This window comes from Chryseobacterium sp. C2(2020), from assembly GCF_014218915.1.
GTDB classification, from domain to species: Bacteria; Bacteroidota; Bacteroidia; order Flavobacteriales; family Weeksellaceae; genus Chryseobacterium; species Chryseobacterium mucoviscidosis.
Window position 1 is genome coordinate 1 of the sequence record NZ_JACLCT010000006.1, and the last position, 57,671, is coordinate 57,671.

The window sequence follows — 57,671 nt, forward strand, 5'->3', positions numbered from 1 at the left end:
TTTAGTATTTGTTCAATTCTAAAATATTAATTTTAGACATTAAGCACCTCATGTTTTTCTCCGAATTCACGTTATTTACTTATGAGACGGAAACTGCTGTAAGCAGTTTAATAAAGTTCATCTTCAATTTCCCGGAAAAGAAATCTCTTATCCTTGATTTTTCAAAGATATATGAACATGATGCCTACACGATGGGTAAATCAGAAACTTTTGAAAAGTATCCTGTTTTTTATTATTATTCGTTTTATACGAATGCGAAAAAATGATTTACGTCCCATAAAGTTACTGTTCCGGAAATCAGGAAATCTTCCATAGAAAGAGAAGAATTTGTATAGGATTTTATGAAGAAATGGGATATAACCAAAGCATTTTTGAGCTTGGAAGTACAGCACGGATTGTAAATCCGCGCTATCAGGTGTTTTTGTTGATATTACAGGCACGGATTACAAATCCGCGCTATCGAGAATTAGGAAGTTGACAATATCGTATAATCTTCTATTTCCCAATAATTATCATGCAATTTTAGTTTAAATACAGCATTTCTACCGTAATAATCTTTTTTTATATGATGGTCAACAAAAACTAATGCTCTTTTTTTAGAAGGATCAAATACAATCTCTGAAAAATATACTACTCCTATCTCACAATCATTTGTATGTTTATCATACTCTGCCAGATCCAGTACTTTTGCGGTACACAAATTAAATTGATTTGCTTTTATAGAACTTCGTGTACTTAATTTTTTAATAATATCTGTATTATTGGAAAAGTCTTTAAAAGAATCCTGCGTTCTGATTATGCGTCTTAAATAAACCTCGGTATTATCTGTCCCGAAATATGTATTTTTACTTTTAGTAGAATCTATATACAAATTGCAATATTTTTCAGGATGATTAAAAATTTCGTTGTGCGCTTTTGTCTTCTCTTCGATATATAAATCCTCATTATGAACTCTTAAACTATCAAAATATTTTTTTTTACCTAAATAATCTTCTCTAAAAAAATAAGGTATCAACTGATCTGTTAAATCATTATATAGTTTTACATTAGTATCGGTTGATTGACTTACACATTTTTTCATTTCCTCCTTACAATTCGTAAGTAATAAAGAGGATAATAAAATGATAACTATTTTAGTTTTAAAATTCATATTGTTTAGGGATTTTGGGTTAATAACATCCATTGATGAAGTAGCCATACAACATCATTCTTTTTTCTCTTATACAATAATCTAAAGAAGCAACTACGATATCTTTATAAACTTTTCTTGTAAAATATCTATCAAATCTACTACTGTACAAGTAATAAAATGCGGTTCTTCCTTATCTTTTATAATATAGCCTTCTTTCATTTAGTATTGTTTTAATTTTTGCTCAAAGTAGGGAGACTATCAGAAACGGGATAAATTTAAAAAAATTGTTTGGGTTTGATATTGCTCAAAGTCGGGAAACTTTGCGCAGCGCGGTTTGGAAGTACAGCACGGATTTCAAATCCGCGCTATCGAAATTTCAAATCCGCGCTATCGAAAGGTTTTCAATAAGCTGTAACAGAGAAGACTTTATTTGGCAGTCAGACTTTTATATAATACAGGGGTTTTCCCAGCTTATCTTCAAGATGCCTTATATAATCATCCTCTGTTAATCCAATGTTGTATTTTTCCCAAGGGGCAGTTAAAGTCTCAGTTTTTTTAAGATATGTGTTTATCAATTCCAATATTGACTTCCTGTTCAATGGTTCTCCCTGATAGTTTGTAAGTCTTTCAGACTCTTCATGATTATTGATCGTATTGTATAACATCAATAACTGATGTTTAAAGTTATTTTCTCCAAACAGAATAATCGAATTTTCCAGTGTGGTATTTAATAAATCGGGAAAACAGAAAACAGGGGTATAGACTGTATAGGGTTCTCCCCATTCGAATTTCTTTTCTTCAATCTTGCATTGCGGGATAGTGCTTTCGTCTATATAATTCATATTATTTCTGCTCTCAAAAAGTATTTGTATTTAAGAAAAGATTTCAAGCGGCTTCAGGGTGATTTTATCGATTTCAACGGATTCTATCTTTTCCAGGTGGATTAAAAATTCGATCCAGCTCAGGATATGTTCTTCTTTAAGGGAATAAATATTTAATTTCCAGATTCCCGTTGGTATTTCTATTAATGGCAATTCATATTTAAAATATTCTTCTTTTGTTACATCTCTGCTTCCGTTTAAAATGTTTTTAAGGGTTAATGAACTGTCGATATGGGCTTCTAAATCACCTTTATGATTATGGCACATTTGGGTAAAATCTGCATGAGAAACAGTGCGGATTTCATCTCCGGGCTCTGCTTTTAAGTAATTGTAAGAATCGTGAAATTCCCATCTACTGCTGTCTATTTCTTCTTTATTAAAAACAAAATCGACCTGTTCTACTGCTTCATCGGTAGTAATGATATGGATGATTCCCTGTTTTAATAATTCTGATAATCCATCGGGATAATCGTAATTGAATTCTTTATCCGAGTAATAGTTTTTACATTTGGTGGTATTGGCAAAAATAAGTACGCCTTCAGTATTTAATCCTTCGAGAACCATGGTCTGTTTGTTTAAAAATTATAGAGAGAACTTCAAATGGGCAGAGTTTCTGAATTTTATTATGCAGAATTTCTACGGGGAAAGTTTTATCTCCTGAGCAAATTAAGTATAATTATGATATTTCGCAAACCTGTTTTTTACAGAGAAGGGGGGTTCGCAATAAGCCCGGCGTTCCGTAGGAACGCTATCTCTAGAACATTGCGCATTAAAGATACCAATCCTACGGATTGATTGCCGGATTTATTTTTATTTCTACACAGATTCTGCTCCTAAAGGAGCAGCCTTTTTATTATTTTAAACCATTTAATCATTAAAAAGGTTTATCTGTCTCTAAATTCCTGTGGAACACCGGATAATTCTGCCAAGTCTATTTCTAAGCGGGTATTTCCCTCATCTGCTTCAGCTCCTGCGGTGAATGCTCCATATACCTTATTTAAAACCAACCTTGCAATTCCATCAGTAACCGCAATGATTGGGTTGTCATTGTTAAAAGTAGGGTGTAAATGGAATTTAACAAACCCGGTAAGAGGATTTGCCGGATTTGTACTGCATACTTCAAGGGTTACTTTATATAATGCAGGATTTTCTGAAGGTTCTATTTTTGCCGTAATTTTTCTTTCATTACATTCAGATTTTCCACCCCATTTTGATTTTTGAGGGTCATCCGGATCATTCGTAGCAATATTGTTTACTTCTGCTTTTACTTCATCAAACTTTTCAGAGATTGTTTTTCCGCCGCCTAAATCGGTCATTTTTTGCTGTGTATCATTAATGACTTCAGCCATTGCATTGACTTTTTTATCTAAATCATCTTCTACTTTTTTTACCATACCAATAAAATGAAGTCTTGTCCATAGATAAACGGATAAAAAGCCAATAATAAGAAAATACAATATTACAGCGATGGCTATTTTTTCACCAGACTCTTTGTTCTGAAATATTATCGAAAAATATTTTCCCACCCGCGCTAAAAATTCAGGAATATTATTCAATTGAGTTAAGCCCACTCCGACAATAATCTTTGTAAGCCAGTCACTGATCTGAACAAGATTATCATTTTGCGTAACTGAAGGTTTTCTGTCATGATTATTTGTATCTGAGTTTAAAATTTTTGGTACTCCAAATAAAAATCCTGAAAGCCCCCCAATTCCAAAACTGGCTCCTCCAATAAAGATGCATGCTCCTGTAAGTTCCAGATAAGCCATTATTCCTCCTTTCATATTCAAGGTGTTTAAGCCGATAAGAAAGCAGATTACTATTCCGACAATAATGGAAAAGAGTAAGAAATCCCAAATGCTTTTAAGATCTCTGTTTTTTTGTTTTAATGTTAATTCTGGCATGATTATAAATTTTCTTATACGAAATTCTTACATATTCCAGAATTAATCCATTACTATTTTGTGTTATTTTTTGTTGGAATCTTCGGATTACTTTTTCATCAGGCTTCATTTAAAATTCAATCTCTAAAATAAATTGAAATTCAATGAATTGAAATTCCAAAGATTTGTTTGGTGTGCTTATTTTTCGTATATTTGTTAACTTATTAAAAGAAATCTCTGTCTTTACTTTCTGTGATCGTTTAGAATATTTTATTTACTTCCGTTTCAATTTATGCCTTTTTAAGGGCATTCACATTAATAAAAGCACTCAGAAACCCTTTAATAACAGGTTCGGAATTTGGTGGACAGAATCACTGAGATGGGGAAGATCCATTATTTTTCCGAAGCTTCAAATAACTGTAAAATAAAAATTCAATAAAATATATGGCAGATTCTTTCTCTAAAAAAGAAAATTTCAAGAAAAAACAGCAAAAACTAAAAGAAAAAGCAATGCGCCGTGAAGAGCGTAAGGAAAATAATGATAAAGGGAAAAGCCTGAACGAAATGTTCATGTATGTAGATGCGAACGGACAACTTACTTCTACACCACCGGATCAGGCTGAAAGAGAGGAAATTGATATCAACAATATTCAGTTGGGAGCAGCTCCTATTGAGGCTGAAGAAACTGTAAAAACAGGAATTGTAACTTTTTTAAGCGAAAAAGGATACGGTTTCATCACGGAAGATAAGACTAAAGAAAATATTTTCTTCCACAACAACAACTGCATCGACCAGATTAAGAAAGGAAATAAAGTTTCTTTCGAAAAGGAAAAATCTCCGAAAGGTTTTTCTGCAATGGAGATCAGATTGGTAAAATAAATATCAGATAATAGATAAAATAAAGCTTCAGAAATGAAGCTTTATTTGTTTTTATAGAGTTCCTCGCGGATCTGAACTAATATTTTTGTGGTTTTTTCCAGATCCGGAACATCGGGTAGAGTAGAAGCAGCATGATAATGTTCAATAGAAGCAATAAGGTCTTCCGCTTTTTTTAATACTTCTTCATACGACCGGTTTCCGGCTTTGATGTCAAGTAATTCTTCGCGGTTTTCCACGCGGATATTCAGAGAATTGTTTTTAAAAATCTGTTCGCACGACTGTAATAAACGAATCGTGTGCATCATGTTTTTGCTGTCGTAATTCTGTCCGTGATTCTGATTGACGTTGTAGCGGTCTTCATTGCGTTCGGAAACCCACTTCCAGTATTCGCGGTAATCTTTGCAGTAGGTAGAATAGGCATCTAGGTTGTAGAAAAGATAGGCAAGTGGATGCTGTCCTTTGGGAACGGAGGAAACAGAGACCTGATTTGCTTCTAGGTTCTGGATGATTCCTTTGTATCTGAAATCGCCGGACTGATCGTAAAACAGGGCAAACATTCCTTTGGTATTGTCGATGCTTACCAAGCCGCATTTTTCCTGCTGTAAACCATTCTTATTTTCGGGGGAAGAGGATTCCCGCAGCCATTTTTTCAACGGAACGGAGCCCTGATCCTGCAAAATATAACAGAAATCGAGGATGGATTTTTTCTCTTTATCCATCGGATTGAGAATCTTTTTGTTGAGTCCTTTTGCTTTTTTAATCTGGGAAACGGCATATCCTGCAAAGGTGTCTTTGCAGAGTCTGGAAAGGAAATCTTCGGGTTTCAGGAGATCCATTAAGGGATGTTTCTGTAAGATGCAGTCTTCCGGACTGGCGATAATTTCGAGGATGTTGGGATTGTTTTTCTGTAACAGTTCGATAAGTCTTCCGATTTCATAGTAGGTGATGTCGTTGGTTTCGTTGGAAATCTGGGGAATATAGTTTAACCCGAAAAAGTCTTCTTTCGGTAAATAATATACGCCACGAATATCTGTATCGGAATTTTCTGTTGCCAATCCGAAAGAACGGCTTCCGGAGATGGCTTCGAAAAGGATGAGGTTTTTGTTTTTAAGGTCTTGTATGGTCATTTTTGTTTTTAGAAATAACATTATTTAAGAAATCTAAATTTCCTTTTGCAATTTTAGTATGAGGATGTTCTTCTCCAAGATTTTTAACAAAAACAGCCAATGCTTTTTCAAGATATATTTTAGCTTGTTGGGTGTCTCCTAAATCTTGTAGAACCGTAGCTAAATTAGAATAACGGATTGCTGTGGTAGGATGTTCTTCTCCAAAGTTTTTAATGTCAGAAAGCAATGCTTTTTCGAGATATATTTTGGCTTGTTGATAGTCTCCTAAATCTTTTAAAACTGTGGCTAAATTAGAATAACGGATTGCGGTATTAGGATGTTCTTCTCCAAAATTTTTAATGTCGGAATTTAGTGCTTTTTCAAGATATATTTTGGCTTGTTGGTAGTCTCCTAAATCCTTTAAAACTAGAGCTAAACTAGAATAACGGTTTGCTGTGGTAGGATGCTCTTCTCCAAAGTTTTTGATAGCTGAATTTAGTGCTTTTTCAAGATATATTTTAGCTTGTTTGTAGTCTCCTAAATCTTGTAAGACTACAGCTAAATTAGAATAACGGATTGCTGTGGTAGGATGCTCTTCTCCAAAGTTTTTGATAGCTGAATTTAGTGCTTTTTCAAGATATATTTTCGCTTGTTTGTAGTCTCCTAAATCTTGTAAGACTAAAGCTAAATTAGAATAACTAACTGCTGTGGTAGAATGTTCTTCTCCAAAATTTTTAATGTCGGAATTTAGTGCTTTTTCAAGATATATTTTCGCTTGTGGGTAGTCTCCTAAGTTTTGTAAAACTAAGGCTAAATCATTACATATACTATTAATTAACTCTTCGCTGCTTTCTATAGACTCTGCATATTTTTTTAAATCTTCTAATTGTTTTTTTGCTTTTGCATATTGCCCTGTAAATTTATAGGCTTTGGCTAAATTGAGATTTAATTGTATACGCAGATTGCTGTTTTCTGGTTCTTCTTTTAAGGTGCTTAATCGTTTTTCTATCCGTCTTATCTCGGTTTCAGCATCAGGAATATTATCGTAATCGTTATTTTGTATAACGGGAGAGAGGTTATTTTGTAGATGCGTACTTTTTGGCTGTTCTTCTTCCAGTTGTATAATAAGATTGGTAATAGAAGACAAATCCGGCATTTTTTTCTGAAAATTTCTTAGCAACACATTCCCACTCGGAAGAAATGCAATAATTTGTCCTTTTTTTTGGCTTAACTTGTCTCTGCGTTGGTTAATTCCAATAGCAACGGATTGGTTTTCATCCTGAAATAAAACCTGAAAGTTTTCGATAAAAAAAATGTCGCTATTGTCTTCTAATAATAGGGCTGTAAGATTTTCTGCAGGTTCTTCCAAAAGATTTATCTTTTGGGTTTTCTTATTGGGATAGGTTTCCTGTATCAAAGATTGCGTTTCTCTTACCAAACTGTAATGGTTGTATTGTACCACAATAAAATGGAATACTTCATTTTTTACCGCTTTTAGTAAAATACTGTATTCTTCTTCTTGGTTATTCTTTAGCAACATATTGCTTGTATAGATTGGTAAGTTCTAGTATAGGATTTGGTCTTTTATAGGTCCCGCTATTATACTCCAATACATAAAGGTTTTCTAACATTTTTTGCAGAATTTCATCATACGGAGTATCTATGCCTTTGGCATTATTTTCATTAATCTGTTTCAGTTTATCTATCATTGGCATTTCTACAAACTGGGAGGTTTGGTTTGCCAAACGTTGTAAGCCTTTTTGCAATGCAGTACGGTTGATTTGCGTAGCATCGTCTTCTACAAAAAAAGCAGAGATTTCTAAAATTTGCAAAAGCTGACGAGGCGAACCTCCGGAATAATAAATAGCATCGTTTACAAGGTCTTCTTCTGCGAAAATACTTTTATCTATTCTTTTGTAAACAAATTCTCTAAATCTTTGGTAAGCATCTTCGTTTTTGGTACCATCTCTTTCGGATATTTTTACAAAAGGAAAACATTCTACGGTACTAAACTGAGTGAGATTGGGTCTTTGGCTGATAAGTTCTATAGGCAAGGTAAATATTGTGTATGCTTTTATTTTTTCGATCCTGTTTTGCTCCTCAATAATAATTTTTCTTCGGGTTTCGCTGCTCATTGTTTTTTCTAACCCGTCTACAATAAATAGTACCTCTTTACCTCTATTTTCTTCTCTTATAGCAACATTAACTTCTTCTATGTATTCATTAAAAATATTGGCAAAATTGATAAAATTGTTTTTTAAATTTTTTCTTGTAACATCTGCCCTTTCCATGCTTCCTGTAACACTCGCTTTGAATTTTGCCACGATACTCAACAAATTAAAAAACGGATTTTTGGTAGACACTCCTACTTCTGTTTCTATTCCAGCTTCAGATTTTAGTTCTTTTTTAATTTCTATTTCTCTTTGGCTAAACCATTTTTGCATTTTGTCTTTAATCCCAGAATCTACATTTACATCATCTTCTGCTAATTTTTGAGTTAGTTTCTCCAATTGCAAAATTAATATATCCATATATTCCAGCTCATTAATGTCCAGTTCTACATCTATATTACATGTAATACAATAGAAACATTCCGGATTATGTAAATTTTTAGCATATTTTGCCAGTTCTGATGTTTTTCCGGAACCTCTCATCCCACCTAGAAATAATAAAGATTTATTAGAAGAATTATTGGCTGTATTAAATTGATAGAGTCCATTTCTTTTAGTAACATTCATATTTCTGTAAACAATTCTGTCTTCAAATTCCCCTCTTAATCCAGAAAAATCGGTAAAGAATTCGTGGTCAGGAGCAATAACTTCATTAAATTTTACAGCTTGGTCTACCTCTTCTATATTAAAAGCCTTTTTAGACATTTTTTTATTGTTTAAGTTTTTTAAATATCCCAAATTTACTATTAATTTTCTAGATTTCTGTTTTTGTAATTTAATCTAAAAAATAGGGTGAAAAATCAATTCCCTGAAAACAGCCTGTCATTGGTAAAACGTTATCGCCGTTCATGGTGACTTCGTATTCTTCGCAGGTGAGCTGTGAAACTTTCTGATACCAGCTTTTCTGGTATTCTTTCTGAATGTTATCTAATTTAATTAAACAATGCAGTCCGCCATTAGTTTTGATAAAGGTAAGACAGTCTGGGTTTAAGCAGTCTGCAATGTCTTCTCTGAATTTATCAATGGCTTGTTGATGGTTTTCTATACGGAAATCAATATCCAGATCAAAGAATATTTTTCGTGAAGTGGTGGTCTGAATAAGATTTAAAGCCAACGTATGGGGATTGATGGCATTATCTTTCCGGATGAGTTTTTCCGAAATTTCTTTCATTAAAAACAATGAAGCATTGTGAAGATCGCGCGGGTTGGGAGTGATGTAAATCGCGAGGTTATCCTGCGAAACTTCGGTATTTCCGGATTCGTACAAGCCTGCCGGAATTTCGAGCTGCCTGATTTTATGAAGCAGTCTTTCTTTGGTTGAGGTAAATCTTTTTAACTGTGCTTTATCTGCTTTCAGTCCTGTTTCGGGGTTGTATTTTTTTCTTGCGAGAAGGGCAACGTAATATTGTTCATTGGGCAATAGTTCAGGAAGCCAGTCTATGAATTGCTGTAATTTTTCTTCGTTGTGTATGATTTTGTAGTTCATTTGCTTTAAAATTCTTTAAAAATCTCCCTCAAAAATACTCTATAATCCTCTCTTATTGGTAGTTTTTTTTCAATAAATAGCTCATTTCTTACACAATCCACCGTTTGCTGTGTTACAGGATTATAGCCTTGTTTGTTAACTTCCCTGTTAAATATTCCGACGCCACGTTTTTGCCAAGACGGAAGATCGTTGTAATTGATTCCGTATTGGAAAAGCAGTTCATTTTTATCGGATTGTGACATTCTTTCAATTCTTTCGGTGGTTTGTCCGGCATTGAATCCGTTGTTTCTCAACGTCCAGTAACAGTAAGCGGAAAGGGAATTTCTGTGGGAATCTTCCTGTCTCCAGCAAAAATAATCCGCGATCATTTCACGATTCGGAATGGAAATCGTTCTGCAGTCGAAAACACAGATTTCCTGAAACTGCAGGCTGAAAAAAGCACTGGCTTCTCCCGCGAGAACAGAATTGATCTTCCTTACTTTTCTGCTGAAAGTGTGGTCGTCTTTATGGATCAGCAGTGAAATTTCATCACTCTGCGTGTAACCGTACAACACTCTAAACCCGATGGTAAAAAGGTGTTTCGTCGTATCGATCATTGCCTGACTGAATTTCAGGTCGAAAGGTTTTTCCAGCGACAGTTTTTCTTTGGTAAGTCTGGTAAATCCTCTTCCGTCGAGCCTCACGATAATAAAGTTTTCCGGCAGAATATACTGCTCCGAAAGGCTTTCGTTTTTTCGCATGACCGCTTCAATTTCTTCAAATTTCATAACTGCTGATTTCAAATTTGTAGTCTCTTATTTTCACATGGAATATTTTGTCAAAACCTTCTTCAATCGAAGGCTTTTCGAGATCTTTGTATTTTGCTTTTATTCCGATCTCGCTGATGGAGTCTTTTCTGTATTTATTCCGTTCCATACAATCCTGAATGTTGCTTTCAAAATAATATGCAATAATTTCATATTTGTTCTGTCGGGCAGGTTCAATGTATTTTCTTCTGCTTTCTTTAGTAACATTCGTGTTATCAATCACCATTTTGGACTGTGTTTCAAAACAGTACTGAAGCAGTTTTCCTTCTTTGTTTCGGGTATTCAGCAAATCCATGCTGATCCTGATGTGCGAATTGAAAAAAAGCTCCTTGTAGAAGGAACTTTTTCCGCTTGCGGGAATCCCGATGAATATGATGATCTGCATTTTTAATTCTTTATACAGCTTTTTACAACAACCTCCAAAGCTTTTTCCGCATCACAATTATACAAACCGGAACACCAAGCCGGATTGGCTTCAATTAAAGCCCAGCCTTTTCCATTGATGATCCCAAAATCCAGAACAATCGCTTTGGGAAGTGTTTCGCCATATTGCTGAATGAAATTTTTGAAAAAATCAAAAAGCTCTTTCTTTTCGTTTTCGGAAAGCGTATTGGTGTCAAAAACGTCATTTCTCCAATAAGAAGAATGCGTTATTATTTGATTATTTAAGACAAAACATCTTACTTCCAGTTCCCATTCTACGACTTCGGAAGTGAAAACCCTGCTTTCCAGATCCAATGTATCAAAACCTTTGATGTTGGCGACTTTATCAAAAATTCCGGCTTTAAAACTTTTAAAATCGGAACATTTGATGAAAATATTTTCTTCATGCACGAAATCTTTCAGCTTTCCATAAGAGATTTTTCTTTTGGTAAATTCCTCCGAAACTTTTGAAAGCCAGTCGTCATCTGGTTTTGTCAATGTAAGACTGCATTGTTCCGCCACAATTTCAGCATAAATATCTTCACCATACACCGCAATCACGTCTGCACGAAATTCTTCGGGAACATTCCATTTTGCATTAAACCGGCTCAACTCGTAGGGTGAATTGAGGGATGCTTTTTTAAGATTGTTGCTGTCTTCCGTGTACATAGGAGAGAGCGCGATGAGGTTTTTCATTGTAACAGTATTTATTTTTAGATAAAGGTAAATTTCATAAAACTTAAGATTCTGTTTATATTTCCCTTTCTACTTTCTTAAGGACATAAGTATATTGTCTTTTTAAAAATACGCAAGAATATGTTGCATAAGGATCCATTACAAAATTAGTTTTTGAATGAATTGCAAATAACAGATTTATTTCGTAATTAAAATTTTCATCATATTTTTTAATTTCTACGCAAATAAGTTCAAAATATCCATCCTTTTCTTGGTATTCATTATTAAAGATCGTTTTATGAAAAGGAACTAATAATGATTCTGATCTTTCAGCCAAATTCTTTTTATTTTCTATAAGATCTTCTACAATTTGTTTTATCAGATCCCAATTGATTTTATTACTGATAATAAATGAAATTTCATAATTATCAGGAGGAATTTCAGAAACCCATTCATTTTGAAGCTCATATTTTTTAAATAATATTTCCCCAAATTTTGTCAATAATTTGTGGTTGTTTTTTTGTGTTTTCATTAAGACAAGTTTAATATTTCCCTGAAAACCCGCTCCATTTCGTTTTTATCCGAATTTCCTCCTTTCAGACTTTTAGCTCTTTCTTCATTATCCAGTATGGTCTTCTCTAAAAATCCGAAGAGTTCCCAGTCATTCGGATGATGGTAAGATTCTCCTTTTGTGGATTTTAAAGCGATTAAATTTTCTATTTTCGTTCTTGTAAAATCATCTACTAAGACCAGCAATTCACTGAACAAAACAGGCGGAACCGTCCCTTTTTCCAATATCCATTTTCCGGTTAAAGTGGTTCGTAAACAGTAAAAGTAAGATTTCAGTTTTACCTCATCAAGTCTGCATGCTTCGAGATATTTTTTGCTCATGCTTGAATAGTGATAAAATACGGCTATCGGAGAAAAGCATTTGTCCGCCAAAGGTTTAAACAGATCGTAAAATTTTTCATTTTTCACATAAACGATAGGAGAGTAGAACCAGCTCAGCAAAGCCGCGTTTGACTTCAACAATAAATGGAACGTTTTTCTTAGATCCCATCCGGAACCGTCCAGATCGTCTTCCGTCATAAATTCTATGGTTTCATCTTTATCCCACGGCGAAAGATACCAGTCTTTTTCGTGTCGGTATGTGAAGCGTATATCGTAATCGCTGTCCGGAGACGCAAATCCCCAAGCGCGGCTTCCCGATTCTACGGCAAGCAGTATTTCTACACCGCGTTTTTCTTCAACTTCTTTTAATTTATCTATTATTTTTGGTGTCATGATTTTTAAATTTGATACAAAATAAAAAACATCCTGCGCAATCTTTTTACGCAGGATTATTTTATGTAAAACTTGTCTAAACTTTTTACCGCAAAAGATGCAAAAGGTGTAAACATTTTAGTTTTTTAAGTTTACTACTTAAATGGAAAGAAAGAGTACATAAGTTAAAAAAAATCAAAGATTTTTTCTCTTTGCAGACTTTTGAAATACTTTAAATTAACCGCTAAAGTCTTTTGCCTCTTTTGCGGTTAAATTTAAAATGAGTTTATACAAACTGATAGTAATGTTTTTAAGAGCTTTTAAAAAGTTGAAAAAATTATTTATATCTGTTTGAAATTTTAACTTTAGATTTTATACGCAAAGTTTCTATTTTCCAATGATATACTTTAAAAGAAAGCAAAGTAAGGGCAGATTTCATCTGCTATTAAGCAAAGTCTTTAACAGCCGTTTATGACGTAAAGCTACGTACAACATTTTTCATAAATAATATGCTTTCCTACTTAAATTACGTTTTTATCATTAGCTGAACGAATTGCCCTTGCGAACAAATAAATAAGATCATTTTAATAAATATAACTTTGCGGGCATTGCGTTAAAATTATCTAGCCTCAAAAATTTTATCATTTAAAAATCTTCGTAAAACTGTCTTTCTCCAGATTTTCCAAAGAAAAATCAAAGTCGGCATTTTCTTTATCATAAACGATTTCAGCTCCTAATTCCTGAATCAAAAGATTGAAGGATATCGGTTCGTACCATTGCTGATACAAAGCGTTCGTTGCCATTACGGAAATTTCTGTATTTCCTGAAACATGAGCATGTCCTGCTCCGAAATTCAGCAGTACGAAACACTGTCTTCCGTCTTTTGGCAGCAACATTCCCAAAACGGTCTGTTTTTGTACGGATTGACATTTTGCTTCAGCAAAAAGATGGTTCGGATTCATCATATAATCGTAAGAAACGGCATCGCCTTTTCCGATAACAATTTTATATCCGCAGTCGCTGTTTCCGTTGAAAACGTTGTTCATTACCAAAGTAGGAGCCATTAAACCTCTGTTTGCGTAAAGATATTCTACAGCACCGTTTGGCGCGGAAGTGATGTCTCCGGAATACATCAACTGACCAGAATTTTGGCTGTAAGCGGCATTCCATCCGATTTTTCCGGCAATATTTAATCCTGAAAGATCCAAATCATAAGCTCCCCATGCATTTTCCCAGTAAATTCCTACTGCTAATCTTTCACCGAAAAATCTTGTTCCCGTCGGAATATTCCCTACAAACATCTTTTCAGAAGTCGGTAAGGCAAATTCTACATCTTCAGGGAAATAGAATTTCTTACCTTCAAAACGATATTTTGATTTTAAATAGCTTAAGATAAAATCGTAGTTCAGTTCATTTACGGAAGTTCCGATTGATTTTTTCGTCCACGATTTTCCGTTTCGGATTCTGTATACAAAAGTATCCTGACCGTACATTCTTGAATAACAAGCCGATAAAGCTTTAAACAAAGCAAACGGAGTGGCATTTTCCAGCCAGTGCAGATCGCTGTTTTCCAGTAACATATTGGTTGCGTTATTCAATGGATTCGAAATTAATGGTTTGTGATAAATTTTCGACAGCTTCGAAATTTTATTAATCACCTTTGGCGCCCTGTTTTTATAGGCTAAAAATAAAGGCTTGAAACGGTTAAAAATTTCCGCCATTTTTTCCAGTCCGAAACTTTCAAAAAGATAAGTCGGATTGAATTTGCTTTGCTTAATATCATTAATCAAATCATTGTTTTTAATTAATAATGTTTCTTTTGTGGTTTTGTAGATCACGTAACGCAAAAATTCAACATTATTTTCAGGATAAACGTCGTAACGGTCGGCAATTTTTATGATGGCTTCTTTGTTTCTGATATTTTCTTTTCCTGTAAAATCATATTCCAGTTCGTCGTGCAGAATAGATAGTAAATCATCAATTGTTTCTTCTTTCAGAGCAATTCCTGATCTTAGAATAGCAAGACATTTTTCCTGCATTTCTTCTTCGGAACAGGCTTTAATAACTTTAAAATTAAGCTTCAGATCCGGGATATTCAACACTTCATCCGGAATGTATACTTCACCCTGAAATCTGCTTCCATAGGTGGAAAAATAATGAAAGAGCTGTTCCATCAACAGTTCGAATCTTGTACTTTCTTTAATCTTCTGCCAAGATTTATGGAACGTTTTGTTGAGATCGTTTCCGTTCAGCTTTTCTTTAGCGTAATAGGAAATAATTTCTTTTTTTGCCCAGATTGCATGAGGTTCGATGATGAAACCATCCTGAGAAATAAAGACTTCAGCATCCGATTCTTTTGCCAGTACAGCGTTGAATAATTTTAATGTTTTCATTGTTTTGAGTTTAAAAAAATAAGTGAGGAGTAAGATTCATTAAAAGTGAAGTGTTATAGGAACTCCTTTTACCTATAATTTTTAATAGGCGGGGAGTAATTTTCCAAATAATTTATAGGAACTCCCTTTGCCTTAAAGTTTTTTAAAAAGGCGGACACTTCGGCAAACTCAGTGCGACATTTTTAGCTAAAATATTCAGCATTAAATTTTATCGGAGATAAAATCCTTGCGCCTTAACAAGTATAGCTTTTAAATAAATTGCGCCTTTGTGTATATCTAACAATTTTTTTTCATTTTTTTTGAGGAACAGGCAGGACTCGAACCTGCGACCCACAACTGGAATACATAGGAACTTTATTTGCCAAAAGCGAAAAGTAATCTGTTGCTCTACCATCTGAGCTACTGTTCCTACCTTATGATTAAAGGTTTTCATTAAACCCTACAGGCTTTTACACCTGCAAGGTTCGGTTATTAGTTTTCTTTTTGTTAACGAATTGTTCTTAATCTGTTTTTACGGATAATTTTGAATTCTTAACTTCCAATAATCTGACTTCGGAAAGTGAAGCGTTAAGAAAATTTAAAATTAATCCGTTAAAAAATTCCCATTGTCTGAAGCGCGCTTGCACTTTTGAACCGAAGAACTTATCTTGAATTCGCGCAAGTTTTGGGAATTTTAGGATTAAGTTTTAATTTTTAGCGGAAGTTTCCAGGTCTTGAACTTTTTGTTTCTTTTGTTTCAAGACAAAAGAAATTCTATGCTTTTCTAAACTTCTTCTTTTTCTTCCAAGGCGCATTCTTCTGAACATCACCTGCCATGATACATCCGTAAGGCATCACTTCATCCAGAACTTCACACAATCCGTATTCTTCAATCTGCGCTCTTACATTTTTTGCACTTTTATAAGCAGTTGGAAGTTCAGAAATATCAATTTCATTCGTGAAGAAACGGATATCTAATCCTTTGGTTTCTTCTTCAAAAACTTCTTCGATGGTTTTATGCGCCAACGATTTTTTATGTTGACTTCTGCTGAAATTTCTTCCTGCTCCGTGAGGCGCAAAACCCAGATTTCTTTCGTTGGTAATTCCTTTTACAATCAAAACCGGTTCTGCCATATTCAAAGGAATTAATCTCGGACCTGTAATATCCGGCATAAATTTATCATCCAAAGGCGTTGCACCTTTTGCGTGGTAGAATAAATCTCCATCTTTGAAAACAAAATTATGCTCGTTCCAGTATCGGTCTTCTTTCTCGATTCCCAATTTATTCAAAGCGGCATCATGAATGGAAATATGATTTTCTTTCGTCCATTTTCTGATTAACTGTAAGGCTTCCCAATATTGTTTTCCTTCTTCCGTTTCATAAGGGATCCATGCGTTTTCTCTTAAGGTTTCAGGAGAAATTTCCATTCTGAACTGGTTCGCAACCTTCATTCCTTTATCATATAAAGCTGCGCCCGGAGCTCTTGAACCGTGGTGTGTTACCAACATCGTGTTTCCTGTATTTTTGGAAATTCCGACAAACAGGAAATGGTTTCCGTCGCCCTGAGTTCCCATATGAGAACGTGCAATGCTTATTAATTTTTCGTCATTCAGAAAATCATTCTTTCTGAAAGCATCCATCAATTCCTGAGACATTGGCATCTGTTCTCCTCTTGGTCTTCCACCGTATCCGAAATGCGTGATGGAATGGGCTGCATCCAAAACTTCTTTAGGATCTGCTTTTCCAAAATCCGTCAGCATCACAGAACAGCAGATATCTGCGCTATGGAATCCCGGATGAATCGCATTTTTTGCCACAACCACACCACCAACAGGAATATGACCTGCAGGACCTGTAGGACAAGCATCCGGCATAATGGCTCCGTTTTCCAGAGTCGGCGTTTTCATCAGGACTTTCATCGTGTTGATTACTTTTTCCACGTTATCATTTTCACTTTCGTGTTCTGCTCTGATGTTGATCACAAAATCTTTTGCCGTTTCATGAAGCGGAATCAGTTCGGGCTGTTTAAACTGTTCCAGATATTCTTTTATCTGAGTTTCGTCTAAATTATTTTCGTTGATGAATTCAATCGCTTCTTTAAACCATTTCGCTGGTCTGTATCCTAATTCGATTAAATGATTTCCGTTAAATTCCATGTGTTCTCTCATTTTGATGATGCAAAGTAAGGACTAAAGTGTGCAATCTTTTTGCGCAGATAAAATTATTTTAATTATTTTTGACGAATTGACCACAAAAGGCACAAAAGTTAGTTGACACATGAGTCACATTAGTTTTAAGTTAAATGATTGAGAATACTTTAGAGCACATCAGATTTAAAAATCAAAGATTTTTGTGAGGAACAAATAAAGCTCTAAAGTGGATACTGAATCATTTCAAAAAAATAGTGTCCTTAAAGAACGAGAAATGGTTTTTTAAAACTTTTCTACACAGATATTGCTCCGATCGAGCGGATTTCTGTTTTAAAATTGAATTATTTATAAATAAAAAATTAAGATATGTTATTTGAACAACTAGAAAAATCGGCAGAGGAAATTCAGTTTAAGGATGTAATTGCTTTTATTGATGAACATTACGATTTTACCCCGACAAAATTTACGAACGGAAATACAGTAAATGAAGCCAATCAGAATAATGGTTCCTGTAAGATTTTTAGTTTTGCGAAATTAAATGATTTATCTAAAGAAGAAACGCTGAATCTTTTCGGAGAATTTTACAGGGAAGATGTTCTTAAAAATCCTGAAGGGACGGATCATCAGAATATCAGAAACTTTATAGAATCCGGCTGGGAAGGAATTTCTTTTGAAGGAAAAGCCTTAAGTAGAAAGTAAACTGTCATTGCGAAAATAACGGAAGTCTGCGAACGCAGTTCAGAAATGACGAAGTAATCTCAAACAATTTAGAAGAGATTAAGTGCTTGCTTGGTAAGAAAGAGATCATGAAAAATGGTAACTTTTAACCACCCCGTCAAAAAATCCAAGATTTTTCGCCACCCCTCCAGAGGAGGGGAATTTCACTACCTTATATTAAATTCAACCTCAATCTCAGTCTTAACCTAAAATTTAACCTCATCGTATGTCATCCAATAAAAACGCGCTCATCCGGTACAAAACACTGGATAAATGCCTGAAAAATAAATACCGGAAATATACACTCGAAGATCTTATTGACGAATGTTCGGAAGCTTTGTTCGAATTTGAAGGGAAAGAATCTTTTGTAAGCAAAAGAACGGTACAGCTTGATCTGCAGAATATGCGGAGCGAAAAATTCGGGTATGAAGCACCGATTGAGGTATACGAAAGAAAATATTACCGCTACAGCGATCCGGATTACAGCATTCACAATATTTCGGTTAATGAAAGTGATCTGAAAGCCATGAATAATGCGGTGCAGATTCTAAAGCAGTTCAAAGATTTTTCGATGTTCAAGGAAATGAACGGGGTGATCCAGAAGCTGGAAGATTCCATCCATTCCACGAACCAGAAATCAATTATTCATTTAGATAAAAATGAGCAATTGAAAGGACTGGAATATATTGATATTCTGTATGATGCGATTTTGCACAAGAAAGTACTAAACATCACGTATAAAAGTTTTAAAGCAAGAGAATCAGATTCTTATATTGTTCATCCGCAGTTGCTGAAGGAATTTAACAACCGCTGGTTTTTGATCTGTTCCAATAAGCAGTATGTCTACAATCTTGCTCTGGACAGAATGGAAGATATTCAGATTGAGGAAAAAATCGATTATATTGATATGAATCTCGACGGCGACGAATATTTTAAGGATATTGTAGGAGTGAGCGTTTCGCCAACGATGGCTCCGCGAAATGTGGTTTTCTTCGTAGATTCTTCCAATGCGCCTTATGTGAAGACCAAACCTTTTCATGCCAGTCAGGAAATTGTAAGCGAAAGTAATGAGGGTACTATTTTTAAAATCTGTGTACAGCTGAATTTTGAACTGGAAAGACTTCTTTTGGGGTTCGGAGAATGTCTGGTTGTGCATAAACCGAGAAAGCTCAGGCTGAGACTGGAAGAAAAATTCAAAGCGGCAGCTAAAAATTATGAAAACCTTGCTGTTCCGGATGAAGACTGATAAAAATCTTGGCTTAGAAATTGTATTGCATGAATCATAAAAAAATAAACAGTATGAAATCAAGAATATTAAAAGCAGTTGTAGCAGTAGTTGCGCCTTTGGTTATCGAATTTATCGTGAAGAAGATTTCTGAGAAAATTGATCAGAAAAGTCAGAAAAAAGAAGATCCTAAGCAACTTCCTGCATCCACGAATTAACATGACAAGTAGTTAGATTTAAATTATAGAAAAGAGGCTGTTCATTTTTGCAACAGCCTCTTTTTGTTTTTAAAATTAGCTTCTTCCTGTTCCTTATACAAAATCATATACTCCGTTTTTCCAGCCGAGAATTTTAGAAGAGTCTGCTTTCAGCCAGTTTTTAAGGATAGTAGCATAAATTTTCCGGAAATCTTCGGTGTAGATTAAATCTCCTTCATTCAGATTCTGTAAATCGGGAAGTGCATTCATAATTCCTTTTTTCTTTAAACCTCCACTGATGAAAAACATCTGATTTGCCGTTCCATGGTCGGTTCCGTTACTTGCATTCTGGGCAACACGCCGACCAAATTCTGAAAAAGTCATCAGTAAAATATCATTGAAAAGTCCGTTGCTTTTCATATCCGCAACAAACGCTTTTACCCCATCATTAATGTCTGTAAAGAGTTTTTGCTGTCTTTCATTCTGGTTCACGTGTGTATCAAAGCTTCCGATGGAAAGATAATACACTCTTGTATTGATGTCAGATTTTATTAAAGAAGAAACGGTTTTAAAGTCTTTTCCGAGCTGAGAATTCGGGTAAGTCTGTTCTGTTTTTTTCGCTTTGCTTTTTTCGAAAATGTAGTCTGCGTTGTTGATGGTAGAGCCTAAAGTCTGATACAGGTAGGAAACTGTTTCATCGTCATGATGATGATCGTAAAGTGATTTGAAATATTTTTCCTGACTGGTCTGATATAATCTTTTCGGATCTTTAAAGGCAAATGCTTTGTTGTTTTCGCCTTTTAAAGCTAAACTCAGCATATCGTCCACTTCCAGAGCCTGAGTCGGGTGGTCGCATTTATAACATTCTTCATCGAGAAATCTTCCCAGCCAGCCTGTGTCAAGATATTCATCGCTTCTGCTTGCGGAATGCCAAATGTCCATGCTTCGGAAATGTGATTTATCGGGATTCGGATAGCCGACATTGTTCATTACAGAAAGTTCTCCCTGATCGTACAGTTCTTTGAAATAGGAGAGTGCAGGATTAATTCCGGCTTCGTCCGTAAGCTGCATGGAATTCTGAATGGCAATTTTATTTCTTTCCTTGAAATAAATATCATTTTTTGTCGGAATAATCGTATTCAGACCATCATTTCCTCCTGTAAACTGCAGTACCACCAGTATTTTCTGATTGGGTTCCAGTGCATCATCGAATGTCATGGCTTTTAGAAAATTCGGCATCAGAAAAGATGCGGTTGCCAATGAACTTATTTTTAGGAATTCTCTTCTTTTGATTAACATAAGCTTAGGTTTTAGGGTAAAGATGACAGGTTGCTGGTTTTAAAGCTGTATTTTAACGGTAAGCTAAAATCTGCTACTGCGACCTGAAAACTACATTAACTGATATTCCGGTGTCGACATGAGATTAATGACATTCATTTTCACACTGTTGTCGGAGAAATTTTTCACCGAATTCATATCCAGAGATTTTGAACTCTGAATTAAATAATCTTCCACATTCTTTCCGTTAAAAATCTTTTCTACACGAGTCCAATCGATCGTAATATTCGGGTTTTTAAAACTTTTCGTTAAAGAATTCGTGTTGTTTTTTAAACCCATATCCAAATCATCATCTTCTTTCGGACGGTAATCTAACGGTCGCAAGCCGGACCATATCTGCGGAATCTGAAGTCTTAACATTAAAGTCGAACTGTCGATCCACGATTTTCCGTTCGGCCAGCCCGAAACGTTCGGCGGGTACAAAAGCATCTGTCCCAGTAATTTCTGATAAACGATGAGGTTTTCAGGATTCTGAATATTCATGGGAAGCGACCGCATGATTCCTGCCATAAGTTCAATCGGAGATTTTATACGGCTACCGATATTTTTTTTATCGTAAAACCAAGAACCGGAAAAAATATCCATCATGAGTTTTTTAATGTCGTAACCGGACTGGTAAAAACTTTCGCTCAGGGATTTTACAATGTTTTCATCAACATTTTCATTCACGAAGAATTTATAGATTTTTGTGGTGATGAATTTTGCCGTTGCTTTCTCTTCAAGAATGATATTTAAAACATCTGTACCTGTAAAATTGCCTGTTTTTCCGAGGAAAGTTTTTGAGCCTTCATCGTGAAGATTTTTTCTTTCTTTAAAATTTCCTTCTTTATCAGATCCCCATCCTGTAAAAGCTCTCGCACCTTCCCGTATGTCTTTCTCCGTATAATTTCCTCGTCCCATAGTGAAAAGTTCCATCACTTCACGGGCAAAATTTTCGTTGGGATGATCTTTTTTGTTCTGCTGATTGTTAAGAAAATTCAGCATCGCCGGAGCCTGACTGACTTCAAATAATAGATCTTTAAAGTTTCCGAGTGCATTTTTTCGGATAACATTTAAAATCTGTCGGTTAAATTTCGGATTAACAACTCTGGAAGCAAAATGTCCATGCCAGAAAAAAGCCATTTTCTCCCTCATCTGCTCTTTGCTGTTTACCATTTTATCAAGAAAATTCAGATTGAGCTCTTCGTTTTGCTGTCGGCTGATTCTCTGCATTTCTTTTTTCTTTTCTGCCGGAGTCTGATCATTCATCATGTAATCTCCGGTTTCTGCAATATCGGGCGTATCATAATTTACATAAAGAAATGTTTCTTCTTTAAACAAATCATTCATCAGGCTTTTAATATCTTTTTTATGAAGATCTTCAAGCTGATTGATTTCCGGTCCGAATCCTGCGCGCCAGAGAAGGTGTTTATTGTTGAGTAATGATGGAGAAATCATATCAATTATTTACTTTTTGATGGGTGTAATGAAGTAAGGTTAAAATTAATAACGGTTAAGAATTGTTAATATTGAATAAGTTTTTTAAATATATTCTGATTAAATGTTTAACCCTGTCTTAATTTTCAGAATAATTTTTTAAACGTTTATTTAATTTTTTAGTCAAAATAATGAATTGAATTTCAATTTTTTACGTTTTTAAGCATTGTTAAAGTTGCTGTAAAGGCTTTGCTTGGCACGATTTTTACATATTTCAGCGTAGTAAAATTTAAAAAATCAGAGTTATGAAAATGTTTAAACAAGCAATTTTATTTGCCGGAATTTTGACTGCAGGAGCATTGAGCGCACAAAGTGCACAGATGAATAATATGATAAAGGTAGGAGCAAATGTTGGTTTAGCAGTTCCTTCTGACAATACTTCTATGGCAGTAGGAGTGGATGTAGCCTATCAGAACCTTGTAACTCCGGGATTCGGATTGGGGATCGCAACAGGATATACACACTATTTCGGAAAGGATAACAACGGATATAACAATAATGATGTAGGAGTAGTTCCTGTAGCTGCATTATTGAGAGTTTATCCGAAACAGACAGGATTTTATTTTGGTACAGACTTAGGATACGGATTTTTGGTAGGTGATGATAAAGTGGCTTCTAATGTTACTTTAGACAGACCAAATGGTGGTTTTTACTTAAAACCGGAAATTGGATACCATAACCAGGACTGGAATTTCTTTGTACAGTATCAGAAAGTTTTTGTAGGAAGCAAGGGCGATTTGCCTAATCAGGACTACAATGTGGGCAACATTGGGGTAGGATTTTCTTACAACATTCCTTTAGGAAAGTAGTTAGATTTAAATATAAGCAATTATTAACCAAACCTTTTCGATTTTTTGAGAAGGTTTTTTATTTCTAACGAAAATTTACAAAAGATATTATTATATTTGATAAAATTTGAGGTTATGATTTTGAATCCAAAATTTCCACTTTATTTACCGGGAGTAAAAAATGACAGCAATGATAATGTTTCTATCATTGGCGCAAACCTTCGTGAAGATATTACAACTTTAGGATATTTCGTCTCCGGTAACGGAGGTCTTGAGATTAAAATCCAGAATAAATACCCTACCAAAGAATATGCTTCTTTTTCAGAAATTTTGAAAAAGTTTATTCAGGACAATCAGCTTGAAAACGTAAAAAGGCTTGGAATAGCGGTTCCGGGACCGGTTCTGAACGGAAAAAGCAGTCCGGCAAGATTAGGCTGGAATCTTGATGTAGAAGAATACAAAAGAGATTTAGGTTTTGAAAAAGTAGATATGCTGAATGACCTTGAAGCTTCGGCTTACGGAATGGGGCTTTTAGAAGATGCAGACCTTGATCCGATCTACACAAGCGGACATCTGGAAAACGGAAATGTAGCAATTTTAGCTCCGGGAAATGGTCTGGGTGAAGCCGGATATTTCTTCGACGGAAAATATTTAAGACCATTTGCAACAGAAGGAGGACATTCAGAATTCTCTCCAAGAACAAACGTTGAGGTAGAATTTTATCAATTCCTGAATAATATCTACGGAATCGTAAGCTGGGAAAATGTATTGTCTAAAGGTGGTTTATTCAATATTTACAGATTCCTGAGAGACGTGAAAAGACATCCGGAACCGGAATGGCTTGCCGATCGTTTCGCAAATGGCAACTTTGTGGAAGAACTTTACAAAGCTGCAGTGGAAGAAGATGTGCTTATCTGTAAGATTGCCTTAGACACGTTCCTTGAATTTTTAGCAAGAGAGGCAAACAATTTAACATTGAAATTAAAAGCAACCGGTGGTTTATTCATTTCCGGAGATATTCCGCAAACAATTGCAGACTATATTAACAAAGATAAATTTTACGAGAAGTTCAAGATCAGCGATAAGATGGAGGAAATGCTGAGAAATATTCCGATTTATCTGAACAGAAATCCGAATACGGCACTCAATGGTGCAGCGCTTTACACCGCTTACTATCAAGAATAAAACAAAGCTCCGAAGAAATTCGGAGTTTTTTTTATGGATGATATTACTCATGAAATAAAAATGTATTTATTGATGTACATCAATGAAATCTCTCAAAGCAGTTAGTTACATTTGCACCAGTAAATAACAAACAAGAAAATAACTTTTATTCAAATGAAAAAAATATTTTTATTAGCAGTTTTAGCAAGCGGATTAGCATTCGGACAGGCAAAAAAAGTAGTAAGCTCTGATGTACAGTGGTGGGGTTATAAAATCGCAAAATCTGAGGCAAGCTCTCACAACGGAACGGTAAAAGTAAAATCCGGAGAAATGGTATTGAAAGGAAACCAGTTGGTTGGCGGTTCTTTCGTATTGGATATGACTTCTATCAACGCAACAGATCTTTCCGGAGAATATCAGCAGAAACTGAACGGTCACCTTAAAAACGGAGATTTCTTCGAAGTTGAAAAATATCCTACGGCAACTTTCAAAATCACCGGAGTAAAGAAAAACAACGATAAAGTGTATACTTCTTTAGTTACAGGAAACTTAACGGTAAAAGGAAAAACCAACGCTATTTCTTTCCCTGCAAAAATTACATACGCAAACGGAACAGTAAGCTTAATGTCTAACAAATTCTCTATCGACAGACAGAAATTTGATGTGGCTTACAAATCTACAATGCAGGATGTTCTTGTGAAAGATGATATGGATTTGCTTGTAAAGGTAACAGCTAAATAATTTAATCAAAAAAAGATTGTTAAAAGTGTAGAAGTTCTACACTTTTTTTTATTTTTGTTGAATTGTAAATAAAAAAGAATGAAAAGATTACTATTGTTTGCTATGATGTGCGTAAGTATGTCATTTGTTTTCGCTCAGAAGAAAGGAGATAAAGTGGTAAAAGTAACATCGTCGGACATCAGATGGTGGGGATATAAAGTTGTAAAAACAGTTCCTACTACCCATTCCGGAACCATAAAGCTGAAAAGTGGAAAATTTACTTTTGATAAAACAGTTTTGGTGGACGGAGAATTCGTTATCGATATGAAATCCTTAATGGCGGGTGATGTTTCAAGCCAGGATGAAGATATGGTAAAATTAACGAACGATCTTAAAAGTTCAAATTTCTTCGACGTTAAGAAATTTCCGTTGGCGAAATTCCATTTAACGAAAATTATTCCTCTGGCAAACAGCGAGTACAATTCTACCGTTTACGGAGATGTAACGATTAAAGGAGTGAGAAAAACTATCACGTTCCCTGCAAACGTTTATATTACTCAGTTTACCGTAGTAATCGAGTCTGCTAAATTCTCACTGAACAGAAGGGACTTCAAAGTATTCTACCAGTCTTCTCTGAAAGATTATTTCATTAAAAACGAAATGGATATCCAGTTCAGAATTTCAACAGCAGTTTTGGATAACGAAAACAGAACGCCTGTTAAAAAGAAATAAGGAATTATCCTTTTAATACATCAAAATGAGCGATTTCTTTGGAAAGCGCTCATTTTTTTTGACTGATTTTTTTATTTTAGTGGTATGAAAATTTATGTAGTAAGCGGACTTGGTGCAGATTTTAAGGTTTTGGAGAAAATTGAATTTCCAAAGCATCACGAAGTGGTTTTTATCGAATGGCTGATTCCTCATCAAAATGAAGAGTTCTCAGATTATGTAAAGAGAATGGCAGAAAAGATTGATGATTCGGAGCCTTTTTATCTGGTGGGATATTCTTTCGGGGGAATTATGGTGCAGGAGATCAACAGGCTGAAACCTGCCAAAAAAGTGGTGATCCTCGGAAGCATTAAATCTGATAAAGAAAAATCCCGTCTCATCAAAGCCGGACAGATCACGAAAATTCCAAAAGTTCTGCCTGTTACTTTCTTCAACGAAAGAACCACCAATATGTATTCCGTTGTAAGAAAATTCTTTGATCCCCGAAATCCTAAAGTTTTGCAATATTTCAGGGTAAGAGATCCGTATTATTTAAAATGGTCGATTGAAAAGATTTCAGACTGGAAGTTCGAAGAAAATCCCGATGTGGTACAGATCTTGGCAGACCGCGATATTGTTTTCCCGATCAAAAATTCCAAACCCGATTATGTAATCAAAGGAGGGAGCCATTTATTCCCAATTACAAAATTTAAAGAAGTTGCATCTATTTTAAAGGGGGTGTTAGAGTAGAATTTGGTTTTAAAATTAAATTTCAATTAATTTTACAGGGGTTTGTTTTGAATTTTTATTGTTTTTAAAAATTTATCCTTACATTTGAAGGGGTAAAACACAAATTTTTATGACAGTAGGTTTAAAATGGATCGTTTCTTTTGCGATAATTGCTTTGATTGCCGTTGGCGGACTATTCTGGAGTCCCATTACAGATTTTCCGAATACCGGAGCATTTTTAAGCGAGGATAAAATTGTAGGGGCAGATGTTGCTTGGATTCTTGCTGCGGCAGGTCTTGTTTTATTAATGACTCCCGGCTTATCTTTCTTCTACGGAGGAATGGTGGGAAAGAAAAACGTAATTTCTACGATGCTTCAAAGTTTTATTGCTTTGGGAGTAATTTCTATTTTGTGGGTAGTGGTTGGTTTTTCCCTCTCATTCGGAGATTCTATTGGTTTTACCATCAATGGAGAACATTACGGAATCATCGGCAACCCTTTGAGCTATCCTTTTTTCAGCGGAGTAGGAGTATTGCCGCATAAAGCGATGGCTTCTACGATTCCTTTTATTCTTTTTGCCTTATTTCAGATGAAATTTGCAGTCATTACTCCTGCGTTAATTACGGGTTCTTTTGCAGAAAGAGTACGTTTTATCTCTTACCTTTTATTCATGGTACTTTTCAGCCTGTTTATTTATACCCCGCTTTGTCACATGGTTTGGCATCCGGACGGATTACTGAATAAATATTTTGGTGTAAAAGATTTTGCAGGAGGCACTGTTGTACACATGAGTGCCGGTTTTGCAGCTTTAGCAGGCGCAATGGTGGTTGGAAACAGGAAAAAACCTCATCACGATCCTTCCAATATTTCTTACGTGATGTTGGGAACAGGAATGCTCTGGTTCGGTTGGTTTGGTTTTAATGCAGGTTCGGCTTTGGCAGCCAATGCAACGGCAGCAACGGCTTTCGGAACAACAACAATAGCTTCAGCTTCCGCGATGATGACGTGGATCTTTTTCGACAGGATTAATAAAAGAAAAGTTTCAGCTTTAGGAGCGTGCATTGGAGCCGTTGTTGGTTTAGTCGCAATTACTCCCGCCTGTGGTTTTGTTTCCGTTGCAGAAAGTCTTTTTATAGGATTTATTTCTGCTATTGTTTCTAATATAATGGTGAATTGGAAAGCGTTAAAGAAAATTGATGATACTTTAGACGTTTTTGCCTGTCATGGAGTAGGAGGAATCATGGGTATGATCTTAACGGCAATTTTTGCACACGGCGAAAAAGCAAGTCTTCTTCACGGTGGTTTTGAAGTTTTTGCCCATCATATGGCTGCATTACTGTTGGTTTCTGTTTTTACGTTTTTCGGATCATTGCTTTTGTATAAAATTACCGACAGCATTATTACTTTAAGAGTTTCAGAAGAATCCGAAGATATGGGACTGGATATTTCGCAGCATGAAGAAAGTCTCTGCTGAGAAAGAGAATATTGAATAATAAATGGTCAATTGTTAATTTATTTAAGCTTAAAAACAATTAATAATTGAATGTGAAGCAGATTCACCATTCGCCATTCACACAAAAAAGGTTATCTACAAGTGTTCATATAGTTTTAATTTGAAAGCCGGAGCTGAATTTTCAACTCCGGCTTTTGCATCTCGATTTATCGTGTATCTTTGCGTTTAGGAAAAATGAGCAATTTTCTATATGGAATCAATATCGGTTTTTGAGATTATAAAAGTAGGAATAGGTCCGTCCAGTTCGCATACAATGGGACCTTGGAATGCGGCATCTGCATTCATCAGGATTATTAAAAGAGAAAGATCAATTGAAGAGGTAAAAGAAGTTTTCCTTGAATTTTTCGGTTCACTGGCAAAAACGGGGATCGGTCACGGAACCGATATTGCCGGAATGCTGGGTCTGAATGGAGAAGATTTTAAAACAATCGATACCACAAAAATTGATGAAAAAATAGAAAAAATAAAATCTACCCAAATTCTCAATCTGGGTGGCGAAAAAGAAATTCCGTTCATTTACGGGCATCATTTGGTGCTGAATATGCATAAATCTTTGGAGTATCATCCCAACGGAATGATTTTCAAAGCTGTTTTTGAAGACGGAACCGAACTTGTGCAGGATTTTTATTCTGTAGGCGGCGGTTTTATCATGAGTCAGGAAAAAAAATCGATTCAGAAACATTGTGTCCGAACCTTATATCCTTGTCATAAATCTTCAGACATTGTAAAATATTGTGAAAAATTAGGATTGAATCGCATTTCAGATTTAATTTTAATCAACGAAGAAAGCTGGAGAACACCTGACGAAACAAGAGCGGAAGCACTTTACATTTGGCAGCAAATCAAAGAATGCATTTACAAAGGTGTCAATAAAGAAGGAACTCTTCCGGGCGGATTGAATGTTACGCGTCGTGCAGCCGGAATCAACAGAAAATTACTGGGAGATAAAATCTACAAAAATAAAGATGAATGGTTTCAGCAGGTTGTAGAAGCCGAAGAAAATTTCACCAATATCAATAAATGGATTTCCTGTTTTGCATTGGCTGTGAATGAAGAAAACGCCAGTTTCGGAAGAATCATTACCGCGCCTACGAACGGTGCAAGTGGTGTAATTCCGGCAGTTTTGATGTATGCACAGGCTTTTACGGAATTTACCAGCGAAGATGACATTGTGAGATTCCTTTTAGTAGCAGGAGAAATCGGTACATTATTCAAAAAAAATGCAACCATTTCTGCGGCAATGGGCGGTTGTCAGGCGGAAGTAGGCGTTTCTTCGGCGATGGCTGCAGCCGGTCTTACCGAAATTTTGGGAGGAAGTGTCGGTCAGGTTTTAATGGCAGCCGAAATTGCCATGGAGCATCATTTAGGCTTAACCTGTGATCCGATAAAAGGACTTGTACAGATTCCTTGTATCGAAAGAAATACAATGGGAGCGATAAAAGCCATCACGGCAGCCAACATTGCGCTGGAAAGTGATCCAGCGAAAGCAAAAGTAACGTTAGATGAAGTAATCCAGACGATGTGGGAAACCGCTTTATCCATGAATGACCGTTTTAAGGAAACTTCCGAAGGCGGTTTGGCAATTGCGGTGAATGTTCCGGAATGTTAACATTTTAAGTTCAATTGATTTATAAGATATTAAAGTTTTCATAATTTATTCTATAGAAAATCTATTAAGTTCTGTAGAATAAATTATGAGACTTATATCACTTTAATCTTCTGTCACCACTGCATCACGCTCTCCATCTTCTTCTTTTCCTTCCTCAATCATTTCCTCCGCTTCGGCTTTTTCTTCTGCTGTGGCATAATCGATTCGTTCCTCCTGTTCTTCCTCCTGTTCATAATCAATGAAAAATTCACAGAAAACAGGTAGATGATCCGAACCGAAATTTTCAAGCGTTTTCAGGTCTTCAATAAAAATTTCTTCACTGTGAAACATCAGATCAATCGGAAATCTCAGCAAACGGTATTTTGCATGAAAGGTGGAAACAAAAGAACGCCCGATTCTCGGATCGATAAGATGACTTGTTTTCCTGAAAAGAATGGATGATTTCGACCACGCTACATTGTTGAAATCTCCTACAACAATCACCGGTTTTTTTATTTCGGTAATTCTTTTGGCGGCACTCAGAAGATCTCCGTCTCGCTCTTTTGAGGTTTCTTCTTCCGTTGGGCTTGGCGGAGGTGGATGAACTCCGAAGAAGACGAAAGAAAATCCATCCTCGGTTTTCAGATGCGCTTCAATACTTGGAATATCATCTGCCACGAAATAATGCGTTTGGGAACTTTCGATTTTTAATTTGGAATAAAAATGCATTCCATATGTATTTTCAAAAGTCACTTTATGCTGAAAAGGATACTCTTTTTCAAGTTTTCGCAATGCTTTTTCCCAGTCTCCATTACTTTCCATAGTCAGAAACATATCAGGTTTACATTTTTCGATCAGCTCAATAAACCTGTCATATTCTGTATTAAACTGATAAACATTGGCAGAAATAAAATGTACTTTATCTGAAGATTTGTACTTCTGAGAATACTTCTTAACCGGATAAAGCGGAGTATATTTTATGAGAATGATACTGTGATGAATGAACATTAAGATTAAAAGTCCCTGAAAATACCAAAAGTATGCTGAATCTTTTACAAAAAAACCTAAAATAAAGGTGAAAACAGTAAAAAATGTGATCTGTATTTTACCAAATTCAGGCACACGGAAAATCCAGTGCGAATGCTGAATTTTAGGCAGTATGGTTAAGATTAATAATAAAAAGGTAAGACTCAGGTAAAATGTCCACATATATTTTTCAAATAAACAGATAAATTTAGTGTAATTTTATAAGTTTTCAAACGGATTGCTGTTTAAACTTTGTTAATTCATTTGAAATTAAATTTAAAATTTCGTTATTTTAAACCTTCAGATAAAAAAATCTAACCTATGAACAAAATGTGGGCTGTTTCCCTGTTATTGGGAACTCTTTGCTTTGGACAGCAAAATCAGAATGCAGAAATTGAAAAACCCATCCGCAATTTATTTGCCGGAATGAAAAATTCCGATCCTGAAATGATGAAATCCGCCTTTGCAGATACCGCGATTCTTCAGACCATTACAAAAGACGGCGTAAAAACCGAAGATATTGAAGCTTTTGTAAACTCTGTTTCTCAAATGGCAAAAGGCGATCTAGAAGAAAAAATTACTATTGAAGCCATCCATACAGACGGAAATCTTGCCAGTGTTTTTACTCCGTATTCATTTTATTACAAAAGAAAATTTTCTCATTGCGGAGCCAACAGTTTCCAGCTTATTAAAATAGGAACAGAGTGGAAGATTCAATATGTTATTGATACCAGAAGAAATAATTGTAAAGACATTAAGTAATGAAAATTCATCATATTGCCATTATCTGTTCAGACTACAAAATTTCTAAAAAATTCTATACAGAGATTTTAGATTTAAATATCATTCGTGAAGTTTACCGTGAAGAAAGACAGTCTTACAAGCTCGATCTTGCCATCGGAGATCATTATGTTATAGAATTGTTTTCTTTTCCGAATCCTCCGCAACGACCTTCCCGACCGGAATCCTGCGGTTTAAGACATTTGGCTTTTTCGGTTGAAAATGTAAAGGATAAGCGAGAAGAATTAATTCATAAAGGTTTGGAGTGCGAAGAAATAAGGATAGACGAATATACCGGAAAAGAATTTTTCTTCACACAGGATCCGGATCAGCTTCCTTTAGAATTTTATGAAATGTAATCTTTAAAAATTTAAATTAATGATGAAAAAACTTGTTGTGATTTTTGCAGCATTTGTTTTAACCAATATCAATGCTCAGAAAGTTAATGAACCGAAAGATCATCCTAAAGAATGGTCACAATCTTACGAACCGTTCAGGATTGCCGGAAATCTGTATTATGTAGGAACGTACGATCTTGCGTCATATCTTATCGTTACGAATAAAGGAAATATTTTAATCAATACAGGACTTGCCGATTCGCTTCCGATCATTAAAAATAATATTAAAAAGCTTGGTTTTAAATATCAGGATACCAAAATATTGTTGCTTACACAGGCGCATTACGATCATTTGGGCGCAATGGCAGACATCAAAAAAGAAACCGGGGCAAAGTTATATGTGGATGAAGCCGATGCCGATGTCCTGAAAAGCGGTGGAAAATCGGATTATGAACTGGGAAAATACGGTGTTACTTTTAAACCTGTAAAACCTGATTATATTTTAAAAGATAAAAATGTAGTAACGCTTGGAGATGCGAAATTAGCAATGCTTCATCATCCCGGTCATACGAAAGGATCATGCAGTTTTCTGTTTGAAACCAAAGACAGTAAAAGAAGCTATAAAGTTTTAATTGCGAATATGCCGACTATTATCATTGACAAAAAGTTTTCTGAAGTTACCGCATATCCTTCTATCGAAAAAGATTATGAATATACTTTAAATGCCATGAAAAATCTGAATTTCGATATTTGGGTTGCTTCCCATGCAAGTCAGTTTGATTTACACAAAAAGCATAAGCCAAAAGATAAGTACAATCCGGCTGTTTTTATGAACAAAAAAGAATATCAGGACGAACTCGATTCTTTAGAAAAAGATTTTCTGAAGAAGAAATCTGAATAAGTTTAATGCGCATACCCCGTAAAGAAACTGATTGCCATAATTGCAAGAACAATGGAAGAAATGACTACGTAGATGTAGTCTTTTTCTTTTAGATAACCAATCAATGCGAAAATAATTCTCATTAAAGGAGTAAAAACCAAAAGAAGAATTCCCAACTGGATAATCGCCATTCCTTCTCCTTTGCAAAGCGAATTCCAGAAGTGTCCCCACACTTTTTCCGAAGATTCTCCCATATCCAGAGAAGTATATTTTTTAGGCATTTTAAATCCTTCCGTGAAAAGTTTGATAAAGCCGATCAAAGATGTTGCAACAGAAAGGATAACTCCCAGTCTCAGCAAATTTCCTACCGAACGGTTCAGATCTACATCCGTGAAATTCTTTCTCATTATCTGAAGCTTTTATTGATACCGTTGTACATCATGTAAACCGAAAGAATTGTGATGACAATGGCAAAGAATGTCTTTAATTTTTTGGTTTTGGAAACCATCAGCGTTTTAGATCCGATAAAACTTCCTACCACAACCCCAATAAGAACCGGAGCTGCAATAACCGGAATAATTTCACCTCTCTGAAAATAGATCAGCGCACTCGCAACCGCTGTTACCCCGATCATAAAATTACTCGTCGTCGTAGAAACTTTAAAAGGCAGTTTCATCATATTATCCATTGCCAGAACTTTCAGCGCACCGGAACCGATTCCCAGTAATCCGGACATGGCTCCTGCAAACATCATCATCAGAAATCCGGGAACTGTATTTCTTGCAGAGTAGCTTTTCACCACCCCTTTATCAGGAAAAGTTCCGAACAATTTTAATTTTTCTTCCAGACTTCCCTTAATAATAGGTTCCTGATGATCCGGTTTTCCTTTTAAATTTAAAATAACCGTCAAAAGGAGAATACTCGCGAAAATAATTCCGATAGTATTCGGATTAAGCATTCCGGAAACCAAAGCTCCGACGATGGCGCCCGAAGTAGTGGCTATTTCTAAAAACATCCCGACTCTCATATTGGTAAAGCCTTCTTTTACAAAAGCTACCGCCGCACCGGAAGAAGTTCCGATAACAGAGATAAGAGAAGCACCGATGGCGTAATGCATAGGAACGCCGAAACCCAGCGTTAATAAAGGAATAATGATAACTCCTCCTCCCAATCCGGTCAAAGAACCCAGAAGTCCTGCCGAAATGGCTCCAAGAAAGAGAATGATGATTTCTGACATGTTACAAATATAAAACTATTGCGTTAGTCTGCCAAACGTTTAAAAAAGATAAATTTGACGTATTTTTGCACAAACAGAATTTTATATGAAATTATTTTATATCATCCTCGGAGCCACCCCGAAAGGACGAAATATAGAGCAGCACGATGTTTTCTTCGGAATTGCGGAAAGCCTGAAAGATCTGGTTCCGGATATGAAAGAGTTCTGGAAAGATGCTAAAATACACATCGACTGTTATCAGGAAGTGCGTTTTATCGATGGTTATGAAGTGAAAATTACAGAAAGAGGAGAGAAAACATCGGAAGAACAGCTTTATTTTATTAACCTTGGAGGATATAAAAGAGGTTTTTTTGAAGAATTTCATGAACAGCATTTAATGGTTGGAAATTCTATGGCAGAAGTTACCAAAAGAGCAAAAGCCACAGAATTTTATAAAACCATGGGATTCAAAGGAGCGGAAAGTCATATCGATGATAAACACGGTGTAGACATTGATGATATTTTTAAGGTAAATGATATTCTTCCTGAAAAAATGAAAGAAAAATATTCGATTTCATTAATAAAATCCAATGCTGAAAATCAGGAAAACGTAGTGGAACTGGGATATCTGAAAATTGATAAAATTCAATAAAATATAATGCTCATAGCTGAGTGAAACGCCTTTGCGAGCGAAAAATAATGAGTAAATTTTTAAAAACTCTTAGTGAGCTTAGCGTTAAATTTTAAACTATATTAAATCTAACAGAAAATAAAAGTAAAAAATGAAAATTGGAATTTTAGGAGGAGGACAGCTCGGAAGAATGCTGATTCAGGAAGCATTGAAATACGATGATGAATTTTATACGCTGGATCCTGCTTCAGACGCACCCTGTCATAATATTTCCTACTTTACCCAGGGAAATTTCAACGATTATGAAACCGTTCTGAATTTCGGTAAGGATAAAGATGTGGTAACCATCGAAATCGAGCACGTAAATGCGGATGCTCTTGCCGAACTTGAAAATCAGGGGATAAAAGTCGTTCCGAATTCTAAAATCATTAAAACGATTCAGCAGAAAATTCTTCAGAAACAATTTTATGCGGCACACGATATTCCAAGTCCGGAATTTGAAGTAATGGATGGAAGTTCTGACGAAATCAAAATGCCTCTGCCGTTTGTACAGAAAATGAACACAGGAGGTTATGACGGAAAAGGGGTTCAGGTAATCCGCACCCATGAAGACATGAAAAATCTCTGGATACAGGATTCTGTGATCGAAAAGTTAGTGGATATTGATAAAGAACTTTCCGTAATTGTTGCCAGAAATGAAAACGGAGAAACAAAAACTTTCCCTGTAACTGAAATGGTTGCCGATCCGAAGCTTAATCTGCTGGATTTCAATATCTGTCCTGTTTTTTTAACCGAAGAAATTGAAGAGCAGATCAATTCGATTACAGAAAAATTCCTCAATGCGATTCATTCTCCGGGACTTTTCGCCATCGAACTGTTTTTAGATAAAGAAGGAAAAGTCTGGGTAAACGAAACGGCTCCGAGACTTCACAATTCAGGACATCAGAGTCAGGAAGGAAATGCCAATTCACAGTTTGAGCAGATGTACCGCGTGGTGAAGAATTTACCTCTGGCAGATACGGATGCCATTATCTACAGCGGAATGCTGAATTTAGTAGGCGCAGAAGGCTTTTCCGGAAAAGTAGTTTATGAAGGAATGGAAGATGTTTTAAGACTTCCTGAAACCTACGTTCACCTATACGGAAAAACAGAAACCAAACCGGGAAGAAAAATGGGGCACATCAATGTTCTGGCAGAATCCAGAGAAGAACTGATGGAAAAACTGGTGATGGTGAAAGGAATGGTAAGAGTTATTTCTGAATAATTTTACTATTTACATCATTGAAAAAGACTGCTTGAGAAGGCAGTCTTTTTACTTGAGGATCTTCGGATAATCAATCGTCCATTTTCCTTCTTGAGAATTCCATAAAAGATAAGGTCCGTCAAAACCTTCAAGATAAGTAAGTTCAAAATTACCTTTGTTATCTGTTTTATAATCAAGATAAACCCGTGAATCTTCATGTGGTAAACCTAAATTTTCTAAGGTTTTATAATCGCTGTTTTCGGGAAGCTTGCCAAACCTATTTTCATAACTTTTAATATTCTGAATGATTTTATTTCCTTTTTCAATATCCGATTTTCTAGTGATTTCAATCGGAAGATTCCAGTATATCGTAACTGAAATAATCATTAAAGCAACAAGTGAAACGAACAGGATAACTATTTTTTTCATAAATTAATTTCTGTATTGTATAAAATACCTGCAAGCTTTGAGTAATCATCATTAGAACCGAAATTTTCTGTTTGGGCTTCTGTGCCTACCAATTGATATTTATGGCAACTGAAACATATTTTAGCGATCCCGGTAACCAATTTATTCTTCTTAAAAATCAGAATATCTCTAAAAACAGCAATGCAACCAGCAGCCATCCTTTCGCCGGCTGGCTTTTCTACAAATATTTTATCTACACTGCTAAAATTGGAAGTATTTATACTCTGTTTTCTATAGCCGATTTCATTCATAAAATTCAGAAAATCAAGATCATCAATGTTTTTAGGGATGTTATTACAGATTACTTGATATCTTAGGTTATCAATATTTGATCTTTTTTTAAACTTGTATATGTTAGCAGCATCTTCCATCTCAATTTCAATTTGATAATAATCTATTTCATCATAATCAAAAAACTTTCTACCATATTTAATTTCTGACATTTTTAGCGTTTTTTTATATCTGATTTGAAAAATACACTTTTTTATTTAGAAATTAAATACATAATTGTCGGCTCCTACTTAAATATCTTCTTAATCACATTTCCGATTTCCATAAAATCATCATGATTTCCTACGGAACGTTTTTCCACATCATTTTCATCAAATTCGGAGAACGGAAAAATCAAAAGATAATTATTATTGCGAAGATTTCGGTTCAAAAGTTCCGGAATCAGCCTCATCTGCGGAATGTAGGACTTCATGCCTCTTTTTGCCATAAAAACAATTAAAGCTTCATCTTCTTTAAGTTCCGCAGCGGTTTTTTCGCCGTCTTTCCAAGAATTCATAATAATAAATTCCGCTTCAATATTGGCTTTTTTAATAATTTTCTGAAGGATATCCAGAATAATTTCCGAAGCATAAAAAACAATGGTCGCGCCGGAGTTTCTGGCAATATTCCATACCCTTAAAAGCGCATGAAAGAAACCTGCTTCTTTATGAGCATTTTCGGGAATCATCACCGCATATTTTTTGATGGTCGACAAAGGCTGTGCAGCGTGATACACCAAAACATTAACGTGGTCGTTCTGAAGATAGCCGTTGTAAAGATTGTACACAAAAGAAGGGGAAAAACCTTTTTCATCTTCCAGTCCGATGATGATATCGGTGATATTCTGCTCTTTAATAACGTTATTCACTCCATTGATGACATCGTTATCGTATCTTTTCAGTGGCTGAATTTTCACATCCGCAGCAGCAGCCGTATCTGTAGCGCTGTGCAGCAGTTTTTCGGCATTTTTTACAGAAGATTCATTTTTATCTTCGTTAATGACGTTCAGCGCAAATATATTTTCTGTGTTGGAATGGGCTTTAATTAAAATTCCCAAATTCACCATTCTTTCGACGGTGGCTTCATAATTTAAAGCTAAAAGAATATTTTCCTCTTCATGCGTATTTCCGGAAACTGTATCTTCATTGTCCTGTTCCGCTATTTTCTGTGCACTTGCCATCGAAACAAAAGATGATATCGTACATGAAATCAGAATCAGCAGAATACTTCCGTTCAGAACGTGCTCATTTAGTAATCTGATCGGTTCTCCCGTTTCCGTTTCCGAAAGGATAATATTATAACCTACCATTACTGAAGCTAGTGTTGCCGCTGCCGAAGCCGAACTCAGCCCGAAAATCAGCTTTCCTTCTTCTTTCGTAAGCCTGAATGTTTTCTGTGTAGCTACCGCCGAAAGATATTTTCCGCCAATTGAAGCTAAAAGCATAATTCCGGCTACTTCCAGTGTTTCCCAGCTTTTAAAAAAGACTTTGAAATCAATCAGCATTCCTACACTGATCAGGAAAAAAGGGATGAAAATTGCATTTCCCACAAATTCTACACGGTTCATCAGTGATGACGTGTGAGGAATCAGCCTGTTTAAAGCCAATCCTGCAAAGAACGCTCCGATAATGGCTTCAACTCCTGCCAATTCTGCCAGTAAAGCGGCGAGATAGATCATCACCAAAACAAAAATATACTGCGAAATTTTATCATCTACTTTTTTGAAAAACCAACGTCCGATCATGGGGAAAATCAGCAAAACAATCAGTCCGAACACAACGAATGAGACTGAAAGTTTCACCCAGAATTCTGTGCCGACATCACCCTGCGACATTCCCACAATTACGGCAAGAACCAAAAGCGCAAGAATATCCGTAATCATCGTTCCGCCCACCGTAATATTTACTGCAGGGTTTTTGGCAATTCCCAACTTGCTGATCAAAGGATAGGCAATTAATGTGTGTGACGAGAATAAACTGGCAAAGAGAACAGACGTAAGGACAGAAAAATGCAGAATATAATAGGCGCCGAAATATCCTAAAACAAAAGGCACAGTAAAGGTATAAATTCCGAAAGTGAGACTTTTCCATTTATTTTTTTTGAAATCACCCATGTCTATTTCCAGTCCGGCAAGAAACATGATGTAAAGCAGTCCTGTAGTTCCCGTCACTACAATGCTGCTGTCTCTCGCTAAAACATTAAAACCGTTCGGACCGATAACGGCACCTGCAATAATCAGCCCCAATAAATGAGGTACTTTTATTTTATTTAAAAGCAAGGGTGCGGCAAGAATAATAATTAAAACCAGAAGAAATTTAAGTACCGGGTCTTCGATGGGAAGACTCAGGTTGTGTATGCTCAGTAAAGTCATTATGTGTTTATTTGGTGGAACGGATTAGTTCTACAGAGAATTTTGCCATACAGTTGTTGTCTACTGCAATGGTTCTTGTACCTCTAATTTTATTGGCTGAAAAATCATTGAGAAGCACATTCATTTCGACCTGTTTTTTCGAAGTAGAATCTGTTTTAAAAGTAAGCTTTGCCTCGTTGTTTTCAAATTTTCCGGAGTAAAGTCTTACCAGATTATTGTTATTGATGATCTTAGTAACCAACTGGATAGAATCGCTGTCGAATTCCCACGTATCGGTACGCTGATCTCCGACTACATAATCGCTGCAGTTGGATTCTGTACAGACCACTTTTCCCGTCCAGGATCCGGCAATTTCAGCAGGCCAGACCACAATTTTCACAGAATCTTTTTTAGCAAAAATACTGTCTCTCATTTTTAAAAGAGACTGATATTCAGATTCTTTCTGGGCGAATGATTTTTCTTTTTCCAGTAATTGCTGCTCTCTTAAAGTAAGGTCATTTTCCTTTTTTCTATTGTCGCAGCTTGTTAAAAGCAGAAGAATAGCAGAAACTGCAAATAAGGCGTTTTTTATCATATTGAATAACTTGGTGAAAACAATATAGGAAAAAAAACGGAAAGATTAAAGTCTGTATTTTTGTCTGAACAGTAATAATTCAGACTAATTTTTATCCGATTCGTTGTTTTTTGAACATTTCTCTGTTGTAATTAATAACAAAAACACCCAAAATGATCAATATTGCTGCAATGATAAATTTAGCTGAAATTTCTTCATTAAGGATCAGCCAGCTTAAGAAAATGGAAATAATGGTATTGATATATGCTAGAATAGAAACCTGAACCGGAGAAACCTTGGTTAAAGCATAATGATAAGCAAAAAAAGCTGCAACCGAGCCAAAAAGCGAAAGATAAAGCATTGCGGAAATACTTTTTACAGACCAGTTTTCGAAGTTATAATTTTCACTGAAAAGTAAAGCAAAGATGATCTGAATGATCCCTGCAAATGCAAACTGATAGAAGAGGTTCAGCGAAATATTCTTACTCTGAATATTCATTTTTTTAGTAAAAATTGTTCCTGAAGCCCATCCTGCAATGGCAAAGAGTAAAAGGAGAATCCCAAATCTGTAATCCGGATTGGCTAAATCGTTAATACCGTCCCAGAAGATGAATAAAATGCCTCCAAAACACATGAAAAGACCGACCATTGCACGAATTGTGAATTTCTGCAATCCGATGGCAACACTTCCCAAAAATACGACGATGGGTGAAGTGGCACTGATTAATGAAGTTAAACTGCTGGTTAAGGTTTCTTCAGCAACGGTAGTAAGTCCGTTTGCCATAATCACCATCAGTGAAGAAAAAATAAGCTGATATCCCAGGTTTTTCCAGCCAATCCATTGGAACTGTTTTCTGTACAGTAAAATCAAAAGCATGATAACTGCTGCCAGAAACTGACGGATCCCCGCAACAAACCAAGCCGGAATGGTTTCAACAGCAACACGGATCGATAAAAATGTGGTTCCCCATACAACAGCAACGGTGAAAATGGCAAGAGTAAGCTTAAAATCTTTCAAAATGGTGGTCTTAGCGGCAAATATATTCAATAAAAAGCTGATTCAAAAGCTTTCTTAATCTTCATTGTTATTGCTGAACAACTTTTACGCCTTTTTGCATGAGGTTTTTTAATTTTTTATCTTTGAGCATCTAATAAATTGAAAAATGGTAGGAATAATAATGGGAAGTCAGAGCGACTTACCGATCATGGAACAGGCAGCGAATTTTTTAAAATCTTTAGACATTCCTTATGAACTGACGGTAGTTTCTGCCCACAGAACACCGGAAAGAATGTTCGACTATGCAAAAACAGCTAAAGAAAGAGGCTTGAAAGTAATTGTTGCAGGAGCGGGAGGAGCAGCCCATCTTCCGGGAATGGTAGCAAGCTGTACAACTTTACCTGTGATCGGAGTTCCGATTTTATCGAGCAACTCTATTGATGGTTGGGATTCTGTATTATCAATTCTTCAGATGCCGGGCGGAATTCCTGTAGCTACAGTTGCTTTGAACGGTGCTTTGAATGCGGGGATTTTAGCTGCAAAAATTATCGGAAGCTCCGATGAAACCGTTGCTGAAAATCTTCAGATATATCAGGAATCTTTAAAAGAAAAAGTTCTGGGAACAGTGGATGCTATCAAAGCACAGCACCCAAATCATTTTGATAAATAATTTACTGTAAATGATCGATTAATTATTTTGAGCAAATTTAAAATACAGATCATTTACAGATTAGAATACAGCCTCACGTTTGTGAGGTTTTTATTTTTTAATGAATTTAAATGACTGACTTTTTCCTTTGGAATTGATCTGTAATACATAATTTCCGGCAGTTAAAAAATCAATATTAATTTCGCCGTTGGTTAAAATTCCTCTTGCAGCGATTCTTCCGCTTTGTTCGAAGATGGTATAATTTTTAGCATCAGATGTTTTAACGAAAATAAAGTTTGTTGCCGGATTTGGATAGATCTCTTCTTTATCTCTTTGGTTTTTGATGTCTAAAGTGCCCAGAAAGTTGCACTCAGATGCAGAATCTCCTGTTATCGTCCAGCCTTTACCGATAAGAATATTTCTTTCACCAGCCACTGCGCCGGAGTAGGTAAGCGGACTTAAGCTTTGTAAAAATACATTGTTTGCGGTGTTCGGATTATGAGCCCAGCCGTAAAGAATATTGCTGTAGTTTTCACAATTGATGCCTGAATTATAAAACATATTATTTCCTGAAGCAAGAACCGGGATGTTCCATGAATGTAAACTTTGGTTAAAACTTGTGGCTTCAGTAAACATGGTATTCATATCCGTAACTTTACTGGTATTCCATACATTAATGGTCTGGTTGAAGGCAGAGCAGCCGTGGAACATATGTCCCATATTTATAACATTCGATGTATTCCACTGATCGAGAGGCTGATTGAACGCAGGATTGAAATGAAACATGAAGGTCATATTGGTAACCTTTGATGTATTCCAGTTGTTCATTGGCTGATTATAGGCTTGTGTTTCGGCAAACATATATGCCATATTTGTCACCTTCGAAACATTCCAGTTGTTTAAATTCTGGTTGAAGGCCTTTCTTCTGGTAAACATATAACTGAGATCTTCGGCTGAAGATAAATTCCATGATCCTATCGGTGCATTGAAAGATTCAATCAACGGAAAGCCTATTGGTGGCGTAGAAATATACCCGAACATGTATTTAAAATTCTGGATGGTAGACGTGTCCCAGTTTGCCATCGAAGGAGCGCCTTTAAAATTATAAGCATTGTTGAACATCATTGAAACGTCTGTTACATTTGAAAGATCCGGAGAATCTGTTGCGGTAAGTTCCATATTCATGCACTGCGCAAAAGCATTATTCATAGAAGTCCACTGGATGTTTCCCCATTGTTCAATCTCTACAATTTTATTGGTACTTCCCGAAGTTGAAATTACTGGAATATCAGCAATAAGGCTTGAAGAGATTACATTTTTTCCGAATTTTATCTGTCTGAAAGTTCCGTTTCCATTGGATACTTTTACTCTGTATTTAGCTTCTGCCGCATTAGGATTGAGAGGAGTTCCGAAATCTATAAGAATACGTTCGGTTGAAATTACGTCATTCATCGTTCCTGTGTGCGATGGAAAACCAACTTCTTCCCAAACAATTTTATAATTTTCCCCGATTCCCGGAAACCAGATCTGTCCGTCTCCCGCTGTTGAAGGCATTACAGGATTCAGTAGATTATGGGATGAGGTATTGGGCTTCCAGATCGTAATGAATTCATTCTGCGCATGAACTGTCTGAAGTAAAAGCATGAAAAGATTGGCGGTTATTAGTTTTTTAATCATGTTAATTTTTTGTGAATTAATTTTTTGTAAAAGTAATGAAATAATTAAAAATTTCATTAAAAATCATATTTTAATGAAAAATATTAACAAAATATTTTTTTCGAAAGATGTAGTATAAAAAAACTCTCCGAATTTGGAGAGTATAATCATTTTTTATTCCTGAAGCATATTGTCGCGCGTATTTTTCTGTACCGCAATGGCTCCGAAAAGTGCCAGTAAAAAGGCAAATCCGTAGAAGCCTTTTTCACTCGGAAGAATGGTGGCATTCCATAATCCGATTGCCAGTAACACAATGGAGGAAAGGGTAGCAAACCAACAGATTCCATAGTAGATATCAGTTACTTTGATGTTTTCCAGCCTGTCACGCACTGCTTTCTGCAAAGAAACCACGGCAAACAGTCCGTACAGAAGAATCGTGAAATAATATCCTTTCTCATTAAGCTGCATTTCCGCTCTCGCTAAACCTACGATAAAACCAATCATTCCGGCTCCTAAAGCAACCCAAGATGCCGCGACAAATGCAGTTGATACATTTTGCTTTTTCATGTTTAATGTTTTTGTTAAAGGTTTCAAAGATATTAATTTAAATTAAATGTGAACGACAACTTAAATGATTAAATTTTATTGTCTGGAATTTAAATTTATTGGATGAAAAGTAATTATTTATTGGTTTTTGGTCTTTCCGGCGGCGAAGCCGCCGCCGGAAAGACCAAAAAAAACTCTCCTTTTTGGGAGAGTTTCAATATATAAAAGCAGATATGCTTATTAGTATCTGTAATACTCAGGCTTAAATGGACCTTTCACATCCACACCGATATATTCAGCCTGCTCAGGAGAAAGAGTTTCCAGTTCAACGCTTAATTTCTTAAGGTGAAGAGCTGCTACTTTTTCATCCAGATGTTTAGGCAACATATATACTTCGTTTCCGTAAGCTTCAGAGTTGTTCCAAAGTTCAATCTGAGCCAAAGTCTGGTTAGAGAAAGAGTTAGACATTACAAAACTTGGGTGTCCTGTTGCACATCCCAAGTTTACCAGTCTACCTTCCGCAAGAATAATCACTTCTTTACCTTCTACCGTGTAGATATCAACCTGAGGTTTTACTTCAGATTTTGTGTGACCGTAGTTGTCGTTTAACCAAGCCATATCGATTTCGTTATCGAAGTGTCCGATGTTACAAACGATCGCTTTATCTTTCATTTTAAGGAAATGTTCACCTCTTACGATGTTGAAGTTACCTGTTGTTGTAATGATGATATCTGCGTTATCCACTACAGTATCCAATCTTTTTACTTCGTAACCGTCCATTGCAGCCTGAAGCGCACAAATTGGATCAATTTCAGTAACTGTAACAATAGAACCCGCTCCTCTGAAAGAAGCAGCAGTACCTTTACCTACATCTCCGTATCCGCAAACTACCACTCTTTTTCCGGCTAACATAACGTCTGTAGCTCTTCTTACAGCGTCTACTGCAGATTCTTTACATCCGTATTTGTTGTCGAATTTAGATTTCGTTACAGAATCGTTTACGTTGATGGCAGGCATTACCAAAGTTCCGTTCTTCATTCTTTCGTACAATCTGTGAACACCTGTTGTAGTTTCTTCAGAAAGACCTTTAATTCCCGCAGTAAGTTCAGGGAACTTATCAAACACCATATTGGTTAAATCACCTCCGTCATCAAGAATCATGTTCAATGGTTTTCTGTCTTCACCAAAGAAAATAGTCTGCTCAATACACCAGTCAAATTCCTCAGCGTTCATACCTTTCCAAGCGTAAACCGGAATTCCTGCAGCAGCAATAGCAGCAGCAGCGTGATCCTGTGTAGAGAAAATATTACAAGAAGACCATGTAACTTCAGCACCTAAAGCTACCAGTGTCTCAATAAGTACAGCAGTCTGGATCGTCATGTGAAGACATCCTGCGATTCTTGCACCTTTTAATGGTTGAGATGGTCCGTATTCTTCACGAATTGCCATCAAACCAGGCATTTCCGCTTCAGCAAGGGTAATTTCTTTTCTTCCCCATTCTGCAAGGGAGATGTCCTTAACTTTATAAGGCATGTATTGTGTTGTAGTACTCATATGAATGAATAAGTTTTAATTCAATTGATAATGTGCAAAATTACAATTAATAATTTAGATAAAAAAACATACTTCTGTCAAGAATTATATGATATTAAGCATATTATAACGATTTTTATTGCATTTTAGATAACAACATTTAAGATAATAGATAATATAAATCTGAATTTAATAATTTTGAATACTTCTGAATTCAAAATACGATTCATAAGAAATTGTTATTTTAGCAAAATAATTCAATACATGCCACTTTACCGCGATTTTTCTGATGATAATGCTACAATTCTCGTATGGAAATATGATGAAGATGAAACACTGGATATTCATGAACTTCTGGAACCCGAAAATGCCGATAAAGTAAAAGATTATCATCCCAAAAAATTACTGGAGGTTTTAATGGTGCGTAAATTATTAAAAAGCCTAAAACCTGATTCCAAGATTTTATATAAAGAAAGAGAACCATTTTTATCTCCGAAAGATGCGGAAATATCCATTACGCATTCATTTCCTTTTGCAGCCATCGCTATTTCAAAGAATAAAATAGGAATAGATATTGAGAAATTTAATCCTAAAATTTTAAGGGTCATTGATAAATTCACCTACGAAAATGAACGCGGATTTATTCCATCAGACAATGAAGTGACTTTTTACACGATTATTTGGAGCGTTAAAGAAAGTATGTATAAAATTCATCATTCCAAACACTGGTCGCTGAAAAAGCATTATGAAGTGAAGCCTTTTGAACTGAAATACCTTCATCACATCAAATGTAGGGTTCATGATGATAAAATCTCAGATGAATTCAAAGCAAGGGTAGAATTTTTTGATGATTACTGCTTTACGATTGTCGAAGAATAGAATTGTTCTTTTCAACAGAATCTGTTTCATTCCGGTATTTTTCAATTACTTTTCGCTGTTCTTTGGCAACGTCGAAGATCAGTTCCAGAACATCGTGAATATTTTTTAGCTCCGTTAAATGCGAAATTTTGTTCGGATCTCTCAAATCATAGGCTTCATTTTCTGTAAGCTCGGTTTTTCGCTTTAAAATTAGATCTTCCAAAGAGGAATCTTCAGGTTCTATGCGGCTTTCCTTTTTTAATTCTTCGGTTATAGTATCTCCATGTAAAAGAATGGAAACTTTCTGCATTTCGGCTTCTATTTTTCGGCTCCAGCTTTCGGCGTCAATTTCAGGATACTTTTCGTCATCCTTTACATATTGGGAAAGGGAAGCGGTATAGGCGGTGATAAGGTGTGAAGTCGCTACAAACTGATGCACTACTTCCAGTTTTTTCTGCTGATTTTTAGGATCGGAAATCATTCTCTGGAAATTGTCAGAAAGATTTGCTAACGAAATAATAGCGTTTTTACGTTTTACTTTATAATCTTCAAGATCATATTTTTCTTCCAGAAACTTGGAAATTACACTTTGGAAATAACTGAGATTGGCTTCCGCAGATTTCTTCATCAGATCCAGATTTTGGGTATGCTCCCAAACCGGAAGAACGATGTAGGCAACCAGAGAAGTAATTATGGCTGCAATAATGGTATCTACAATTCTGTCTTTAAAAATGATGTTGACTTTTCCGGGACTTAAAAAATTAAAGCTCAGAAAAATATAAATCGTCATAAACAGAACTGCCCAGAAATATTTTCCCTTCAGAAAGCTGAAACACATAATCATGCTTAATAAAAGTATGGTAAATAAAACTTCGTTAATGTGGATGAAATGCAGAATTCCATAGGCAATTACAGCTCCGGCAACAGTTCCGTATAAACGGAGCAGATTTCTCTGTTTGGTAATGGAGTAGGCGGGTTTTAAGATCGCAACAATGGTAATTAAAATCCAATAGGTGTGTCCGATTCCTAAAAACTGGAATAATGAAAATAGGTATCCCAATAATAACGCAATCGTAATTCTCAACGCATGTCTGAAATGAGATGACGAAAGTGAAATATTGTTTCTTAAAACTCTGAAATTCAGTTTTTCCTCATTGGGCATGAATTTTTTAAGATCCAGACCAGTGGAAAGACTTTTTGCAAGCTTTACATTCTGGGAGAAAACTTTATAAATCTCATCAATTTCTTTGGTGATTTCGTTAATGCGCATCAGAATCTGGCGCAGCACCATGAAGTTTTCGAAATTTTCGGGAGATATTTTTTTGTTTCTGAGATCGAAATAATTATGATTTAGATTGCTCAGTTCTGTATCTAAATTAAATAACGGTTTTGCTTTTGTCCCGATTTGCAGGGCGATTCCGATGTTGGTAATTTCTTCGGCAAGCAGATTAAGATAATCATGAATATCCACAAGAATAGTGGTGTCGTCAAAAATCTGCTGCAATTTCTGATAATCACTTTCTGAAGTCATCAGTTTTTCATGTAGATCCATAGAATTCAGGAACATCAACATCAGTAAACGGCTTGTTGTAGTAGATTCATTTACGATGGTTCTCGTCTTGAAAACCGTTTCCCGGGTTTCTTCCTGAAGGTTCTTGATCCCGATCTGTTTGGCGATAACCTGTGTAGTCAGTTTGTCAAAATCCGGATTTTTCTGATAATAATTGGCTTTGATTTTTAAAAATTCGGCTAATTGAAGGTAATTTTCTCCAATCATCTGGCTTGCCAGTTTGTAAGGCTGAATGGTCGTTACGACAAGAAATATCAATAAAAACCAAGTACATCCGGAAGCAAAAATCAGTAAACTTTTGAAAATATTGGTTCCGGTTAAATGTCCGTCGATGAAAATCGCAAGAACAACCAATGATAAAGAACCAACGGCAGCTAATCTCTGTCCGTAAACTCCGATCAGGGAAAAGAACATTCCAAAAATTATAATTTCTGCAAAAACCAGAATTTTAAAGTTCATCACAAGGCTTGCAATCGTTGCAACGAATACAAAGCAGAATATGGCAAACGTTAATGCATTTCTTCTTCTGATGAAAGGTCCCGGCTGATCTGTTAAAGCAACAAAGCTGGTTCCGAGCGGAAATAGAAAATATTCTTTCAGAATCCCAAAGTGGGCGAGAACAAGACAGGGCAGAACGGTAGCCAGTGTAATTCTGATCGCAGAATATACATATTGACTGGTTACGAATTTTTTGAGTTCTGCAGAGTAGTTCATGCTACAAAAATAAGAGTTAAATGTGAATTGTGCGTTTTACTTTTTAAGTGAATTATTAAATTTTTGAAAAATCTCAAGATGTGAATCGTCAATTTTACTTCACCAGTTAAATGTGAATTTTTCATAGATAGGAGCTTTGTGATTCCCCTCCTTTGGAGGGGTGGCAAAAATTCGTAAGAATTTTTGACGGGGTGGTCTTTATATATCCAATATGTATTATAGTATGAGCTTGTCATTATTCCGAAATATTGAAATCACATACAAAAACCTAGCCGTGATAGCAGCGGTTAACCCACAGCAGAAATGGGAAAGGGGAGGGATTGAGATTGGCGGGCGCAGGAGCGAGGAGTATGAGCGGATAGCACGAAAAAGCTCCTGAAAAAGAAGTAGAGTTCTAAAAACAAAAAAGTCCCATAAATTATGAGACTTTTGTATGGTATGTTTCAGATTTTAATTATCTACGTTTGAGGTTTCATCACCGATGTTCCATGTAAGTCCGAAACGAAGGGTGTTATCCAAAGCGGTATTAATTTTAGACATATTGATCAGGTAAGAAACGTCCAGACCGAAAGAACGGTATTTTAATCCGATACCCGCAGTTGCAAACTGTCTTGCTCCCTGTTCTTCACTTTCGTGGAAGTAACCTGTTCTTACAGAAAATGCATTGTCATAAGAATATTCTAATGCACCGCTCATCATGATGGAGTTTTTGTTTTTGAAGGATTTTCCGATTCCTGCCATTACACCAACGTTCGGAACCTGATAGATCGGCTGTCTTGTGTTCGGGTCAATTCCTGCATATTCTGAACCAGGAACTAAGATTTTTGAACCTTCAAAGCTTAATCCCACTCTGTTCATATCATCAAGATACATATCGTAACCAAGTCCTAATCTAGCCATAGTTGGAAGGTAAGATCTGGAATCTTCGTTTCCTGTGTAATCCAGCTTCGGACCTAAGTTCTGAACCGCAAAACCGGCGTTGATTTTTCCGTCCATTCCTCCTAAACTTGAAAATCTCGGAGAGGTATAATATCCTGAAACATCTACCGCAAAAGAGTTTGCCGGTTTAAGCGTAGTATCTGTGTTGAATCCTCCGGCTAAGTCTGAACGGATGTATCTCCCAGTAACCGCCATGGAATAAGAATCGGATAGTTTAAGACCATAAGCTACATCGATGGAGAATTCGTTTGGTTTTGATGTTCCCATGGATGTTACTTCGTTTCCTACTAACTGAGTAAGATCTACTTCTCCCATATTGAAGTAATAAATACTTGCAGAGATGGTAGATCTTTCTTCCTGCCCTAAGAATTTGTGGAAGGCTCCGTATAATAAAAACACATCATTGGTAAGTTTTCCCATGTAAGGCGTGTAGTTTAACCCTACGGAAGAACTCGATCTGCTGAAAGGATATTTCGCTGCATTCCAGAATTGTGAAAAAGCATCCGGCGAGGTTACCACACCCTGATCTCCCATACCTCCGGCTCTTGCATCTGGTGCGATTCTTAAGAAAGGAGCTCCGGTTAATACAGGTCTTACCAGGCTTAAATCTTGAGAATAGCCTAAAAAACCAGCACTTAACCCAATTCCTAAAAGCAGTTTAGTAGTTAAATTCATATGTTGTCTTTTATATATTATCAGTTTTTTGTTAATATTATTACTGTTATCGTTTTAAATTTATTTCAAAAGTACCATTTTTTCTACAGCCGTAGCACTTCCTTTGCATTTTTCTTGATTTTGACTTTTTGCAAATATCTTAAAAATATACGTACCTTTTGCTACTGTTGCCCCAAAATCGTCTCTTCCGTCCCATTCTATTGCCTGACGTGGCGTTCTAAAGCCCTGTAGGAAAGGTTCTGCAACCACAGGCTGCGATAAAGTTCTTACCAATTTTCCTGTAATTGTATAAATCTGAACGTTTACATCCAGAATATCGTCGCAATTATGCTCAAACTGAACATACGTTTTGTTCGTAAACGGATTCGGCCAGTTCAGAGGTCGGTTAATTACCAAATGCTGATCCGCTTCATCCTTAACTTCAAAATTTAACGTAGCAGTTGTAGAATTATTGTTTATGTCCCAAACTTTAAATGTTAACTGGTGTTGTCCCACCGCAAGATTTCTGAAAGGATACGTTACATTTCCTTTCTGATAGTCTGCTAAACTAGGGCTTAAACATCCGTTTCCTTCACCTGAAGCATAAAAATCATTCAGTACAATTGTATTGATAATTTGTCCGTCCAAATATACTGTAATATCGTGACCAATACCAGAACCTGTGGAATTAATTCCTGTATCATCCGTAACGCAAGCCAGTAACATCGGGTTCTGGTCTGTGATACCGCCGTCTGCGAAGTTGGTATTGTTCATATACAGTTTTACTTTTGGCGGTTCGTTATCATTAATTCCGTTCGGATTGATATCTCCCACCTGAACCGGCTGGTTGTTGAATACATCAGAAGATTTATTATCTGCATATCCTAAAATTCTGCCTGTACCCACTGCGTAGTTGATGTCTTTCGGAACATAAAATTCTACAGTGAAAACTCCGTTTACAGCGGTTCCGGAAGCTTTTACAATAGCACTTCCTTCCTCGGTGTACTGAAGAACCGGAGTTAATCCTCCGTCGTTATTCAATGTAGTTTTGTTTAATCTTTTATCAAAAATATTAATGACCACTCTTCCGTTGAACGTTGTATTTACCGTTCCGTTCGGATTATTGATGTGTCCTTTTACTTTTACAAAATCCAATCCTCTGATTAATCCCGGAACCGGAGTTTCAATATTATCAATAACCAATAATCTTTTCGGTCTGGTCAGTTTCATTGCAGGATCTCCTAGGAAATTAACCTTTAAATGTTCTGAAGAAGCTCCTCTCTGTTTTTTTGCATTCAGATGGGCATATCCTAAAGTATCGAAGTCATCGTTGGTAAGTTTAAAGATATTTTGCGTAAAAAGGTTGGTAAAGTCTACTCCATAACCTACGTCGATTGCACGGCTAGAAGTAATCATTGTTGCAGGACCTCCCTGTTTAAGCTTCATAAACTGTTCTCCTGCGGAAGAAACGTCAGGATCATCCCAAAGTGTGAACTCGCAGGTAATTGTAGATACAAACGGAAATCTGCTGTACACATTAGAGAAATTATTTGCATTCTGAATTTCAGATAATGTTAAAACTCTTTCCTGTGCCCATCCGTTGATTCCTCCGTGTCCGAAATAGAAAAGATAAAGGCTGTTTCCGATATCATTGGAGATCGCCTGGTTTACCTGAGGATATCTTTGTCCTCCCGCTGTACTTTGTGCCTGAAAAGCATCAAGGTAAAGTTTTCTTACGTTATACTCTTTAAGAGTCGTATTATTTTGTTCAAAAACCGTTACAAGAGAATTATTCATTACGGTATGGAAAGGGGGACCTCCGTCGTTATCATCATCCACAACAAAATCCAGTTTCATTTTCCATTCTCCGAAAGGCGTAGACTGACCGGATAAACTGTTATAATAAGCTAAAGTCTTATCAATCATATTGGAAGCTTCCGTTGCATTGGCAGCCGGAATTCTGCCCACAGGAAGATCTGGAAGATTAAAATCGATGTAGCTTACAGTCTGTGGTTTTGTCATCACAATATAATCATCAGTAACGAATGATCTTATCACATCCTGAGAAATTTCACTCTGATAGCTGGATACGATATTGTTATTACCTGGGATTCTGTTCTTATAATCAAATGAGGTATCTCCCAAAATAAATACATATTTCAATGTTCCAAGTGGAGTATTTAGCTTCGTTACAAAATCTCTGATCGCCGTAAGATCTTTGCTGCCGCTTCCGAATTCATTATAGATTTTCTCTGTATCTACCACCTGTACATTATAATTGTTTTTGGTCTGGTGATAGTTGGCAATTCTTTGTGCCTGTCCCAACATTTCAGGAGTTGTGATAATTAGATAATCCACATTTTCCAATGCAGAGATATTCTGGTTATTAATTCTTCCTACAAATGAAGGACTGAATGCCGCATCCGCTCTGAAAGCTACAAATTCATTATTGAAGTTCAGATTAGATGCTGTATAAGCAAAATTAAATGATGCACTTCCTGCTGCTTTATTTACCCTTCTGTTGGCGTTGGTAATATCCGTAACGTCCCAGATCTGCTCTGCCGCAGAAGCGTTGGAAAGACTGAAACCATAAGTGGTATTGCTTCCGGTAACCAGAGAAAAATCACGGAAACTCATCTGAGTACCGTTGAAGCTTAAATTATCTTTATATTGTACCTCAAAATAATCCGGATAGAAAGTTCCGTTCGGATTCAGGGTAATATCAGGTTTCATATTGATGGTAATCTGATTTCCGCTTAACCCGGATATGACTCCCGAATAATTCATAGGATAAAATTCATATGTTGAACTCAGATCCGGAGTAGGAACCGTAAAAGGAATCGGATTTTGATTATTGATGTTATAAAGCAATTTGTTCTTTTGAGATTTATAGCCAATAACCTGTGCTTTATAGCGGATATCATCACCAGACTGAATAGGAGAGGCTGTCGTAAAAGTAACCGTTTTGTCTGTTACAAAAGGAGTATCTTCCACCCATGTTCTTCCTACTCTCATCAGGTTTTTCTGGTCTACATTAATTACCTGATAATTATCAAATCTTGTGATAAGAGGAGTAGCAGGTAAATTAACATCTACCGGCTGAACCCTCTTTCCGGGACCTTTATCAAAATTGATGAAGTAATAAGAATAATCTTCATAAATATTCTTCAGGTTTTCACTCGGATATGTTCTGGATTCAATTCTTTTAATACCGTTTCCGTTCGAATTATTGTATAAATTGTAGCCATTCGGACCCTGTGCGTAGAATAAAGCATAATCATTATCATTCCATACACCGTCGTCTTCTCCCACTACCTGAATCGCGTTTTCCTGAAGAGCACTGTATCTTGCGTCCTGATTGTTTTCAGGTAGCATGATTCCGCCGTTTCCGTAAATTCTGAAATTTTTAGGGTTTACAGAAGAAGGATTGATGCCGTTATCCTGCAAAAACTGTCGGGTTATTTTAAATATTCCGGATTTATCAACTCTTATTTTATAAAAAGTTCCTGATGATAAAGGATTATTTGTAGTTCCTAATTTTAAGGTATTTCCATAACTGTTGGAAACATTCGTCTCCGAAAGTTCAAATGAAGACAATCTTTGGATTTGCCCTTTTACATTTTTAAAAAGAGACACATTGGCGCTTGCATATCTTGCTCCGTCGGCATTATAATAAACTACATCTTTTATCTCCTGATCCGTAATAAGATCCTTGCTTAATGAAAACAACTCCCTTGCAGAAACATTTTCCCAGACAGGATTAGAAACTTTTAACTGGTTTTCGCCAACTTGTTGTTTAGTTGTGATAAAAATGTTATTTTGGCTGAATAAAAATCCCTGATTTTTAAAATTTGGGAGATTGAGTTTTGTCTCACCAAAGTCTCGAATTTTAGCACCATCCCATTCGATAGTGATCCTTTGAGCCCAAAGTGTTGATACAAAGCTTAATAAGAATAATAGAGAAATTTTTTGTTTCATGTTTACTATTGAAATTTCTGAATTACAAAATAAATGAAAATTTTATAATTAAATTGTGATACAATAAAATTAATTTGTTAACGTTTTTCAAAAAAATCAACTCTTTACTTGATTTATTGAATAATTTATTTTTTCTTTGTACTTTGAAAATATTTATATCGACTATGAAAAAACTAAAGTTGTTTTCATTAATAGCATTAAGTTCTACACTTGCATTAACCAGTTGCGGAGGATCTAATAATGGCGGCGGTACTAAAAAATTTGTCAGCAAAACAGGTTGGAAACCAAACGAGAAACAAGGTTGGTTTTTTGCAGGAAAGCAACAAAAACAAAAAGGTTGGCCGGGAATGGTATATGTAGAAGGTGGAACTTTTACAATGGGATTAGTGAAAGATGATGTTATGCACGATTGGAATAACTCGCCTCGCAGAATGCAGGTAAGTTCATTCTTCATCGGGGAAACTGAAATTACTAACTACGAATACCGCGAATACCTTACATGGTTGAAGTACGTATTCCCACCAAGCGATCCAAGCTTTAAGGAAATCTACAACGGTGCGTTGCCGGATACCTTATTGTGGGACAACAAATTATCTAGAAATGACTACAACGAGACGTATTTCCGTGCTCCTGAATTCGATTACTATCCTGTAGTAGGAGTGTCTTGGACTCAGGCAAACAGATACTGCGAATGGTTGTCAGACAGAGCGAACGAGAAAGCTTTAATGCAAGCCGGTATCATTGCGAAAGATTTGTATATCAACGAATCTAATAACCAAGGTGGAACAGCATTCAACATGGATAAATTCAAATCGAATGATCCTGAAATGCAAGGTTACATCAATGAAAAAAGAATGCAGCAGAAAACAGGTTTGAAAACTACAAACCAGAGATTGTTAGCTGCAAACAGAGCTCCGAACGCTGCAATGGTAACGAAGTTCAGACTTCCTACAGAAGTTGAATGGGAATATGCAGCTTTAGGTATGGCTAAAAACAGAGAGTACAATCAGTATATGGGTAAAAAACCTGAAATTGAAAAACTGAGAGGTACTAAAGGAAGAGAAAAAGGAATGTTCCTTGAAAACTTCAAAATGGGAACAGGAGATTACTCAGGTATTGCTGGCTGGAAAAACGACGGTTCTGCAAGAACTTCAGACGTAAGACAATTCCCTTCTAACGATTTAGGAATCTACGGAATGTACGGTAACGTTGCAGAATGGACTGCCGATGTTTACAGACCAATCATCGATGAAGATTTCAGTGACTTCAACTACTATAGAGGAAATATGCCGCAGGCTATCGTAAGAAACGGAGACGGAACTTACAAAATGGTAGACGAAAGCAGTATTAAATATGACACTTTAGCTGATGGAAGATTAGTTTACAGAAACTTGCCGGGTCAGTACGAAAGAGAAACAATCGCAGATTACAGAAACTACAGAGATGGTGACAGAATGTCTTCTTTAGACTACAGAACTGCATCAGATTCTGCTACTTCTTACGATATGTACAACTCTCCGAAATCTAGATTTATTGTAGATGCTCAGGGTAAAGTAGTATTGCAAAAAGACAGAAAAGAAAGAACTTCTGCTGTTACTAATGACGTAAGAGTTGTAAAAGGAGGTTCTTGGCAGGATACTGCATACTGGTTAGATCCGGGACAGAGAAGATACAAGTCTCAGGATAAAGCTTACGGATGGATTGGATTCCGTGTAGCTCAGGATGCGAGAGCCAACGAAAAAGGTAGAACAAGAAGATAATATTTATCAAAATAATTTTCAAAAAACCCTCTGGAATTCTGGAGGGTTTTTTTATTTTTGAACTATGAATACAGAACAGTTTTATCCGCTATTTTTACAAGCAGAAAAAGTTACCATCGACAGTCGAAAAGTAGGAAAAAATGATATTTTCTTTGCTTTTTCAGGAGAAAATTTCAATGCAGCAACTTTGGCCGAACAGGCAGTTGAAAATGGTGCTTTAGCCGTGATTGTTGAGCAGCAGGAATTTGAAAATAAAGAAAAAAATATTTTCTTCGTTCATTCTACACTGGAGTTTTTGCAGCAGCTTGCCATTCATCACAGAAAACAATTGCAGATTCCTATCATCGGTTTAACAGGAAGTAACGGAAAAACGACAACAAAAGAAATCATTCATGCAGTTCTTTCCGAAAAATTTAATGTACAGTATACCTCTGGAAATCTTAATAATCACATCGGAGTTCCTTTAACACTTCTTTCCATTAAACCGGAACATGAAATGGCCGTTATTGAAATGGGAGCCAATCATCAAAAGGAAATTACTCTTTTAAGTTCCATTTCTCAGCCGGATTTCGGATATATTACCAACTTCGGAAAGGCACATCTGGAAGGTTTCGGAGGATACGAAGGAGTAATTAAAGGAAAATCTGAGCTGTACGACTATCTTAAAGATCATAAAAAAACGATCATTGTTAACGAAAATGATCCTGTTCAGGTTGAAAAAACTGAAAATTATTCACCAAAAATTACTTTCGGAAAAGAAGATTCAGATTATCAGTTTGAATTATTTTCAGAAGAAAACTTTGTAGGTCTTAAGTATAAAGATCATAAAGCAGTTTCAAAGCTTACCGGAGAATATAATTTCACTAACCTTTGCGCGGCGGCGAGTTTAGGTCTTTACTTCGGAATCGATTTTGAGAACATTAAAAATGCCATCCAAAATTACACGCCCACCAATATGCGTTCCCAGATTGTGAAAAAGGAAGGGAAAACATTAGTTTTGGATACCTATAATGCTAATCCGAGTTCTATGACTGCTTCTTTGCACAATTTCATTAACTTTGAAGGTTCAAAAACGATTATTATAGGCGATATGTTGGAATTAGGAGAAGAAAGTACGGTAGAACATCAAAATATTTTAAAAATAGCGCATGATTTGGGTTTCAACGAAATCATTACCGTTGGAAAACATTTTAAAGCAGTAAATAATTCTTCAAAATCTTTTGAAAACACAGCAGAGTTAGTAGAATATCTCAGTTTAAACAAACTAAAATCTGAAAACATCTTGTTAAAAGCCTCCAGAGGAATTTCACTGGAGAAAGCGATTGATTTTATTTAGCCTTCGTATTCCAGAATTCTTTTACAATCAGCTTAATATTTTTAAATGTGCTTGGGAAAACCTCATCTTCGATCTGGGTGGTGTTTTTCCAGGCAACCTCCGTAATCCCTTCTTCAATCTGAGGTTTTGAAGTATCTTCTCCATCGAAATTCATTTCAAACCAGTGCGTACATTTCAAAACTTTATCGCCGTTTCTTTCAATATAAATATGATAGGTTGTATTGATAAACCTTACCAGTTCTACATTAGAAAGTCCGGTTTCTTCTTCAATTTCACGTACAGCAGACTCTTCCCGGGATTCTCCTTTCTCCATTTTACCTTTCGGAAGATCCCATTTTCCTAATCTTTTAATGAAAAGAATTTCACCGTCAGGATTATTTACAATTCCTCCCGCTGCTTCGATAATTCTGAACAGCTTTTGAAATTCTGCCCATATTTCATCGATATTCTCGCCGAAAACATTCAATTCTTTCACCGATGTATTTTCCAGAAGATCCAAAGCGATTTCCAGGCTTGTGACGTTTTCGTATCCAAGCGTTTTTTCTAAGTTTTCAGATTGCTTAGACAACAGTAATTTTTTTTCGTTCACAAAAACTTTATACATATATTTGTAAGAATTAAGAATTTAAATACAAAAATAAAAAATGAATTTAGAAGGACGAAAGATTATTGTCAATAAATCATCTAAAGACTTGGTAGAAATCCTGAAATCGCCGGAAAATTACAAAGATTTCATGCCGGATGGTCTTCAGAAATTTGAAACGAGAGAAGATGGATTTAAATTCGGGTTGCAGGGAATGCCGGAAATTGCTTTGAAAATTGATGAAGTAACCGATGAAAAAGCAGTGTTGAAGTCTGCGAGTTCAAGCTTAGATTTTTCTTTAACAGCGGCTTTAAACCCTCTAAATGAAAATCAGACCGAAGTTCAGATGCTGTTTGAAGGAAAATTCAACCCGTTTATTAAAATGATGGTAGAAAAACCTCTTCAGAATTTCATTAATACACTTACCGATAAGATCGAAGTTTACAAATAAAACGAAAACCTTCAGCAATGAAGGTTTTTTTATGCTTTAAACAATGATTCCAGAACTGTGATCCTGCAAACTTCCCGTTGCAGAAGACAGAACATTAATTTCATTATTGTACCTTAAAACTCCCATGAATGCAAAGATTAAAGCCTCTTTGAAATCAATAATCTCTTTTTCAGGAATAATAATTTCAGCGTTGGTTTTGGCTTTTATCTTTTCAGTTAAATATTGATTATACGTTCCGCCACCTGTGAAAAGTACACTTTTTAGCTTATAAATATTGAAA

53 protein-coding genes, 1 tRNA gene and 1 pseudogene (1 of these 55 running past the window's edge) are annotated in these 57,671 nt (G+C 35.9%); 21 read left to right on the top strand and 34 right to left on the bottom strand.

Annotated elements, in window-relative coordinates; all coding sequences use genetic code 11:
- Positions 1-466: 466 nt before the first annotated feature.
- The 4 genes from H6W52_RS05145 to H6W52_RS05160 all read right to left on the bottom strand — a co-directional run bounded on the left by H6W52_RS05145 (position 467) and on the right by H6W52_RS05160 (position 3,917).
- Positions 467-1,198 carry a hypothetical protein gene (locus H6W52_RS05145; RefSeq protein ID WP_116100168.1) on the bottom strand — a complete coding sequence of 244 codons (732 nt, stop codon included), beginning with the start codon at positions 1,196-1,198 and terminating at the stop codon, positions 467-469.
- 371 nt (positions 1,199-1,569) lie between these two features.
- Positions 1,570-1,974: a hypothetical protein gene (locus tag H6W52_RS05150; RefSeq protein ID WP_116096559.1), complete on the bottom strand. Its 405-nt coding sequence runs from the start codon at positions 1,972-1,974 to the stop codon at positions 1,570-1,572.
- A gap of 30 nt (positions 1,975-2,004) precedes the next feature.
- Positions 2,005-2,577, bottom strand: a complete 573-nt coding sequence (locus H6W52_RS05155; protein WP_116096557.1) for a hypothetical protein — start codon at positions 2,575-2,577, stop codon at positions 2,005-2,007.
- Positions 2,578-2,897: 320 nt separating this feature from the next.
- Entirely contained in the window at positions 2,898-3,917 is a 1,020-nt protein-coding gene (locus H6W52_RS05160; RefSeq protein WP_116096555.1) for a pYEATS domain-containing protein, read from the bottom strand.
- Between the two features lie 423 nt (positions 3,918-4,340).
- Here H6W52_RS05160 and H6W52_RS05165 point away from each other — a divergent pair, with 423 nt between their 5' ends.
- A complete protein-coding gene (locus tag H6W52_RS05165) occupies positions 4,341-4,775 on the top strand; it encodes a cold shock domain-containing protein (RefSeq protein ID WP_076395443.1) in 435 nt (144 codons plus the stop codon).
- Positions 4,776-4,816: 41 nt separating this feature from the next.
- Here H6W52_RS05165 and H6W52_RS05170 read toward each other — a convergent pair whose 3' ends face one another.
- From H6W52_RS05170 to H6W52_RS05225, 12 genes are all read right to left on the bottom strand, one after another.
- Positions 4,817-5,902, bottom strand: a complete 1,086-nt coding sequence (locus tag H6W52_RS05170; protein WP_116096569.1) for a DNA polymerase beta superfamily protein — start codon at positions 5,900-5,902, stop codon at positions 4,817-4,819.
- Positions 5,883-7,421 carry a tetratricopeptide repeat protein gene (locus H6W52_RS05175; RefSeq protein WP_116096553.1) on the bottom strand — a complete coding sequence of 513 codons (1,539 nt, stop codon included), beginning with the start codon at positions 7,419-7,421 and terminating at the stop codon, positions 5,883-5,885. Before H6W52_RS05175 ends, H6W52_RS05170 begins: the two co-directional genes overlap by 20 nt.
- On the bottom strand, positions 7,405-8,757 hold the full coding sequence (locus H6W52_RS05180; RefSeq protein WP_116096551.1) for a hypothetical protein: 1,353 nt from the start codon (positions 8,755-8,757) through the stop codon (positions 7,405-7,407). The genes H6W52_RS05175 and H6W52_RS05180 overlap by 17 nt, the downstream gene beginning before the upstream one ends.
- A gap of 70 nt (positions 8,758-8,827) precedes the next feature.
- Positions 8,828-9,538, bottom strand: coding sequence for a hypothetical protein (locus H6W52_RS05185; RefSeq protein WP_116096549.1), 711 nt, complete (start codon positions 9,536-9,538; stop codon positions 8,828-8,830).
- Between the two features lie 5 nt (positions 9,539-9,543).
- Positions 9,544-10,305 (bottom strand): tRNA(His) guanylyltransferase Thg1 family protein, encoded by a 762-nt coding sequence (locus H6W52_RS05190; protein WP_116096547.1) that lies wholly within the window; start codon positions 10,303-10,305, stop codon positions 9,544-9,546.
- Positions 10,295-10,729: an AAA family ATPase gene (locus tag H6W52_RS05195; protein WP_116096545.1), complete on the bottom strand. Its 435-nt coding sequence runs from the start codon at positions 10,727-10,729 to the stop codon at positions 10,295-10,297. The genes H6W52_RS05190 and H6W52_RS05195 overlap by 11 nt, the downstream gene beginning before the upstream one ends.
- A gap of 2 nt (positions 10,730-10,731) precedes the next feature.
- Positions 10,732-11,463 carry an ATP-grasp domain-containing protein gene (locus tag H6W52_RS05200; RefSeq protein WP_116096543.1) on the bottom strand — a complete coding sequence of 244 codons (732 nt, stop codon included), beginning with the start codon at positions 11,461-11,463 and terminating at the stop codon, positions 10,732-10,734.
- A 55-nt stretch (positions 11,464-11,518) separates the two neighbouring features.
- Positions 11,519-11,974, bottom strand: coding sequence for a hypothetical protein (locus H6W52_RS05205; RefSeq protein WP_116096541.1), 456 nt, complete (start codon positions 11,972-11,974; stop codon positions 11,519-11,521).
- The gene (locus tag H6W52_RS05210; protein ID WP_116096539.1) at positions 11,974-12,726 is read right to left on the bottom strand and encodes a DNA polymerase beta superfamily protein; all 753 of its coding nucleotides are present in this window, start codon (positions 12,724-12,726) and stop codon (positions 11,974-11,976) included. The genes H6W52_RS05205 and H6W52_RS05210 overlap by 1 nt, the downstream gene beginning before the upstream one ends.
- A gap of 620 nt (positions 12,727-13,346) precedes the next feature.
- Positions 13,347-15,098, bottom strand: a complete 1,752-nt coding sequence (locus H6W52_RS05215) for a hypothetical protein (protein WP_116096537.1) — start codon at positions 15,096-15,098, stop codon at positions 13,347-13,349.
- Positions 15,099-15,400: 302 nt separating this feature from the next.
- A tRNA-OTHER gene (locus H6W52_RS05220) sits at positions 15,401-15,507 on the bottom strand.
- Positions 15,508-15,851: 344 nt separating this feature from the next.
- Positions 15,852-17,234, bottom strand: coding sequence for an RtcB family protein (locus H6W52_RS05225; RefSeq protein ID WP_087711561.1), 1,383 nt, complete (start codon positions 17,232-17,234; stop codon positions 15,852-15,854).
- 360 nt (positions 17,235-17,594) lie between these two features.
- On the opposite strand from H6W52_RS05225, the gene H6W52_RS05230 reads away from it, so the two are divergent.
- The 3 genes from H6W52_RS05230 to H6W52_RS05240 all read left to right on the top strand — a co-directional run bounded on the left by H6W52_RS05230 (position 17,595) and on the right by H6W52_RS05240 (position 19,388).
- The gene (locus tag H6W52_RS05230) at positions 17,595-17,927 is read left to right on the top strand and encodes a HopJ type III effector protein (protein ID WP_116096535.1); all 333 of its coding nucleotides are present in this window, start codon (positions 17,595-17,597) and stop codon (positions 17,925-17,927) included.
- Positions 17,928-18,171: 244 nt separating this feature from the next.
- Positions 18,172-19,191: a helix-turn-helix transcriptional regulator gene (locus H6W52_RS05235; protein WP_116096533.1), complete on the top strand. Its 1,020-nt coding sequence runs from the start codon at positions 18,172-18,174 to the stop codon at positions 19,189-19,191.
- A 53-nt stretch (positions 19,192-19,244) separates the two neighbouring features.
- Complete coding sequence (locus tag H6W52_RS05240; RefSeq protein WP_165763009.1) at positions 19,245-19,388, top strand: hypothetical protein; 144 nt, start codon at positions 19,245-19,247, stop codon at positions 19,386-19,388.
- 93 nt (positions 19,389-19,481) lie between these two features.
- Here H6W52_RS05240 and H6W52_RS05245 read toward each other — a convergent pair whose 3' ends face one another.
- Both H6W52_RS05245 and H6W52_RS05250 read right to left on the bottom strand, forming a co-directional pair.
- Positions 19,482-20,666 (bottom strand): DUF1501 domain-containing protein, encoded by a 1,185-nt coding sequence (locus tag H6W52_RS05245; protein WP_116096531.1) that lies wholly within the window; start codon positions 20,664-20,666, stop codon positions 19,482-19,484.
- Positions 20,667-20,756: 90 nt separating this feature from the next.
- Positions 20,757-22,142 carry a DUF1800 family protein gene (locus tag H6W52_RS05250; RefSeq protein ID WP_116096529.1) on the bottom strand — a complete coding sequence of 462 codons (1,386 nt, stop codon included), beginning with the start codon at positions 22,140-22,142 and terminating at the stop codon, positions 20,757-20,759.
- Positions 22,143-22,426: 284 nt separating this feature from the next.
- Between H6W52_RS05250 and H6W52_RS05255 the strand changes: the two genes are divergently transcribed.
- From H6W52_RS05255 to H6W52_RS05285, 7 genes are all read left to right on the top strand, one after another.
- Positions 22,427-22,990: a hypothetical protein gene (locus H6W52_RS05255; protein WP_116096527.1), complete on the top strand. Its 564-nt coding sequence runs from the start codon at positions 22,427-22,429 to the stop codon at positions 22,988-22,990.
- 114 nt (positions 22,991-23,104) lie between these two features.
- Positions 23,105-24,154 carry a glucokinase gene (locus H6W52_RS05260; protein ID WP_116096525.1) on the top strand — a complete coding sequence of 350 codons (1,050 nt, stop codon included), beginning with the start codon at positions 23,105-23,107 and terminating at the stop codon, positions 24,152-24,154.
- A 153-nt stretch (positions 24,155-24,307) separates the two neighbouring features.
- Entirely contained in the window at positions 24,308-24,874 is a 567-nt protein-coding gene (locus H6W52_RS05265) for a YceI family protein (protein WP_076395478.1), read from the top strand.
- 78 nt (positions 24,875-24,952) lie between these two features.
- A complete protein-coding gene (locus H6W52_RS05270) occupies positions 24,953-25,585 on the top strand; it encodes a YceI family protein (protein WP_076395480.1) in 633 nt (210 codons plus the stop codon).
- Positions 25,586-25,669: 84 nt separating this feature from the next.
- Complete coding sequence (locus H6W52_RS05275) at positions 25,670-26,311, top strand: alpha/beta hydrolase (protein ID WP_076395482.1); 642 nt, start codon at positions 25,670-25,672, stop codon at positions 26,309-26,311.
- 109 nt (positions 26,312-26,420) lie between these two features.
- Complete coding sequence (locus tag H6W52_RS05280; RefSeq protein ID WP_087711437.1) at positions 26,421-27,764, top strand: ammonium transporter; 1,344 nt, start codon at positions 26,421-26,423, stop codon at positions 27,762-27,764.
- 229 nt (positions 27,765-27,993) lie between these two features.
- On the top strand, positions 27,994-29,412 hold the full coding sequence (locus H6W52_RS05285) for an L-serine ammonia-lyase (RefSeq protein WP_116096523.1): 1,419 nt from the start codon (positions 27,994-27,996) through the stop codon (positions 29,410-29,412).
- Positions 29,413-29,514: 102 nt separating this feature from the next.
- Here H6W52_RS05285 and H6W52_RS05290 read toward each other — a convergent pair whose 3' ends face one another.
- Positions 29,515-30,600 carry an endonuclease/exonuclease/phosphatase family protein gene (locus H6W52_RS05290; RefSeq protein WP_116096521.1) on the bottom strand — a complete coding sequence of 362 codons (1,086 nt, stop codon included), beginning with the start codon at positions 30,598-30,600 and terminating at the stop codon, positions 29,515-29,517.
- A gap of 138 nt (positions 30,601-30,738) precedes the next feature.
- Between H6W52_RS05290 and H6W52_RS05295 the strand changes: the two genes are divergently transcribed.
- From H6W52_RS05295 to bla, 3 genes and pseudogenes are all read left to right on the top strand, one after another.
- On the top strand, positions 30,739-31,179 hold the full coding sequence (locus H6W52_RS05295; protein ID WP_116096519.1) for a nuclear transport factor 2 family protein: 441 nt from the start codon (positions 30,739-30,741) through the stop codon (positions 31,177-31,179).
- A complete protein-coding gene (locus H6W52_RS05300) occupies positions 31,179-31,556 on the top strand; it encodes a VOC family protein (protein WP_116096517.1) in 378 nt (125 codons plus the stop codon). Before H6W52_RS05295 ends, H6W52_RS05300 begins: the two co-directional genes overlap by 1 nt.
- A gap of 15 nt (positions 31,557-31,571) precedes the next feature.
- A pseudogene (bla, locus tag H6W52_RS05305) lies at positions 31,572-32,436 on the top strand (subclass B3 metallo-beta-lactamase).
- Between the two features lie 2 nt (positions 32,437-32,438).
- Here bla and H6W52_RS05310 read toward each other — a convergent pair.
- Together H6W52_RS05310 and H6W52_RS05315 are read right to left on the bottom strand one after the other, a co-directional pair.
- On the bottom strand, positions 32,439-32,822 hold the full coding sequence (locus H6W52_RS05310) for a DUF1634 domain-containing protein (RefSeq protein ID WP_076396752.1): 384 nt from the start codon (positions 32,820-32,822) through the stop codon (positions 32,439-32,441).
- Positions 32,822-33,652 (bottom strand): sulfite exporter TauE/SafE family protein, encoded by an 831-nt coding sequence (locus H6W52_RS05315; protein ID WP_076396750.1) that lies wholly within the window; start codon positions 33,650-33,652, stop codon positions 32,822-32,824. Before H6W52_RS05315 ends, H6W52_RS05310 begins: the two co-directional genes overlap by 1 nt.
- An 85-nt stretch (positions 33,653-33,737) precedes the next feature.
- Here H6W52_RS05315 and H6W52_RS05320 point away from each other — a divergent pair, with 85 nt between their 5' ends.
- The gene (locus H6W52_RS05320) at positions 33,738-34,283 is read left to right on the top strand and encodes a DUF1543 domain-containing protein (RefSeq protein ID WP_076396748.1); all 546 of its coding nucleotides are present in this window, start codon (positions 33,738-33,740) and stop codon (positions 34,281-34,283) included.
- A 130-nt stretch (positions 34,284-34,413) separates the two neighbouring features.
- Complete coding sequence (locus tag H6W52_RS05325; protein ID WP_116096515.1) at positions 34,414-35,526, top strand: 5-(carboxyamino)imidazole ribonucleotide synthase; 1,113 nt, start codon at positions 34,414-34,416, stop codon at positions 35,524-35,526.
- Positions 35,527-35,574: 48 nt separating this feature from the next.
- Here the strand turns inward: H6W52_RS05325 and H6W52_RS05330 are convergent, their stop codons facing one another.
- The 5 genes from H6W52_RS05330 to H6W52_RS05350 form a co-directional block, all read right to left on the bottom strand.
- Positions 35,575-35,934: a hypothetical protein gene (locus tag H6W52_RS05330; protein ID WP_116096513.1), complete on the bottom strand. Its 360-nt coding sequence runs from the start codon at positions 35,932-35,934 to the stop codon at positions 35,575-35,577.
- Positions 35,931-36,416 carry a hypothetical protein gene (locus tag H6W52_RS05335; RefSeq protein WP_116096511.1) on the bottom strand — a complete coding sequence of 162 codons (486 nt, stop codon included), beginning with the start codon at positions 36,414-36,416 and terminating at the stop codon, positions 35,931-35,933. Before H6W52_RS05335 ends, H6W52_RS05330 begins: the two co-directional genes overlap by 4 nt.
- Before the next feature lie 74 nt (positions 36,417-36,490).
- On the bottom strand, positions 36,491-38,614 hold the full coding sequence (locus H6W52_RS05340) for a cation:proton antiporter (RefSeq protein WP_116096509.1): 2,124 nt from the start codon (positions 38,612-38,614) through the stop codon (positions 36,491-36,493).
- A gap of 7 nt (positions 38,615-38,621) precedes the next feature.
- A complete protein-coding gene (locus H6W52_RS05345) occupies positions 38,622-39,188 on the bottom strand; it encodes a hypothetical protein (RefSeq protein WP_087711404.1) in 567 nt (188 codons plus the stop codon).
- A gap of 91 nt (positions 39,189-39,279) precedes the next feature.
- Positions 39,280-40,185 carry a DMT family transporter gene (locus tag H6W52_RS05350; RefSeq protein WP_116096507.1) on the bottom strand — a complete coding sequence of 302 codons (906 nt, stop codon included), beginning with the start codon at positions 40,183-40,185 and terminating at the stop codon, positions 39,280-39,282.
- A gap of 145 nt (positions 40,186-40,330) precedes the next feature.
- On the opposite strand from H6W52_RS05350, the gene purE reads away from it, so the two are divergent.
- The gene (gene purE, locus H6W52_RS05355) at positions 40,331-40,834 is read left to right on the top strand and encodes a 5-(carboxyamino)imidazole ribonucleotide mutase (RefSeq protein WP_116096505.1); all 504 of its coding nucleotides are present in this window, start codon (positions 40,331-40,333) and stop codon (positions 40,832-40,834) included.
- 90 nt (positions 40,835-40,924) lie between these two features.
- Here the strand turns inward: purE and H6W52_RS05360 are convergent, their stop codons facing one another.
- The 3 genes from H6W52_RS05360 to ahcY form a co-directional block, all read right to left on the bottom strand.
- Positions 40,925-42,490 carry a BspA family leucine-rich repeat surface protein gene (locus H6W52_RS05360; protein WP_116096565.1) on the bottom strand — a complete coding sequence of 522 codons (1,566 nt, stop codon included), beginning with the start codon at positions 42,488-42,490 and terminating at the stop codon, positions 40,925-40,927.
- Positions 42,491-42,643: 153 nt separating this feature from the next.
- Positions 42,644-43,036 (bottom strand): inner membrane protein YiaA, encoded by a 393-nt coding sequence (gene yiaA, locus H6W52_RS05365; RefSeq protein WP_076396732.1) that lies wholly within the window; start codon positions 43,034-43,036, stop codon positions 42,644-42,646.
- A gap of 219 nt (positions 43,037-43,255) precedes the next feature.
- On the bottom strand, positions 43,256-44,569 hold the full coding sequence (gene ahcY, locus H6W52_RS05370) for an adenosylhomocysteinase (RefSeq protein WP_116096503.1): 1,314 nt from the start codon (positions 44,567-44,569) through the stop codon (positions 43,256-43,258).
- Between the two features lie 243 nt (positions 44,570-44,812).
- Between ahcY and H6W52_RS05375 the strand changes: the two genes are divergently transcribed.
- The gene (locus H6W52_RS05375; RefSeq protein ID WP_087711396.1) at positions 44,813-45,427 is read left to right on the top strand and encodes a 4'-phosphopantetheinyl transferase family protein; all 615 of its coding nucleotides are present in this window, start codon (positions 44,813-44,815) and stop codon (positions 45,425-45,427) included.
- Here the strand turns inward: H6W52_RS05375 and H6W52_RS05380 are convergent.
- The 3 genes from H6W52_RS05380 to porU form a co-directional block, all read right to left on the bottom strand.
- On the bottom strand, positions 45,408-47,690 hold the full coding sequence (locus H6W52_RS05380) for an FUSC family protein (protein ID WP_116096501.1): 2,283 nt from the start codon (positions 47,688-47,690) through the stop codon (positions 45,408-45,410). The genes H6W52_RS05375 and H6W52_RS05380 overlap by 20 nt on opposite strands.
- A gap of 450 nt (positions 47,691-48,140) precedes the next feature.
- Entirely contained in the window at positions 48,141-49,304 is a 1,164-nt protein-coding gene (porV, locus tag H6W52_RS05385; protein WP_116096499.1) for a type IX secretion system outer membrane channel protein PorV, read from the bottom strand.
- Between the two features lie 60 nt (positions 49,305-49,364).
- Positions 49,365-53,261 (bottom strand): type IX secretion system sortase PorU, encoded by a 3,897-nt coding sequence (gene porU / locus H6W52_RS05390; RefSeq protein WP_116096497.1) that lies wholly within the window; start codon positions 53,259-53,261, stop codon positions 49,365-49,367.
- Between the two features lie 164 nt (positions 53,262-53,425).
- Here porU and gldJ point away from each other — a divergent pair, with 164 nt between their 5' ends.
- Positions 53,426-55,021, top strand: coding sequence for a gliding motility lipoprotein GldJ (gene gldJ, locus H6W52_RS05395; RefSeq protein WP_116096495.1), 1,596 nt, complete (start codon positions 53,426-53,428; stop codon positions 55,019-55,021).
- 64 nt (positions 55,022-55,085) lie between these two features.
- Positions 55,086-56,357 carry a UDP-N-acetylmuramoyl-tripeptide--D-alanyl-D-alanine ligase gene (locus tag H6W52_RS05400; RefSeq protein WP_116096493.1) on the top strand — a complete coding sequence of 424 codons (1,272 nt, stop codon included), beginning with the start codon at positions 55,086-55,088 and terminating at the stop codon, positions 56,355-56,357.
- On the opposite strand, the gene H6W52_RS05405 is transcribed toward H6W52_RS05400, so the two are convergent.
- The gene (locus H6W52_RS05405; RefSeq protein ID WP_116096491.1) at positions 56,350-56,961 is read right to left on the bottom strand and encodes an NUDIX hydrolase; all 612 of its coding nucleotides are present in this window, start codon (positions 56,959-56,961) and stop codon (positions 56,350-56,352) included. The genes H6W52_RS05400 and H6W52_RS05405 overlap by 8 nt on opposite strands.
- A gap of 40 nt (positions 56,962-57,001) precedes the next feature.
- On the opposite strand from H6W52_RS05405, the gene H6W52_RS05410 reads away from it, so the two are divergent.
- Positions 57,002-57,391: an SRPBCC family protein gene (locus tag H6W52_RS05410; RefSeq protein WP_116096489.1), complete on the top strand. Its 390-nt coding sequence runs from the start codon at positions 57,002-57,004 to the stop codon at positions 57,389-57,391.
- A 36-nt stretch (positions 57,392-57,427) separates the two neighbouring features.
- Here H6W52_RS05410 and H6W52_RS05415 read toward each other — a convergent pair whose 3' ends face one another.
- A protein-coding gene (locus H6W52_RS05415) for an anhydro-N-acetylmuramic acid kinase (protein WP_116096563.1) crosses the window boundary here: on the bottom strand, positions 57,428-57,671 show its 3' end. Its footprint extends 800 nt past the window's final position; 244 of the gene's 1,044 nt are visible here — the last part of the coding sequence; its start codon lies off the right edge, out of view; the stop codon is at positions 57,428-57,430.

Bases quoted from the DNA above. Each gene is read 5' to 3' on its own strand.
- H6W52_RS05155 (WP_116096557.1), bottom strand. From the start codon at position 2,577: ATGGTTCTCGAAGGATTAAATACTGAAGGCGTACTTATTTTTGCCAAT.
- ahcY (WP_116096503.1), bottom strand. From the start codon at position 44,569: ATGAGTACTACAACACAATACATGCCTTATAAAGTTAAGGACATCTCC.
- H6W52_RS05360 (WP_116096565.1), bottom strand. From the start codon at position 42,490: ATGATTAAAAAACTAATAACCGCCAATCTTTTCATGCTTTTACTTCAG.
- H6W52_RS05340 (WP_116096509.1), bottom strand. From the start codon at position 38,614: ATGACTTTACTGAGCATACACAACCTGAGTCTTCCCATCGAAGACCCG.
- H6W52_RS05410 (WP_116096489.1), top strand. From the start codon at position 57,002: ATGAATTTAGAAGGACGAAAGATTATTGTCAATAAATCATCTAAAGAC.
- H6W52_RS05230 (WP_116096535.1), top strand. From the start codon at position 17,595: ATGTTATTTGAACAACTAGAAAAATCGGCAGAGGAAATTCAGTTTAAG.
- H6W52_RS05205 (WP_116096541.1), bottom strand. From the start codon at position 11,974: ATGAAAACACAAAAAAACAACCACAAATTATTGACAAAATTTGGGGAA.
- H6W52_RS05250 (WP_116096529.1), bottom strand. From the start codon at position 22,142: ATGATTTCTCCATCATTACTCAACAATAAACACCTTCTCTGGCGCGCA.
- H6W52_RS05210 (WP_116096539.1), bottom strand. From the start codon at position 12,726: ATGACACCAAAAATAATAGATAAATTAAAAGAAGTTGAAGAAAAACGC.
- porU (WP_116096497.1), bottom strand. From the start codon at position 53,261: ATGAAACAAAAAATTTCTCTATTATTCTTATTAAGCTTTGTATCAACA.
- H6W52_RS05325 (WP_116096515.1), top strand. From the start codon at position 34,414: ATGAAAATTGGAATTTTAGGAGGAGGACAGCTCGGAAGAATGCTGATT.
- yiaA (WP_076396732.1), bottom strand. From the start codon at position 43,036: ATGAAAAAGCAAAATGTATCAACTGCATTTGTCGCGGCATCTTGGGTT.
- H6W52_RS05160 (WP_116096555.1), bottom strand. From the start codon at position 3,917: ATGCCAGAATTAACATTAAAACAAAAAAACAGAGATCTTAAAAGCATT.
- H6W52_RS05175 (WP_116096553.1), bottom strand. From the start codon at position 7,421: ATGTTGCTAAAGAATAACCAAGAAGAAGAATACAGTATTTTACTAAAA.
- gldJ (WP_116096495.1), top strand. From the start codon at position 53,426: ATGAAAAAACTAAAGTTGTTTTCATTAATAGCATTAAGTTCTACACTT.
- purE (WP_116096505.1), top strand. From the start codon at position 40,331: ATGGTAGGAATAATAATGGGAAGTCAGAGCGACTTACCGATCATGGAA.
- H6W52_RS05245 (WP_116096531.1), bottom strand. From the start codon at position 20,666: ATGTTAATCAAAAGAAGAGAATTCCTAAAAATAAGTTCATTGGCAACC.
- H6W52_RS05270 (WP_076395480.1), top strand. From the start codon at position 24,953: ATGAAAAGATTACTATTGTTTGCTATGATGTGCGTAAGTATGTCATTT.
- H6W52_RS05275 (WP_076395482.1), top strand. From the start codon at position 25,670: ATGAAAATTTATGTAGTAAGCGGACTTGGTGCAGATTTTAAGGTTTTG.
- H6W52_RS05190 (WP_116096547.1), bottom strand. From the start codon at position 10,305: ATGAAATTTGAAGAAATTGAAGCGGTCATGCGAAAAAACGAAAGCCTT.
- H6W52_RS05255 (WP_116096527.1), top strand. From the start codon at position 22,427: ATGAAAATGTTTAAACAAGCAATTTTATTTGCCGGAATTTTGACTGCA.
- H6W52_RS05280 (WP_087711437.1), top strand. From the start codon at position 26,421: ATGACAGTAGGTTTAAAATGGATCGTTTCTTTTGCGATAATTGCTTTG.
- H6W52_RS05300 (WP_116096517.1), top strand. From the start codon at position 31,179: ATGAAAATTCATCATATTGCCATTATCTGTTCAGACTACAAAATTTCT.
- H6W52_RS05380 (WP_116096501.1), bottom strand. From the start codon at position 47,690: ATGAACTACTCTGCAGAACTCAAAAAATTCGTAACCAGTCAATATGTA.
- H6W52_RS05260 (WP_116096525.1), top strand. From the start codon at position 23,105: ATGATTTTGAATCCAAAATTTCCACTTTATTTACCGGGAGTAAAAAAT.
- H6W52_RS05295 (WP_116096519.1), top strand. From the start codon at position 30,739: ATGAACAAAATGTGGGCTGTTTCCCTGTTATTGGGAACTCTTTGCTTT.
- H6W52_RS05320 (WP_076396748.1), top strand. From the start codon at position 33,738: ATGAAATTATTTTATATCATCCTCGGAGCCACCCCGAAAGGACGAAAT.
- H6W52_RS05315 (WP_076396750.1), bottom strand. From the start codon at position 33,652: ATGTCAGAAATCATCATTCTCTTTCTTGGAGCCATTTCGGCAGGACTT.
- H6W52_RS05150 (WP_116096559.1), bottom strand. From the start codon at position 1,974: ATGAATTATATAGACGAAAGCACTATCCCGCAATGCAAGATTGAAGAA.
- H6W52_RS05235 (WP_116096533.1), top strand. From the start codon at position 18,172: ATGTCATCCAATAAAAACGCGCTCATCCGGTACAAAACACTGGATAAA.
- H6W52_RS05195 (WP_116096545.1), bottom strand. From the start codon at position 10,729: ATGCAGATCATCATATTCATCGGGATTCCCGCAAGCGGAAAAAGTTCC.
- H6W52_RS05200 (WP_116096543.1), bottom strand. From the start codon at position 11,463: ATGAAAAACCTCATCGCGCTCTCTCCTATGTACACGGAAGACAGCAAC.
- H6W52_RS05215 (WP_116096537.1), bottom strand. From the start codon at position 15,098: ATGAAAACATTAAAATTATTCAACGCTGTACTGGCAAAAGAATCGGAT.
- H6W52_RS05145 (WP_116100168.1), bottom strand. From the start codon at position 1,198: ATGGCTACTTCATCAATGGATGTTATTAACCCAAAATCCCTAAACAAT.
- H6W52_RS05310 (WP_076396752.1), bottom strand. From the start codon at position 32,822: ATGAGAAAGAATTTCACGGATGTAGATCTGAACCGTTCGGTAGGAAAT.
- H6W52_RS05265 (WP_076395478.1), top strand. From the start codon at position 24,308: ATGAAAAAAATATTTTTATTAGCAGTTTTAGCAAGCGGATTAGCATTC.
- porV (WP_116096499.1), bottom strand. From the start codon at position 49,304: ATGAATTTAACTACTAAACTGCTTTTAGGAATTGGGTTAAGTGCTGGT.
- H6W52_RS05345 (WP_087711404.1), bottom strand. From the start codon at position 39,188: ATGATAAAAAACGCCTTATTTGCAGTTTCTGCTATTCTTCTGCTTTTA.
- H6W52_RS05400 (WP_116096493.1), top strand. From the start codon at position 55,086: ATGAATACAGAACAGTTTTATCCGCTATTTTTACAAGCAGAAAAAGTT.
- H6W52_RS05285 (WP_116096523.1), top strand. From the start codon at position 27,994: ATGGAATCAATATCGGTTTTTGAGATTATAAAAGTAGGAATAGGTCCG.
- H6W52_RS05330 (WP_116096513.1), bottom strand. From the start codon at position 35,934: ATGAAAAAAATAGTTATCCTGTTCGTTTCACTTGTTGCTTTAATGATT.
- H6W52_RS05240 (WP_165763009.1), top strand. From the start codon at position 19,245: ATGAAATCAAGAATATTAAAAGCAGTTGTAGCAGTAGTTGCGCCTTTG.
- H6W52_RS05375 (WP_087711396.1), top strand. From the start codon at position 44,813: ATGCCACTTTACCGCGATTTTTCTGATGATAATGCTACAATTCTCGTA.
- H6W52_RS05180 (WP_116096551.1), bottom strand. From the start codon at position 8,757: ATGTCTAAAAAGGCTTTTAATATAGAAGAGGTAGACCAAGCTGTAAAA.
- H6W52_RS05185 (WP_116096549.1), bottom strand. From the start codon at position 9,538: ATGAACTACAAAATCATACACAACGAAGAAAAATTACAGCAATTCATA.
- H6W52_RS05290 (WP_116096521.1), bottom strand. From the start codon at position 30,600: ATGTGGACATTTTACCTGAGTCTTACCTTTTTATTATTAATCTTAACC.
- H6W52_RS05335 (WP_116096511.1), bottom strand. From the start codon at position 36,416: ATGTCAGAAATTAAATATGGTAGAAAGTTTTTTGATTATGATGAAATA.
- H6W52_RS05165 (WP_076395443.1), top strand. From the start codon at position 4,341: ATGGCAGATTCTTTCTCTAAAAAAGAAAATTTCAAGAAAAAACAGCAA.
- H6W52_RS05225 (WP_087711561.1), bottom strand. From the start codon at position 17,234: ATGGAATTTAACGGAAATCATTTAATCGAATTAGGATACAGACCAGCG.
- H6W52_RS05170 (WP_116096569.1), bottom strand. From the start codon at position 5,902: ATGACCATACAAGACCTTAAAAACAAAAACCTCATCCTTTTCGAAGCC.
- H6W52_RS05405 (WP_116096491.1), bottom strand. From the start codon at position 56,961: ATGTATAAAGTTTTTGTGAACGAAAAAAAATTACTGTTGTCTAAGCAA.